56 protein-coding genes (1 of these 56 running past the window's edge) are annotated in these 56,856 nt (G+C 66.3%); 33 read left to right on the forward strand and 23 right to left on the reverse strand.

All coding sequences use genetic code 11. The features are described from left to right. The 3 genes from ACFWPK_RS14385 to ACFWPK_RS14395 form a co-directional block, all read right to left on the reverse strand. Positions 1–563 carry the 5' portion of a lytic murein transglycosylase gene (locus tag ACFWPK_RS14385; protein ID WP_378915490.1) on the reverse strand. Its footprint begins 742 nt before the window's first position, so 563 of the gene's 1,305 nt are visible here — the first part of the coding sequence; it begins with the start codon at positions 561–563; its stop codon lies off the left edge, out of view. Between the two features lie 180 nt (positions 564–743). Beyond that, positions 744–1,334: a DUF1003 domain-containing protein gene (locus ACFWPK_RS14390; protein ID WP_378915492.1), complete on the reverse strand. Its 591-nt coding sequence runs from the start codon at positions 1,332–1,334 to the stop codon at positions 744–746. Continuing rightward, positions 1,331–2,638 carry a magnesium transporter MgtE N-terminal domain-containing protein gene (locus ACFWPK_RS14395; RefSeq protein ID WP_378915493.1) on the reverse strand — a complete coding sequence of 436 codons (1,308 nt, stop codon included), beginning with the start codon at positions 2,636–2,638 and terminating at the stop codon, positions 1,331–1,333. The genes ACFWPK_RS14390 and ACFWPK_RS14395 overlap by 4 nt, the downstream gene beginning before the upstream one ends. Before the next feature lie 52 nt (positions 2,639–2,690). Here ACFWPK_RS14395 and ACFWPK_RS14400 point away from each other — a divergent pair, with 52 nt between their 5' ends. The 3 genes from ACFWPK_RS14400 to ACFWPK_RS14410 are packed head-to-tail and all read left to right on the forward strand — an operon-like array spanning position 2,691 to position 4,731. After that, positions 2,691–3,638, forward strand: a complete 948-nt coding sequence (locus ACFWPK_RS14400) for an HpcH/HpaI aldolase/citrate lyase family protein (protein ID WP_378915659.1) — start codon at positions 2,691–2,693, stop codon at positions 3,636–3,638. A 12-nt stretch (positions 3,639–3,650) separates the two neighbouring features. Then, positions 3,651–4,145: a general stress protein gene (locus ACFWPK_RS14405; RefSeq protein ID WP_056813349.1), complete on the forward strand. Its 495-nt coding sequence runs from the start codon at positions 3,651–3,653 to the stop codon at positions 4,143–4,145. Between the two features lie 4 nt (positions 4,146–4,149). Continuing rightward, complete coding sequence (locus ACFWPK_RS14410; protein ID WP_378915495.1) at positions 4,150–4,731, forward strand: suppressor of fused domain protein; 582 nt, start codon at positions 4,150–4,152, stop codon at positions 4,729–4,731. Here ACFWPK_RS14410 and ACFWPK_RS14415 read toward each other — a convergent pair. Further along, positions 4,728–5,813, reverse strand: coding sequence for a magnesium and cobalt transport protein CorA (locus ACFWPK_RS14415; protein WP_378915661.1), 1,086 nt, complete (start codon positions 5,811–5,813; stop codon positions 4,728–4,730). The two genes, ACFWPK_RS14410 and ACFWPK_RS14415, sit on opposite strands and share 4 nt — an antisense overlap. A 68-nt stretch (positions 5,814–5,881) precedes the next feature. On the opposite strand from ACFWPK_RS14415, the gene ACFWPK_RS14420 reads away from it, so the two are divergent. The 4 genes from ACFWPK_RS14420 (at position 5,882) to ACFWPK_RS14435 (ending at position 10,246) form a co-directional block, all read left to right on the forward strand. After that, positions 5,882–6,736: a PHP domain-containing protein gene (locus ACFWPK_RS14420; RefSeq protein ID WP_378915497.1), complete on the forward strand. Its 855-nt coding sequence runs from the start codon at positions 5,882–5,884 to the stop codon at positions 6,734–6,736. Next, positions 6,733–6,999 carry a hypothetical protein gene (locus ACFWPK_RS14425; RefSeq protein ID WP_378915499.1) on the forward strand — a complete coding sequence of 89 codons (267 nt, stop codon included), beginning with the start codon at positions 6,733–6,735 and terminating at the stop codon, positions 6,997–6,999. Before ACFWPK_RS14420 ends, ACFWPK_RS14425 begins: the two co-directional genes overlap by 4 nt. A 50-nt stretch (positions 7,000–7,049) precedes the next feature. Then, on the forward strand, positions 7,050–8,606 hold the full coding sequence (locus tag ACFWPK_RS14430; RefSeq protein ID WP_378915501.1) for an FAD-binding protein: 1,557 nt from the start codon (positions 7,050–7,052) through the stop codon (positions 8,604–8,606). Between the two features lie 419 nt (positions 8,607–9,025). After that, positions 9,026–10,246, forward strand: coding sequence for an NADP-dependent malic enzyme (locus ACFWPK_RS14435; protein WP_378915503.1), 1,221 nt, complete (start codon positions 9,026–9,028; stop codon positions 10,244–10,246). A 71-nt stretch (positions 10,247–10,317) separates the two neighbouring features. Here the strand turns inward: ACFWPK_RS14435 and ACFWPK_RS14440 are convergent, their stop codons facing one another. Genes ACFWPK_RS14440 through ACFWPK_RS14455 form a run of 4 tightly spaced genes read right to left on the reverse strand, consistent with a single transcriptional unit; the run spans position 10,318 to position 13,784 of the window. After that, positions 10,318–11,022, reverse strand: coding sequence for an ABC transporter permease (locus ACFWPK_RS14440; RefSeq protein WP_378915505.1), 705 nt, complete (start codon positions 11,020–11,022; stop codon positions 10,318–10,320). Next, positions 11,019–11,678, reverse strand: a complete 660-nt coding sequence (locus ACFWPK_RS14445; RefSeq protein WP_378915507.1) for an ABC transporter permease — start codon at positions 11,676–11,678, stop codon at positions 11,019–11,021. The genes ACFWPK_RS14440 and ACFWPK_RS14445 overlap by 4 nt, the downstream gene beginning before the upstream one ends. Next, positions 11,675–12,823, reverse strand: a complete 1,149-nt coding sequence (locus tag ACFWPK_RS14450) for an ABC transporter ATP-binding protein (protein WP_378915508.1) — start codon at positions 12,821–12,823, stop codon at positions 11,675–11,677. Before ACFWPK_RS14450 ends, ACFWPK_RS14445 begins: the two co-directional genes overlap by 4 nt. 28 nt (positions 12,824–12,851) lie before the next feature. Beyond that, a complete protein-coding gene (locus tag ACFWPK_RS14455; protein ID WP_378915663.1) occupies positions 12,852–13,784 on the reverse strand; it encodes an ABC transporter substrate-binding protein in 933 nt (310 codons plus the stop codon). 199 nt (positions 13,785–13,983) lie between these two features. Here ACFWPK_RS14455 and ACFWPK_RS14460 point away from each other — a divergent pair, with 199 nt between their 5' ends. Then, a complete protein-coding gene (locus ACFWPK_RS14460; RefSeq protein WP_378915510.1) occupies positions 13,984–14,592 on the forward strand; it encodes a hypothetical protein in 609 nt (202 codons plus the stop codon). 28 nt (positions 14,593–14,620) lie between these two features. Here ACFWPK_RS14460 and ACFWPK_RS14465 read toward each other — a convergent pair whose 3' ends face one another. After that, positions 14,621–15,304 carry a DUF4328 domain-containing protein gene (locus ACFWPK_RS14465; protein WP_378915512.1) on the reverse strand — a complete coding sequence of 228 codons (684 nt, stop codon included), beginning with the start codon at positions 15,302–15,304 and terminating at the stop codon, positions 14,621–14,623. 220 nt (positions 15,305–15,524) lie between these two features. On the opposite strand from ACFWPK_RS14465, the gene ACFWPK_RS14470 reads away from it, so the two are divergent. Further along, positions 15,525–16,697 carry an alpha/beta hydrolase family protein gene (locus ACFWPK_RS14470; protein WP_378915514.1) on the forward strand — a complete coding sequence of 391 codons (1,173 nt, stop codon included), beginning with the start codon at positions 15,525–15,527 and terminating at the stop codon, positions 16,695–16,697. Positions 16,698–16,724: 27 nt separating this feature from the next. On the opposite strand, the gene ACFWPK_RS14475 is transcribed toward ACFWPK_RS14470, so the two are convergent. Continuing rightward, positions 16,725–17,075 (reverse strand): hypothetical protein, encoded by a 351-nt coding sequence (locus ACFWPK_RS14475; protein WP_378915516.1) that lies wholly within the window; start codon positions 17,073–17,075, stop codon positions 16,725–16,727. 155 nt (positions 17,076–17,230) lie between these two features. On the opposite strand from ACFWPK_RS14475, the gene ACFWPK_RS14480 reads away from it, so the two are divergent. Next, positions 17,231–17,887, forward strand: a complete 657-nt coding sequence (locus tag ACFWPK_RS14480) for a PadR family transcriptional regulator (RefSeq protein ID WP_378915518.1) — start codon at positions 17,231–17,233, stop codon at positions 17,885–17,887. Positions 17,888–17,915: 28 nt separating this feature from the next. Continuing rightward, positions 17,916–19,388, forward strand: a complete 1,473-nt coding sequence (locus ACFWPK_RS14485) for a DHA2 family efflux MFS transporter permease subunit (protein ID WP_378915520.1) — start codon at positions 17,916–17,918, stop codon at positions 19,386–19,388. Positions 19,389–19,441: 53 nt separating this feature from the next. Here the strand turns inward: ACFWPK_RS14485 and ACFWPK_RS14490 are convergent, their stop codons facing one another. Continuing rightward, complete coding sequence (locus ACFWPK_RS14490; protein WP_378915522.1) at positions 19,442–20,065, reverse strand: Uma2 family endonuclease; 624 nt, start codon at positions 20,063–20,065, stop codon at positions 19,442–19,444. Between the two features lie 93 nt (positions 20,066–20,158). After that, on the reverse strand, positions 20,159–21,688 hold the full coding sequence (locus tag ACFWPK_RS14495; RefSeq protein ID WP_378915523.1) for a molybdopterin-dependent oxidoreductase: 1,530 nt from the start codon (positions 21,686–21,688) through the stop codon (positions 20,159–20,161). Between the two features lie 126 nt (positions 21,689–21,814). Here ACFWPK_RS14495 and ACFWPK_RS14500 point away from each other — a divergent pair, with 126 nt between their 5' ends. Continuing rightward, complete coding sequence (locus ACFWPK_RS14500) at positions 21,815–22,237, forward strand: hypothetical protein (RefSeq protein ID WP_378915525.1); 423 nt, start codon at positions 21,815–21,817, stop codon at positions 22,235–22,237. A gap of 95 nt (positions 22,238–22,332) precedes the next feature. Next, positions 22,333–23,043 (forward strand): cutinase family protein, encoded by a 711-nt coding sequence (locus ACFWPK_RS14505; protein ID WP_378915527.1) that lies wholly within the window; start codon positions 22,333–22,335, stop codon positions 23,041–23,043. Between the two features lie 51 nt (positions 23,044–23,094). Here ACFWPK_RS14505 and ACFWPK_RS14510 read toward each other — a convergent pair whose 3' ends face one another. The 4 genes from ACFWPK_RS14510 to ACFWPK_RS14525 form a co-directional block, all read right to left on the reverse strand. Then, entirely contained in the window at positions 23,095–24,891 is a 1,797-nt protein-coding gene (locus ACFWPK_RS14510; RefSeq protein WP_378915529.1) for an AMP-dependent synthetase/ligase, read from the reverse strand. 92 nt (positions 24,892–24,983) lie between these two features. After that, positions 24,984–25,937, reverse strand: coding sequence for an alpha/beta hydrolase (locus tag ACFWPK_RS14515; protein WP_378915531.1), 954 nt, complete (start codon positions 25,935–25,937; stop codon positions 24,984–24,986). An 18-nt stretch (positions 25,938–25,955) separates the two neighbouring features. Further along, positions 25,956–26,789: an SDR family NAD(P)-dependent oxidoreductase gene (locus ACFWPK_RS14520; RefSeq protein ID WP_378915533.1), complete on the reverse strand. Its 834-nt coding sequence runs from the start codon at positions 26,787–26,789 to the stop codon at positions 25,956–25,958. Then, on the reverse strand, positions 26,786–28,333 hold the full coding sequence (locus ACFWPK_RS14525; protein ID WP_378915535.1) for a flavin-containing monooxygenase: 1,548 nt from the start codon (positions 28,331–28,333) through the stop codon (positions 26,786–26,788). Before ACFWPK_RS14525 ends, ACFWPK_RS14520 begins: the two co-directional genes overlap by 4 nt. A 68-nt stretch (positions 28,334–28,401) precedes the next feature. On the opposite strand from ACFWPK_RS14525, the gene ACFWPK_RS14530 reads away from it, so the two are divergent. Continuing rightward, positions 28,402–29,037 carry a TetR/AcrR family transcriptional regulator gene (locus tag ACFWPK_RS14530; RefSeq protein WP_378915537.1) on the forward strand — a complete coding sequence of 212 codons (636 nt, stop codon included), beginning with the start codon at positions 28,402–28,404 and terminating at the stop codon, positions 29,035–29,037. A gap of 12 nt (positions 29,038–29,049) precedes the next feature. Here ACFWPK_RS14530 and ACFWPK_RS14535 read toward each other — a convergent pair whose 3' ends face one another. The 3 genes from ACFWPK_RS14535 to ACFWPK_RS14545 form a co-directional block, all read right to left on the reverse strand. After that, positions 29,050–29,799 carry a response regulator transcription factor gene (locus ACFWPK_RS14535; protein ID WP_378915539.1) on the reverse strand — a complete coding sequence of 250 codons (750 nt, stop codon included), beginning with the start codon at positions 29,797–29,799 and terminating at the stop codon, positions 29,050–29,052. Positions 29,800–29,924: 125 nt separating this feature from the next. Beyond that, positions 29,925–30,785: a P1 family peptidase gene (locus ACFWPK_RS14540; RefSeq protein WP_378915541.1), complete on the reverse strand. Its 861-nt coding sequence runs from the start codon at positions 30,783–30,785 to the stop codon at positions 29,925–29,927. A gap of 47 nt (positions 30,786–30,832) precedes the next feature. After that, positions 30,833–32,206: a cation:proton antiporter gene (locus ACFWPK_RS14545; RefSeq protein WP_378915543.1), complete on the reverse strand. Its 1,374-nt coding sequence runs from the start codon at positions 32,204–32,206 to the stop codon at positions 30,833–30,835. Positions 32,207–32,414: 208 nt separating this feature from the next. Between ACFWPK_RS14545 and ACFWPK_RS14550 the strand changes: the two genes are divergently transcribed. From ACFWPK_RS14550 to ACFWPK_RS14630, 17 genes are all read left to right on the forward strand, one after another. Next, on the forward strand, positions 32,415–33,302 hold the full coding sequence (locus ACFWPK_RS14550; protein ID WP_378915545.1) for a class I SAM-dependent methyltransferase: 888 nt from the start codon (positions 32,415–32,417) through the stop codon (positions 33,300–33,302). Between the two features lie 42 nt (positions 33,303–33,344). Beyond that, the gene (gene panB / locus ACFWPK_RS14555; RefSeq protein WP_378915547.1) at positions 33,345–34,184 is read left to right on the forward strand and encodes a 3-methyl-2-oxobutanoate hydroxymethyltransferase; all 840 of its coding nucleotides are present in this window, start codon (positions 33,345–33,347) and stop codon (positions 34,182–34,184) included. Further along, entirely contained in the window at positions 34,165–35,511 is a 1,347-nt protein-coding gene (locus ACFWPK_RS14560; RefSeq protein ID WP_378915549.1) for an aspartate aminotransferase family protein, read from the forward strand. The genes panB and ACFWPK_RS14560 overlap by 20 nt, the downstream gene beginning before the upstream one ends. Before the next feature lie 26 nt (positions 35,512–35,537). Beyond that, entirely contained in the window at positions 35,538–37,016 is a 1,479-nt protein-coding gene (locus ACFWPK_RS14565; protein ID WP_378915551.1) for an aldehyde dehydrogenase family protein, read from the forward strand. Continuing rightward, positions 37,006–37,872, forward strand: coding sequence for a pantoate--beta-alanine ligase (gene panC / locus ACFWPK_RS14570; protein ID WP_378915553.1), 867 nt, complete (start codon positions 37,006–37,008; stop codon positions 37,870–37,872). The genes ACFWPK_RS14565 and panC overlap by 11 nt, the downstream gene beginning before the upstream one ends. Before the next feature lie 2 nt (positions 37,873–37,874). Further along, the gene (locus ACFWPK_RS14575) at positions 37,875–38,888 is read left to right on the forward strand and encodes a TauD/TfdA family dioxygenase (RefSeq protein ID WP_378915555.1); all 1,014 of its coding nucleotides are present in this window, start codon (positions 37,875–37,877) and stop codon (positions 38,886–38,888) included. Between the two features lie 292 nt (positions 38,889–39,180). After that, positions 39,181–39,849: a LuxR C-terminal-related transcriptional regulator gene (locus ACFWPK_RS14580; protein ID WP_378915556.1), complete on the forward strand. Its 669-nt coding sequence runs from the start codon at positions 39,181–39,183 to the stop codon at positions 39,847–39,849. Between the two features lie 124 nt (positions 39,850–39,973). Beyond that, entirely contained in the window at positions 39,974–41,035 is a 1,062-nt protein-coding gene (locus tag ACFWPK_RS14585) for an LLM class flavin-dependent oxidoreductase (protein WP_378915665.1), read from the forward strand. 2 nt (positions 41,036–41,037) lie between these two features. Next, a complete protein-coding gene (locus ACFWPK_RS14590) occupies positions 41,038–42,288 on the forward strand; it encodes an MFS transporter (protein WP_378915558.1) in 1,251 nt (416 codons plus the stop codon). Further along, positions 42,285–42,773, forward strand: coding sequence for a cobalamin B12-binding domain-containing protein (locus tag ACFWPK_RS14595; protein WP_378915560.1), 489 nt, complete (start codon positions 42,285–42,287; stop codon positions 42,771–42,773). The genes ACFWPK_RS14590 and ACFWPK_RS14595 overlap by 4 nt, the downstream gene beginning before the upstream one ends. Further along, positions 42,773–44,008 carry an acetyl-CoA carboxylase biotin carboxylase subunit family protein gene (locus tag ACFWPK_RS14600; RefSeq protein ID WP_378915562.1) on the forward strand — a complete coding sequence of 412 codons (1,236 nt, stop codon included), beginning with the start codon at positions 42,773–42,775 and terminating at the stop codon, positions 44,006–44,008. Before ACFWPK_RS14595 ends, ACFWPK_RS14600 begins: the two co-directional genes overlap by 1 nt. Next, a complete protein-coding gene (locus ACFWPK_RS14605; RefSeq protein WP_378915564.1) occupies positions 44,005–45,486 on the forward strand; it encodes a hypothetical protein in 1,482 nt (493 codons plus the stop codon). Before ACFWPK_RS14600 ends, ACFWPK_RS14605 begins: the two co-directional genes overlap by 4 nt. Before the next feature lies 1 nt (position 45,487). Then, the gene (locus ACFWPK_RS14610; RefSeq protein ID WP_378915566.1) at positions 45,488–46,747 is read left to right on the forward strand and encodes a methylaspartate mutase; all 1,260 of its coding nucleotides are present in this window, start codon (positions 45,488–45,490) and stop codon (positions 46,745–46,747) included. Beyond that, positions 46,744–47,991 carry an ATP-grasp domain-containing protein gene (locus ACFWPK_RS14615; RefSeq protein ID WP_378915568.1) on the forward strand — a complete coding sequence of 416 codons (1,248 nt, stop codon included), beginning with the start codon at positions 46,744–46,746 and terminating at the stop codon, positions 47,989–47,991. Before ACFWPK_RS14610 ends, ACFWPK_RS14615 begins: the two co-directional genes overlap by 4 nt. A 36-nt stretch (positions 47,992–48,027) precedes the next feature. Further along, positions 48,028–49,023 carry an asparagine synthetase A gene (locus ACFWPK_RS14620; RefSeq protein WP_378915570.1) on the forward strand — a complete coding sequence of 332 codons (996 nt, stop codon included), beginning with the start codon at positions 48,028–48,030 and terminating at the stop codon, positions 49,021–49,023. Continuing rightward, positions 49,020–50,291 carry a glutamate synthase-related protein gene (locus ACFWPK_RS14625; RefSeq protein WP_378915572.1) on the forward strand — a complete coding sequence of 424 codons (1,272 nt, stop codon included), beginning with the start codon at positions 49,020–49,022 and terminating at the stop codon, positions 50,289–50,291. The genes ACFWPK_RS14620 and ACFWPK_RS14625 overlap by 4 nt, the downstream gene beginning before the upstream one ends. Positions 50,292–50,317: 26 nt before the next feature. After that, entirely contained in the window at positions 50,318–51,220 is a 903-nt protein-coding gene (locus ACFWPK_RS14630; protein ID WP_378915574.1) for a ketopantoate reductase family protein, read from the forward strand. 4 nt (positions 51,221–51,224) lie between these two features. Here the strand turns inward: ACFWPK_RS14630 and ACFWPK_RS14635 are convergent, their stop codons facing one another. Beyond that, a complete protein-coding gene (locus ACFWPK_RS14635; protein ID WP_378915576.1) occupies positions 51,225–51,875 on the reverse strand; it encodes a TetR/AcrR family transcriptional regulator in 651 nt (216 codons plus the stop codon). A gap of 177 nt (positions 51,876–52,052) precedes the next feature. Here ACFWPK_RS14635 and ACFWPK_RS14640 point away from each other — a divergent pair, with 177 nt between their 5' ends. Then, positions 52,053–52,772, forward strand: coding sequence for an alpha/beta fold hydrolase (locus tag ACFWPK_RS14640; RefSeq protein WP_378915578.1), 720 nt, complete (start codon positions 52,053–52,055; stop codon positions 52,770–52,772). Between the two features lie 73 nt (positions 52,773–52,845). Then, on the forward strand, positions 52,846–53,547 hold the full coding sequence (locus ACFWPK_RS14645) for a LuxR C-terminal-related transcriptional regulator (RefSeq protein ID WP_378915580.1): 702 nt from the start codon (positions 52,846–52,848) through the stop codon (positions 53,545–53,547). A gap of 57 nt (positions 53,548–53,604) precedes the next feature. On the opposite strand, the gene ACFWPK_RS14650 is transcribed toward ACFWPK_RS14645, so the two are convergent. From ACFWPK_RS14650 to ACFWPK_RS14660, 3 genes are all read right to left on the reverse strand, one after another. Next, positions 53,605–54,084 carry a PaaI family thioesterase gene (locus tag ACFWPK_RS14650; RefSeq protein WP_378915582.1) on the reverse strand — a complete coding sequence of 160 codons (480 nt, stop codon included), beginning with the start codon at positions 54,082–54,084 and terminating at the stop codon, positions 53,605–53,607. A gap of 243 nt (positions 54,085–54,327) precedes the next feature. Beyond that, positions 54,328–55,236, reverse strand: a complete 909-nt coding sequence (locus ACFWPK_RS14655; protein WP_378915584.1) for an SDR family oxidoreductase — start codon at positions 55,234–55,236, stop codon at positions 54,328–54,330. A gap of 26 nt (positions 55,237–55,262) precedes the next feature. Beyond that, positions 55,263–56,831 (reverse strand): NAD(P)/FAD-dependent oxidoreductase, encoded by a 1,569-nt coding sequence (locus ACFWPK_RS14660; protein ID WP_378915586.1) that lies wholly within the window; start codon positions 56,829–56,831, stop codon positions 55,263–55,265. Positions 56,832–56,856: the final 25 nt, after the last annotated feature.

A 56,856-nucleotide genomic window follows, 5' to 3' on the forward strand; every position in this document is an offset into this window, starting at 1 on the left:
GGGTCCGAGGCGCCGTCGCCGTTGCCGTCGGCGGCGTAGTGCACCCAGGTGCTCGGCAGGAACTGCATGGGACCCATCGCCCGCACGAATCCGCCGTCGGCTTCCTTGATGATCTCGTTGCCGGGCAACGTGCCGTCGAGGGCGGGCCCGAAGATCGGCGTCGTGGTCGTGCCCGCGGGGTCGGTGCGGCCGCTGCTGGCGTGCCCGGATTCGATCCGGCCGATACCCGCGAGCAGGTTCCAGGTGAGCCCGCAGCCCGGCTGCGCCGATTCCAGGGCCAGTTCGGCATTGCGGTAGGCGGCGAGCACGATCTCCGGGATGCCGAGTGCGCCGCTGCCGATGGGTAGCGAAATGCTCTGTAGCGGAACGGTCCCCGCGAAGGGCGCGGCGCTGTTGGCGTTCGGCGAGAGGGCACGCAACCTGCGGGGTGCCTCCTGCGCGATCGGTAGCAGGCCGACGACCTCGGACGGATCGACTTCGGGCGTGTCCTCGGCCGTGCTCGCGGTGGCGGCCAGCAGGGCCTCCGGTGCGGTCGGCGCGGTGCTCGAGTCGCTGGTGTTCACCCCCGATCCCGAGGCGACGAGACCTGCGACTACAAGGGCCGACATCGTTATCGGAGCTGAGATTCGCACGGCCACACCCTTTTCGTCGAAAAGCAGCGAGCCGCAGAGTCCCCCTCCGGCCCGCCCGGAACAACGTGATCCAGGTTACCTACCGGTCAGGAAGTTGTTGAGCATTTCCGGTCATACGTCTGGAGCACCAGGCGAAATCGGGGCGGAAGAGGGCGTTTGACCGGAGGTTTTCTTGCGGACCGCTTTCCGCTTTTTGTCCGTCTTCGGCGCGCCGTCGGGCGTGGTGACCGCGTCGATGCGGTCGAGCATGTCTTTGATCTCCTCCAGTTCCCGGCGCAGGTAGTCGCGGGTGGCGACCTCGCCGACCGCGAGGCGCAGCGAGGCGAGCTCGCGGGCGAGGAACTCGGTATCGGCCTTGGTCTGCGCGGCCCTGGTCCGGTCCTCTTCGAGGGAGACCTTGTCCCTGTTGTCCTGGCGGTTCTGCGCCAGCAGGATCAGCGGCGCCGCATAGGCGGCCTGGGTGGAAAAGGCCAGGTTGAGCAGGATGAACGGGTACGGATCCCAGCGCAGCCACACCACGAACACATTGAGCACGATCCACACGATGACGATCAGCGTCTGGATCGCCAGATAGCGTCCGGTGCCGAGGAACCGCGCGACCCGCTCGCTGCTGCGGGCGAACGCGTCGGAGTCCCAGTCGAAACTGAACCGCGACCCGACCGGGGTCTCCAGTCGCTGCCTGGCCGGATTCTTCTCACTCACGCCGAACTCCCGTGCACCAGACTCTCATCCACCCGGCCGAGCGCCGGTGGTTCCTCTTCCCGCCAGTCCTCTGGCAGCAGATGGTCGAGGACATCGTCGACGGTCACCGCGCCGAGCAGGTGATTCTCCGCGTCGACCACCGGCCCGCACACCAGGTTGTAGGTGGCGAAATAGCGGGTCACCGCCGAGAGCGGCAGATCGGGTGACAGCGGCGCCAGATCACTGTCGACGATCCCGCCCACCAGATGCGCGGGCGGTTCCCGCAGCAACTGCTGAATGTGCACGCAGCCCAGGTAGCGGCCGGTCGGGGTGGCCGTCGGCGGTCGCACGACGAAGGCCATCGAGGCCAGCGCGGGCGTGAGGTCGGGGTCGCGGACCCGAGCCAGCGCCTCGGCCACCGTTGTCGCGGGCCCGAGGACGATCGGTTTCGGCGTCATCAGACCGCCCGCGGTGTCGGGGGAGTGCGCGAGCAATCGGCGCACCGGCTCGGATTCCTCGGGATCCATCAGGGCCAGCAGCGATTCGGCTTCGCTCTCCGGCAGCTCGCCGAGCAGGTCGGCGGCGTCGTCGGGGTCCATCGCCTCGAGCACGTCGGCGGCGCGGCGCACCTCGAGATGGCCGAGCAGGTCCACTTGGTCGTCGTCGGGCAGTTCCTGGACCACGTCGGCGAGGCGTTCGTCGTCGAGGGCGATCGCCACCTCGATGCGACGTTTCTCCGGCAGCTCACGCAACCGATGCGCGACATCGGCCGCGCGCAGCCCCTCGAACTGGGTGAGCAGGGTCGTCACGTCCTGGCCCGGCCGGTCCACCTCGGCCGGGGTGAGCCCGTCGACCTGCGACCACTCCACGACGTGCACCGCGCGCCTGCGCCCGATCCGCCGATGCCCGCGCACCGCGACCCGGCTGACGATCCAATCCCGTGTCCTGGTCTGCTCCATCCCCAGATCGGCGACGAGCACATCGACGTCGGCCAGATCCGGCAGATCGGGGTCGTTCACCCGCACCTGCGAATCCACGATCTGCGCCAGGGCGAGGAGTTCACCCACGCGCTGGGCGAACCGGCGCAGGCTCACAGTCCCGGTATTGAGCGTGACCATGCCGGGTTCGATCGCGGTGACTCGCAGCATCGGCACGAAAATTCGTCGCCGGGTGAGCAATTCGACGACGAGCCCGTGCACGCGCGGCGGCTGGCGCCCGTGCCGGACGGCGACGACCACGTCGCGGACCCGGCCGATAGACTCCCCGTCCGGACCCAGCACCGTCAGGCCGGCGAGCCGGGCGACATACACCCTGGTGGTTGCCATGACCATCAGGTTATCGGTCGGGTACGGCCGCATCAGTCAGGAGGCGCTCCTCATGAAGCCACGTCGTTCGGTGCTCGCTGTACCGGGAAGCAATCCGAAGATGATCGCCAAGGCGAAGACTCTGCCGGTGGACGAGGTGTTCCTCGATCTGGAGGACGCGGTCGCCCCCGGCGCCAAGGCCGCCGCGCGGGCGAACATCGTCGCCGCGCTGAACGAACCCGGCTGGGGTGCGCAGTTGCGGGTGGTCCGGGTCAACGACTGGTCCACCGAATGGACCTTCGCCGATGTGATCAGCGTGGTCGAGGGCGCGGGCAGCTGGCTCGACGCGATCCTGCTGCCCAAGGTCACCGATGCGGGTCAGGTGCAGGCCCTCGATCTGCTGCTGACCCAGCTGGAGAAGGCCGGCGGCCTCGAGGTCGGGCGGATCGGCATCGAACCGCAGATCGAGAACGCGCTCGGCCTGCGCAATATCGATGCGATCGCCACCGCGAGCCCGCGCGTGCAGACGCTGGTGTTCGGGCCCGCCGATTTCATGGCCAGCATCAATATGCGCACGCTGGTGGTCGGCGAGCAGCCGGAGGGTTACGACGTCGGCGACGCCTACCACCACATCCTGATGACGATCCTGCTCGCCGCCCGAGCACACGGTTTGCAGGCGATCGACGGCCCCTACCTGCAGATTCGCGATATCGACGGTTTCCGCCGGGCCGCGGGCCGTACGGCCGCACTGGGTTTCGACGGCAAGTGGGTGCTCCATCCCGGCCAGGTGGACGCGGCCAACGAGATCTTCAGCCCACGCCAAGCCGACTACGACCGCGCCGAATTGATCCTGGAGACCTACGCCTTCCACACCTCCGAGGCAGGTGGCGCGCGCGGAGCTGTCATGTTGGGAGATGAGATGATCGACGAAGCAAGCGCCAAAATGGCTCAGGTGGTAGCGGATAAGGGTCGAGCGGCCGGGATGACGCGTTTCATCGCGGCGCAGCCGGTCCAGGAATAGCAGAATAGGACTATGACGAATCCCTTGGGCAACTCGAATCGCGGGCGGCAGGCGTTGCCGACGCCGCCGTCGGGCTGGCCGGTCGGCTCCTATCCCACCTACGCCGAGGCGCAGCGTGCGGTCGACTACCTGGCCGACGGGCAGTTCCCGGTGCAGGACGTGACCATCGTCGGTGTCGATCTGATGCAGGTCGAGCGGGTGCTCTACCGGCTGACGTGGGGCAAGGTCATCGGCGGCGGCGTGGTGTCGGGTGCGTGGCTTGGCCTGTTCCTCGGTCTACTGCTGAGCCTGTTCACCACCACCGGTGGCGCGCTCGGACCCCTTGTCGTCGGTCTGCTCGGCGGCATCGTCTTCGGCGTCATCACCACCTCGATCCCGTACGCGGCGACCAAGGGTCAGCGCGATTTCGCCTCGACCATGCAGTTGGTGGCGGGGCGCTACGACGTGCTGTGCGATCCGAAGTCCGCCGAACAAGCCCGCGACATGCTGGCCCGATTGGCCCTGTAGCGCAATGGATGTAGAGAACACGGTCCGCACCGCGGTGCTGGATCACTTCGAAGTCGAGCGCGCACAGGTCGACTCGGCCTCGGTGACCTTCCTCGGGCTCGAACCCGTGGAGATCCTGCGTATTCCGGGCGACGGCGCGGTCCACTACGCGACGCTGGGCGGTTCACGTCATCCGATGGGTGATCCGACCGATCTGCTGGCCGATCCGGTGCGCGGACCGCGCGCCGAACTGATCCTGACGCTGTTGATGAGCGCCGACCCGCAGGTCGGGGTGGCCAAGTCCCTCGGTGTCCTGGTCGCCTCGCCGTCGGTGGAAGGTGTTGTGCTGCAAGCCGACGCGCTACTCGATCTCGGCGAACCGCTGTGGCGCAACGCGAAGTTCACCGCGGTGGTACTAGGCGAGAGCGACATCCCCGCGATCCCGCTGCCCGATCCCGCCGACCCGGTGCGCTACCTCACTGTCACCCCGGTCACCGCGACCGAGGCCGCCTGGGTGCGGGTCCGCGGTGCGCAGGCGCTACGCGACGCGTGGGCCGAGGCCGGCATCGACGTGCGTGACCCCGAACGTGGCGCGGTGAACCTCTAGAGCCACTTGTTTCGGCGGAAACTGCGGAACAACAGCGCGCACAGCCCTCCCATGAGCATCAGCACGGCGGGATAGGCCCACACCTGGTGCAGCTCCCACATGTGGTCGAAGTTCATGCCGTAGACGCCCGCGATCATCGTCGGCACCGCCGCCATCGCGGCGTAGGCCGAGATCTTGCGCATGTCGGTGTTCTGCTGGACGCTGATCTTGGCCAGGGCCGCGTTGACCAGCGCGTTGAGCGATTCGTCGAAGTAGGTGATGTGCTCGGAGACGCTGGTGTGGTGATCGGCGACGTCGCGCAGGTAGCGACGAATCTCCTTGGGTAGCGGCAGCTCCTGGTTGTGGACCAGTTGCTGCAGCGGCAAGCCGAGTGGCCCGACGGCCCGCCGCAGTTCGACGACTTCACGTTTGAGCTGATAGATCGCCCCGATGCCGATCTTCGACGTGGGCGTGAACACGGCCTCTTCCATCTCGTCGATGTCCTCTTCCACCGATTCCGACACCTCGACGTAGGAGTCGACCACGTGGTCGGCCACCGCGTGCAGCACCGCGCACGGACCCAGCCTCAGCTGATCGGGATTGCCCTCGAGTTCCCGGCGCACCCCCGCGAGGCCGGTGTGTTCGCCGTGGCGCACGGTGATCGCGAAATGCGGGCCGGTGAAGACCATGATGTCGCCGGTCTCGACGATCTCGCTGATGGCGTGGATATCGTGCTCGACGTAGCTGACGGTGCGCATGACCAGGAACAGGGTGTTGTCGTAGCGCTCCAGCTTGGGGCGCTGGCGGCCCTGCACGGCGTCTTCCACCGCGAGCGGGTGCAGGTCGAAGATCCGGGCGATCTCGTTCATCTGCGACTCGTCGGGATCGTGCAGGCCCACCCAGACGAAGCCGGATTCGGTCTTGCTCGCCTCGCCCAATGCCTGCTGCGGGGTGAAATGTCCCGGCGTGCGTACGCCGTCGACGTAGACGCCGCAGTCGACGATGGCGCGCGCGGTCGGCACCGGGATCCGCGGTCGCGGATGCGTGGCCCGGCCCGGGCCACGAAACGACGGCATCGGCGGTAGGGAGGGCACCAGCGCGATCCTACGGCCACCACCCGTCTCGGCGGACGAGCGCGCGCAGGCCGAGACCGCACTGTAAGACTGAGGGTGTGCGCATCGACCTGCATACCCATTCCACCGCCTCCGACGGCACCGATACCCCGGCCGAACTGGTGCGGCATGCCGCGGCGGCCGGTCTCGACGTCGTCGCGATCACCGACCACGACACCACCGCCGGCTGGGCCGAGGCAGAGGCCGCCCGCCCGCCCGGGCTCACGTTGGTGCGTGGCATGGAGATGTCGTGCACGGGCATGGGGGAGGACGGACACCCGGTGCCGGTGCACCTGCTGGCGTATCTGTTCGACCCCACCGACCGTGGGTTCGCCACCGAACGTGAGCGGTTGCGCGGCGAGCGGGTGGCCAGGGTGCGGGCGATGGCCGACAAGATGGCGGCCGACGGACTGCCGATCGATCCCGACGCGGTGATGGCGAGCGCCGGTCCCGCCGTCGGCAGGCCGCATCTGGCGCAGGCGCTGGTCGCGGCCGGAGTCGTCGAGAGCGTGAACGCCGCGTTCACCGAGCTACTGGCCCCGCACGGGCCGTACTACGCCGAGAAGGCCGACACCCCGCTGACCCGGGCGGTGCAGTTGATCGCGGCCGCCGGCGGGGTCAGTGTGATCGCCCATGCCCGCGCGCGCACGCGGGGCAGGCTGCTCGCGCTCGACGAGATCAGGGCGCTGGCCGAGCTCGGCCTCGGCGGGCTCGAGATCGACCACCCGGATCACAACGCCGCCGATCGCCTTGTGCTGACCGGACTCTCGCGGGAATTGGGTCTGGTCCGAACCGGCTCGTCGGACTATCACGGCAGCAACAAGACCATCGAGATCGGCGCGTGCGCCACCGATCCCGAGCAGTACGAAGCGCTCATCGACAAGGCGAGCGGGACGCCGGTGATCGCCCCGTGACGCTGGTGCGCACGGTCAGCGGCGTCGTCGCGGGCGGGGTGCTCGTGCTGTTGTGCGTGGTCATCGGCGCGGCCGTGATCGGCGCGCGCCGCGACTTTCCCGGGCCGGGCGCCGAATCGCTGACTTGGCATTTCGTGGCCGCTGTGGTGGTGGTCGTGACCCAGGGCTTCGCCGATCGGCGTCGCGGGATGCCGGCATTGCTGGGATCCGCGGCGGTCTTGGTCACGGCCGGCGTATTGCTTTGGACACAATGGTGGGGTTGACGGACGCGTAATGGTTGCGGGCGGGTGAACTGTGCCCGAATATTTCTCTTGTGACCAGCATCGAAACGGACGTCTTGATCCTCGGCGGTGGACCCGCCGGGCTCTGGGCCGCCGTCGCTGCCGCGGCGACGGGTGCGCGGGTGGTTCTGGTCGACAAGAGCCGCTGCGGTTCCAGCGGTCCCACCGTGTACGGCACCACCGTGCTCTGGGACATTCCGCCCGGTCCCGGCCGTGCCGAGGCGGTCGAGAAGGTGTTCGTGGCCGGCGGCGGTCTCGGTGACCGGGCCTGGCTGCACCGCGTCGTCGACGAGACCCACCGGCGATTGCAGACCTGGTCGGGCACCCGCCACCGCGTGCCCGACCCGAACGGCGACCCGGCCCACGTGCACTTCGACGGCGCGAGCTATCTGCGCAGACTTCGTCGCGGCGCGCTGGAGGCGGGCGTGCGCATCCTCGATCATCATCCGGCGCTGCAACTGCTCGTCGATCCGGCGGGCACGGTGGTCGGGGCCGCCGGGGTTCAGCGCCACAACAAGTTTCGGCCGTGGGCCATCCGGGCGGGCGCGGTCGTGGTCGCCACCGGTGGCTGTGCCTTCCTGTCCGGCGGTGCGGGCACCGAGGTGAGCACCGGCGAGGGCCTGCTGATGGCGGCCGAGGCCGGTGCCGAACTGTGCGGGATGGAATTCTCCAGCGCCTACGGACTGGCACCGGTGCTCTCCCGAGTACATCCGCATCCGGCGGTCGCGCCCGGTCTGTCGGTGCATTTCGCGGCCCTCTACGACGAAGCGGGCGCCGAACTGCCCGACCGGTATCCGGCGGCGCTCACCGCCATCGCCGACGGCAGGCGGGTCTTCGCCGCCCTGAACGAGGTGCCCGACACCGTCCGGCACTGGCTGAGCAGACACGGCGCGGTCGATGCCACGGGACGGGTTCCCGTCCGGGCGGTGCTGGAGGGAACCATCCGTGGCGCGGGCGGACTCGCTCTCGCCGACACCGATTGCTCGACGACGATCCGTGGCCTGTTCGGTGCGGGCGATGTGACGGGCAGACAGGTGGTCACCGGGGCGGCGGGCGCCGCAGGCGGTCTCAACGGTGCGTGGGCACTGGCCTCTGGCACCTGGGCGGGGCAGGGTGCCGCCGCGTTCGCGGTCGCCAACGAACGGGCCAGCAGCGCGCGCCCCGTGCCCGGCGCGGGCCTAGGCCCCCATGCCCACATCGATCCGCGTTCGGTGGTCGGCCTGGTGCAGGAACACACGCTGCCGCTGCGCCGCAGCTACCGGCGCAGCGCGGGCAGCCTCGCCGACAGCATCGCCGAACTGGACGCCATGTGGCCCGGCGCCCAGTTCGAACTCGGCGGCCTCGGCGTCGGGCAGCTGCGCGCACGCCAGGCGGCTGCCCTGCTCGCGGTCGCCCGGTGGGCGGGCTACAGCGCGCTCGTGCGTGCCGAGAGCCGCGGTATCCACCGGCGCATCGACCATCCCGACGCGCGCCCGGACTGGCTGGTCCGGCTGCGCTGTGGTGGGCTCGACGACGTGTGGGTGCGTCGCGAGGAATGGCCGGACCCACTCGGCGGCGAGCTCACCGCGGCCACCCCCGCCACGGTGTGAAAGTTCACCGGATGTTCCCGCTGCGCTGCGAGTTTTCGCTTACGCCACGGCAATTCGACACGGCTACGCTCGACACATGACGCGGTTTGGCAATCGACGCACCATGCTGGCAGAATGTTGCGGATTCCCTTCCCTTGCCACCGCCGGGATCGGGGACATCGGCGACCTTCCGCCGTGCGACGCACCGTCGCAGCGTCGGTCGACCCTGCTCGCCCGGACACACCCGTCCGGTTCCGCTCGGCGGATCAGTGCCGCGCCACGCGTACCGGTAGCCACCGCGAAACGCGTGCGGTCGCGCACCCGAAGAGCGTTGTAGCGATCCAGCGCCGTAGAAATCCGGCGCCCCAGAAATTCGTAGTTCCGATATACCCGGCGGTAACCGTCCCCCGGTTGAGCCCGACTCGAGCAGGAGTGAAATCGTGTCACCTGTGACTGACGCACCGAATGCCACCGCGGCGCCCAAGGCCGATGACGCAGCGAGCCTCGCTGCCATCACCAACGACGAGATCTTCGCGGGCCACCTCGGCGGCAAGCTGTCGGTCGAGCTGAGCGCCCCCCTCGAGACCCAGCGCGATCTGTCCATCGCCTACACCCCCGGTGTCGCCCAGGTCAGCCGTGCGATCGCCGAGGACGCCGCGCTCACCAAGACCTACACCTGGACCGACCGCCTCGTGGTCGTGGTCAGCGACGGCACCGCCGTGCTCGGCCTCGGCGACATCGGCCCGCGCGCCTCGCTGCCCGTGATGGAGGGCAAGGCCGCGCTGTTCAAGAAGTTCGCGGGCCTGAACTCGATCCCGCTGGTGCTCGACACCACCGACCCCGACGAGATCGTCCAGACGCTGATCCACCTGCGTCCGAGCTTCGGCGCGGTGAACCTGGAAGACATCTCCGCCCCCCGCTGCTTCGAGATCGAGCGCCGCGTCATCGAGGCGCTCGACTGCCCGGTCATGCACGACGACCAGCACGGCACCGCCATCGTGGTGCTGGCCGCCCTCAAGGGCGCGGCCGCGGTGCAGGGCCGTGACATGTCGGCGCTCAAGGTCGTCGTCTCCGGTGCCGGTGCGGCCGGTGTGGCCTGTGCGAACATCCTGATCGCCGCCGGTGTCCCCGACGTGGTCGCGCTCGACTCCAAGGGCATCGTCAGCGCCGGTCGCGACGGCCTCAACGGTGTGAAGGCCGACCTGGCCGCCCGCTCCAACCCGCGTGGCCTGACCGGTGGCCCGGCCGACGCGCTGGCCGGTGCCGATGTGTTCCTCGGCCTGTCCGCGGGCACCATCCCCGAGGAGCTCATCGCCTCGATGGCGCCGGAGGCGATCGTGTTCGCCATGTCCAACCCGGATCCGGAGATCCACCCCGACGTGGCCGCCAAGTACGTGGCGATCGTGGCGACGGGCCGCAGCGACTTCCCGAACCAGATCAACAATGTGCTCGCCTTCCCCGGCGTGTTCAAGGGTGCGCTCGATGCCGGTGCCCGCCGGATCACCGAGGGCATGAAGGTCGCCGCCGCGAACGCCATCTTCGGTGTCGTCGCCGACGAGCTCGCCGTCGACAAGATCATCCCGAGCCCGCTCGACCCGCGCGTCGCTCCGGCTGTGGCCGAGGCCGTCGCGGAAGCCGCGCGCGCCGAGGGTGTCGCCTAGTAATTCTCCGCTAACAGCGCCTCGTTCCCATCGGAACGGGGCGCTGTCGCGTTGCCGACCACCCGCAGGCGTTACTCGGTGACGACCGATATTCGGGGGTCGGCCTCCGCGCGCGTGAGGCGGCCGGTGCCCGGCGTGCCCGCCCACACCGCCACCGCGAGCAGCCCATCGAGCACCAGCGCCAGCACCGCGACCAGCAGCGCACCGACCAGCACCAGGTCGTATCGGTAGAGCCCGATCCCGTCGAAGATGTAGCGGCCGAGCCCACCGAGGTTGACGTAGGCCGCGATGGTCGCCGTGGCGACAACCTGCAAAGTGGCGCTGCGCAAGCCGCCGAGCAGCACCGGCAGCGCATTGGGCACCTCGACCCGGAACAGGATCTGGCTCTCGGTCATCCCCATCGCCCGCGACGCGTCGACCACATCGGCGGGTACATTCGCGATCCCGGCGTACGCGCCCGCCAGCAGCGGCGGGATGCCGACGGTGATCAGGGCCAGCAGCGGCGGGATCAGCCCGAGCCCGAGTCCGAGCACCAGAAAGGTGAGCAGCCCCAGCGTCGGCAGCGCCCGCATGGCGTTGGCGAAGCCGACCATCACCGCGCTGCCGCGGCGCGTGTGCCCGATGAGCAGCCCGAGCGGCACCGCGATCACCGCCGACGACGCCACCGCCAGGAAGCTGTACCAGAGATGTTGCAGCAGCCGATGTTCGATGCCGGTGGGACCACCCCAGTTGGCACCGTCGCTGAGGTAGTTCCAGGCTTCGACGAACAGGTTCACGACCGCGCCCCCTTCACCCGCGCGTCGGCACGGGTCCACGGGGTCGCGAGGGTGCCGAGCAGGAACACCAGTCGATCGAAGATCAGCGCCAGCACCAGGGTGACGATGATGCCCGCGATGATCTGGTCGGGATAATCACGCTGATAGCCCTGGGTGAACAGCTTCCCGAGCCCGCCGACTCCGATCAGCGCGCCGACCGACACCATCGCGATATTGGTGACCACCACCACGCGCAGCGAGGCGGTGAAAACCGGCAGCGCCAGCGGCATGTCGACGGTGACGGTACGTCGTAACCGCCCGAATCCGACCGCGTCGGCGGCATCGATCACGCCGGCCGGCACCGTATCCAGCGCCATCGGCACCGCGGTCAGCAGCAGCGCGGTCGAATACACGGTGAGCGCGATGATCACATTGAGTGGGTCGATCATCGAGATGCCGATCAGCGGCGGAATGATCACGAACAGCGCGAGCGACGGAATGGTGTAGGCCAGGCTCGACATCGTGGTGGTGATCCGCCGGGCCCAGCGGTTTCCGCGCGCCAGCGCACCGACCGGGACCGCGATCACCAGGCCGAGCAGCAGAGGAACCAGCGCGAGCACCAGGTGGGTGCGGGTGATCGCCATGATGTCGGCGAAATTGTCGATCAGATATCTCACGACGCGCCCTGGACGAAGAACTCCTGATTGCGTTCGGCGTCTTCGGTTGCCCGCTGTGCGGCGAGTTGGGTCAGCACGTCGGTGGCGAGCAGTCCGCCGCGCACGGCACCCGCCTCGTCGACGGCGACACCGACGCCAGAGGGTGAGGAGATGGCCGCGTCCAGTGCCTGCCGGAGGTCGCCGTCCGGGGTGAACAGCGAACCACCGGCGGAAACGCTGGAGTCCAAGGGTTTTCCCGCACGCACCCGCTCCACGCCGGTGACGTCGATCCAGCCGCCCGGCTTGCCGAGGGTGTCGACGACCAGCGCCCATTCGCCTTGGGCGAGCCGCAATCCGGCGATGTCGTCCGGCTCGATCGTCCGAATCGGTGCCAGCGCAACAGCTTCGGCACTACGGAACGACAGCCCTCGATAGCCGCGATCCCTTCCGACGAACCCGGCGACGAAATCCGTTGCGGGCTGGGCCAGTACGTGTTCCGGGGTGTCGTATTGCTGCAACACCCCGCCGCGCCCGAACACCGCGATCTTGTCGCCGAGGGTGATCGCCTCGTCGATATCGTGGGTCACGAACACGATCGTCTTGTTCAGCTCCGCTTGCAGCCGCTGCATCTCCGATTGCAGTTCGGCGCGCACCACCGGGTCGACCGCGCTGAACGGCTCGTCCATCAGCAGCACGGGCGGGTCCGCGGCCAGCGCCCGCGCCACCCCGACCCGCTGCTGCTGACCACCCGAGAGTTGCGCCGGATACCGCTGCGCCAGACCGCGATCCAGCCCGACCCGGTCCATGACCTCCAGCGCGGCCGCGCGGGCGGCCTTGCGTGATTGCCCGAGCAGGATCGGCACGGTCGCCACATTGTCGACCACCTTGCGGTTGGGCAGCAGCCCGCCGCTCTGGATCACGTAGCCGATGCCCAGGCGCAGTTTCACCGGATCGACCGTGGCGATGTCGCGTCCGTCGATGGTGATGGTGCCCGCGGTGGGGTCGACCATCCGATTGATCATCCGCATCGAGGTGGTCTTGCCGCAGCCGGACGGCCCGACGAACACGGTGAACGATCCCGAGTCGATGTGCAGGTTCAGATCGCGCACCGCGTGTGTGCCGTTCGGATAGGTCTTGTCGATACCGCGGAATACGATGTCGGACACTGTGTTTCTCCTCGAGGCGGAGGTACGCCTAACCGATGGGGGAGTTCAAACCCTGCGCGGTGATCCAGGCGAGCGCGGCGGCCTTCGGTTCGATCTTGCTCTCGCCCGAGACGGCTGTGTTCAGCGAGATCAGTTCGGTGGTGGTCAGTTTGGCCGATACCGCGTCGAGCACGGCGACGGCCTTGTCGGTCTTCTTCGCGGCGTTGAACAGCGGCACCACGTTCTGCGCCGCGAAATTGTGTTCGGGATCGGCGAGCACGACCAGGTCGTTCTGGGCGATCGCCGGCGAGGTGGTGAAGATGTCGGCCGCGTTCACCTGGCCCTCGACCAGCGCGCGCACCGTCGCGGGGCCACCGCCGTCGGCGATCGGCACGAAATCGGCGTCGCTGATATCGAGGCCGTAGGTCTTCTTCAACCCGGGCAGACCGCCGGGGCGCTGCGCGAATTCGGCCATGCCGCCGAACTTCACCTCGGCCGAGTGCGGCGCGAGATCGGCGATGGTCTTCAAGCCCCATTTGTCGGCCGTCGCGCGGGTGACGACCACCGCGTCGGAATCCTCGCCGGGGGCGGGTGTCGCGATGGCGAGATCGTCGCCGAGTGCCTTGGCGAGTGCGGCGTTCACCTCGGGCGCGGCGGTGGCCGTGGCGTCTTTGTCGAGGTATTGCAGCAGGTTGCCGGTGTATTCCGGGATCAGCGAGATCGCGCATTGGCGCAGCGCGGGAATGTAGGCCTCGCGAGAGCCGATATCGAACTTGGTGTCGACCTTGAAGCCGTTGATCCGCAGCACCTCGGTGTAGATGTTGGCCACGGTCTCGGACTCGGGGAAGTTGGCCGACCCGACGATCAACGCGTCGCTCGCGCAATCACCCTTGGCGGCAAGCGGATCGCTGTTGCCACAGGCGGCGACGATCATGGCGGCGGCCAGCGCCACCGCGGCAACCAGTACCCGGCCCGCCCGCACGGCGAGGCGGCGTGCCGGTCGACGTTGTCCTGGTGAGGAGGAGGCGAAGGCTGTTTTCACTGGTGTCCTTCCGGCAAAGGCGGGCAGTGCGCTGTGCGTGCGACCCGGGGGCCACAGGTACATTCTGGTAGTTCATACTGCCCGCCGTCGGGCCGAATTGCGCGGGTTGACGGCAAATACAGAAAGTTGGTGTCGCCGGATGCACTCGGTCGCCGTGCGTCGATCCGCCGCCGCGATCCTGGTCGCAGCCTGCGCTTTCACCACCATTTCCTGTGCCTCCGACGACGCGAAGACGGTGGTCGCGGTCGGCGCGGATTCGTCGACGGAATCGGTTCTGCTCGCCGAGATCTATTCCCAAGCACTGGAACGCGCGGGCACCGAATCCACTGTCGTCACCGGATTGACGACCCCCCTCGCCGATCTCGACGCAGGCCGCATCGCGGTCCTGCCCGCCCGCAACGGCGCCCTCCTCGACCGCTGGAACCCGACCTCGCCCGCGCGTAAACCCGACGCGGTCGCCGCCGCGGTCAACGCCGCACTCCCACAAGGCCTTTCGGTGACCGACGCCGCGGACGGCACCGATCTGCGCCCCCGCGACGCCCTTCCCGACCCCGACTACACCCTCCGCGCCCAGAACGTCCTCGCCCTCTACCGCACCGGCATCTTCGACCGCCGAGAGCTGAAAAAGCTCAACTACGTAGCAGGCGAACTGACCACCGAGGGCCTGATGGAGTCGATCAACCAGATCGAAACCGGCACCCGCCCCGCCGACGCGGCCAGATCCTGGCTGGACGCCCACAGCCTGTAGGTCGGGCCCCCACAGAACACGCGGCAGGTCAGGAAGCAGTGCTGGACCAAGCGGCCTGGGCTCGGCCGATCCGCAGGATGACCGCGATCAGGCACGCCGCGGCGACGGTGAACAGCAGTGCCGACGCCGACCGGCTCGCACTGAAGATGAACAGGCCGTCGACTTCGGAGTCGCGCATTGTCTGAATGGTGTCGTGGTCGTCGGGCATGCGGAGCGAGACGACGCCTGCCCAGAAGGCGATCCAGGCGAGGACCCAGGTGAGCCACCAGGTCGCGATCAGTCCCTGGCTGCGGCGCCGCGGTGCCGACGCTGTGTCGACATCGTGGACGAACAGAGCGGGGAACCACAGCGAGACGATCGGAACCACCCAACCCCAGAACGCCCACGGGCGCGACAGATGGTGCGCGGCCGGGGCGAAATTGTCGGCGTTGGCCCGCGCACGCGACAGCCAGACGGTCACGACGATCCAAGCCACCAGCATCGCCAGGAACGACGTCAGCCACAGGGCCACCTCGATCGGGAACAGCGTGTCGCGCGCCCAGTTGTAGTCGGCGCTACCGATATCACCGTCGTAGCGTGCCGCGACAATTCGGTAACCGATCCACCGCAGAACCACGGCAGCCCACTGGACGACGACCACGATTGCCGCGAGCGCCACGAAGGCCGAACCCAGCCCCCGTACAGCACGGAAATTCCCGGCATGATGCTGCATTGTCTTGCTCCCCTCCAACATTCGCCTCTGACGGTAGCCGACTCGAGCATGTCGGGCAGGCCGTTGTTCGATGAGAACGGTCGTCCTGTCTCAGCGGATCCGGCCAGGAGCCGACGCGGCTAGGCTGACCGGCCGAAGGGTAGCGAGTTCAACGCTTGGGGAGTGAATAGCTGTGTGGACGAAAATATTTCGATGCATTCCGGTTCTGGCTCTACTGACATTGACCACGGTCGACGTCGTAGCACACGCCGAACCAGAACTGCCGCAACAGGACTCGGTGGTCGTGTCACTGCCGGAACCCTCTGGTTCGGAGGCGATCGGTGTGGTGGATCTGCGCTTGGTCGATACCTCGCGGCCCGATCCGTACAAGCCGACTGTGCCGCGCGAATTGATGGTCAGCGTCTGGTATCCCGCCGCCGATGTGACGGGAGCGCCCGCGCGGCCTTGGCTTTCTCCCGGTCTCACCCGCATCTATGCCGAGAGTCTTGCTCAGATCGGTGCGGCGTCGACGGAACGATTGACGGTCGCGCCCAGCCACGGTCACCTCGGCGCGCCCGCGGAGACCTCGCGTGGGCCTCGGCCGGTAGTTGTGTTCTCGCCGGGTCTCGGGATGCCGCGTGAGCTGAGTACAGCTCACGCCGAAGACCTCGCCAGCCACGGTTTCGTCGTAGTGACCCTGAGCCACACCTACGAATCATTGGCGACGGAATTCCCCGACGGGCGGATCGAACGCAGCGTGCTGCCGCCGACCACCGATCCCGGCGAAGTCGAGGCTCAGGGCACCAAGGCGACAGCGACGCGGGTAGCCGACACACGGTTCGTGCTCGACAGGCTCGCCGACATCACCGCGGGGAACAACCCGGATGCCGACCAGCACCCGCTCCCCGCGAACCTCGCCCGCGTGCTCGACGTATCGAAGGTGGGGATGTTCGGACATTCCCTCGGCGGCGCCACCGCGGCGCAAGCGATGCACGACGACCGCCGGATTGCCGCAGCGGCCAACCTCGATGGGCGCCTCTGGGGCTCGGTCGTCACCGACGGGCTGGACCGTCCCTTCCTGCTCATCAGCCGCGAGGGCCGCAACCGTGACAACGTCGCGAGCTGGAATCAGTTGTGGGCCACCAGCCACGGCCCGAAACTGAATTTCCAGCTCAACGGCGCACAACATCTGTCGTTCTGCGACACCCCGCTGATCGCCGCTCCACTTGTCGCCGCGGGCCTCGTCCCCGCCGCAGCCGCGTCACGGACGGTCGGCACCATCGATCCGCACAAGTCGCTCGACGTGCAACTCGACTACCTGCGCGGCTTCTTCGATACGACGCTGGGCCGATACGACGATCTCGCCCAGCTGCCTGCCACGTTGCTGAACCCGGAGATGGTGCTGGTCCCGTAGTCCTGGCAGGCAGGTCTTTCGGCGACCTCAGCGGGTCGGGGTGATGCGGATTTCGATGCCCTTCAGGGTGGCGTCTTCGATAGGAACGTCGGCGTTCGAGGGGATCGAGCACAGCATGTTGACGCCGCCTCGTGCGACGTCGATGGTCGCGGGAGTGAGGTCCTCGTTGTTGTTGCGGCGATCCTGGATGAATTTCGTGATCGTCAGACGCTGGTCGTCCGCGTCCTGATCGAGGTAGTCGCGGCAGGGGGTGGCGCCGCCGCGGTTGAGTGCTCGTTCCAGGTCGCCGCAGCTGGTGGTTGTGATGGCGACAGCCAGCAACGCGGTGGCTGCGGACCGGAATCGAAGTGCCCCCACGGTGATCCCCCAGATCGTCATGTTCGACTGCCGTAAGTCTACGGCGGTTCTGGCGGCATCGGCTGGTTTCAGCCTTGCCATGCTATGTTCCACTCCGTATATTCCTACTGGAATATTTGGTCTGGAACACAGAGCTGAGTGGAGGTGGCGGGGTGGGGCAGCCTGGGCGGAACGCGATGACGCCGTTGGCTATCGCGGTGCTCGCGTTGCTCGATGAGCGGCCGATGCATCCGTACGAGATGTATCAGCTGTTGATCGCTCGGCGGGAGGATCTGCTGGTCAAGGTGCGGCCGGGGTCGCTGTATCACGCGGTGTCCCGGCTGGCCGACGACGAGATGGTGGCGGCGGAAGGGGTCGGCCGGGCCGGGAATCGGCCCGAGCGGACCACCTATCGGATCACCGATTCCGGACGTACCGCGCTGCGGGGGCGGATCGCCGAGCTGCTGCGTACGCCGGTGCAGGAGTATCCGATTTTCCGGGTGGCATTGGCCGAGGCGCACACCCTCCCGCAAGAACAGGTCGTCGCGCTGCTCGATGAGCGTGTGGAATACCTGAGCCAGTCGCGGACCGACATGGACGTGCTGCTCGACTGGACGCGCAGCCGCGCCGTCCCGCGCCGCTATTACGTTGTCCTGGAATACATTCGCGCCAATATCCACGCCGAACTCACGTGGATCGAAGGCTTCGCCGCCGAACTCGGCAGCGGTGCCGTGCCATGGGAGCAATTCGACCCCGTCACCGGCGAACGGATCACCGACGATCACGCCAACGAATGGCCGGATGGGGATCACCCCGACGCCGCGCCCAGACCCCGCTGGGCTGCCCGAAGCTGAATCCCTCCCCCCGATTGGAACGAATTCGATGACCACCCAACGTAATCCGTGGCTAGCGCTCTTCGCGCTGGTGGTCGGGTTCTTCATGATCCTGTTGGATATGACGATCGTGGCGGTCGCCAATCCGGCCATCATGACCGAGCTCAGCACCGATATCTCCAACGTCATCTGGGTGACCAGCGCCTATCTGCTCACCTACGCGGTGCCGCTGCTTGTCACCGGCCGTCTGGGGGACAAATTCGGGCCGAAGAACATCTACCTGATCGGCCTGGCGATCTTCACCGCCGCCTCGCTGTGGTGCGGTCTGTCCGGCAGCATCGGCATGCTGATCGCCGCCCGCGCCGCCCAGGGCATCGGCGCCGCGCTGATGACGCCGCAGACGATGGCCGTGATCACCCGCACCTTCCCGCCGGACAAGCGCGGTGCCGCGATGGGCCTGTGGGGCGGCGTCGCGGGGCTGGCGACGCTGATCGGCCCCATCCTCGGTGGCGTGCTGGTCGACAACCTGGGCTGGGAGTGGATCTTCTTCGTCAATGTGCCGGTCGGCATCATCGCGTTCGGGCTGGCCGTGTGGCTGGTGCCCGCGCTGCCGACCAGCGACCACAAGTTCGACATCGTCGGCGTGATCCTCAGCGGAGTCGGCATGCTCGCACTGGTTTTCGGTATCCAGGAGGGCAATTCGCAGGACTGGTCGTTGCGGATCTGGCTGCTGATCGGCTTCGGTGTGGTGATGCTGGTCGTGTTCGTGATCAACCAGGCGCGCAACTCCGGCGAACCGCTGGTGCCGCTGAGCCTGTTCCGCGACCGCAATTTCGCGCTGTCGAACCTGGCGATCGCCGCGATGGGCGCCGCGGTTACCTCGATGATGGTGCCCACGTATTTCTATCTGCAGTCGGTGCGCGAGATGACGCCGACGGTCTCGGCGCTGGTCTTCGCGCCGATGGCGATCATCACCGGTTTCGCCGCGCCGTTCATCGGCAAGATCTCGGACCGGATGCCACCGCGCCTGCTGCCGACCATCGGTTTCACCCTGTTCGCCGGTTCGGTCTTCATCTTCGGCGTGCTCATGACGCCGGATTCGTCGATCATCTGGTTCCTGATCGCCGCCGGTGTCGCCGGTCTGGCCAACGCGTGCATCTGGGCGCCGCTGGCCACGACCGCCACCCACAACCTGCCGGTCGCCCAGGCCGGTGCGGGCGCCGGTGTCTACAACACCACCCGCCAGGTCGGCTCGGTTCTCGGTAGTGCCGCGATCAGCGCCCTGATCGCCGCCCGCCTGACCGCCAACGGTCTCGGCGGTGGCGGCCCGGTCGGGGAGGGCGCGGCCACCGGCCCGCTCCCGCCCCAGATCGTCGACGAATTCAGCACCTCGCTGGCCCAGTCGATGATCCTGCCCGCAGCGATCCTGCTGATCGGCGTCGTCGCCTCGGCACTGTTCGTCGGCCACGGAAAGTCCGGCGCAGGCAGGTCCGACCGCGCGAAAGCAGATGCATCGGTCTGATCGCGAAGTACGTCTGCCCGTTGCGCACCCATGTGTGCGACGGGCAGACGGGCTCACAGAACCAGGTCGCTCAACCGCTTCCAGTCGATCTGGCAGCGGACCGGCGCGTCGATGACCGACTCGCCGCCCGACGGCTGCAACTCGAGGTGCGGGATGTACTGACCGAGTACGTGATCGAGGACGAAGATCTTGATCATGCTGACGCTGTTGTCGGCTACCCACACCAGCCAGTACCAGGGGATTCCCGCCAGTGCATATTCGGTCTTCTTGTCGGCGATGTCGACCATTTCGGTGCCGGGCGAGACCACTTCGATCGCGATCTTCACCAGCGATGCGGGGAGTGGGCGCAAGTCGTTCGGGGCGCAGTCGAACAATGCGACATCTGGACGCCGGATCGTGGCTCGCGGAAACTCCCACAGCACCACGTCGAAGTCCGTATCCACGTCCAGGCATCCGCCGTACTGGTTGACGTGGCCGAGCGCTGCGGCTTCCACCAGATCTGCCAGGCGTCGCGCGGCTTTCTGGTGTGCGCGGTTCGGTGGTTCAGCCCGCACGATGTCACCGTTGACTACCTCGACCTGGCGGCAGTAGTCCTCGGGCAGCTTGCGCCAGATCTCCAGGGTCACCGGCTCCGGCTGCAAGTTGTCGCTGGTCGCCCAGTCGAAGATGGCGGACACGTGCGCTCCTAAGTTGTGCGGATTCGTGCCCGAACACGCACCATCTTGCCAGCAACTGGCAGCCTCTTCGGGCATCTTCTCGTGCGACGACAGCTATTGCACCTGGATGGTGAGGGTGGGGTAGCCGGTGGCACCGTCGGGGACGACGTCTTGTTCGACGGCGGTTTGGGGTAGGCCGGTGTTGTCGGTAGCGCGGGCGCGCAGGGTGTGCTGGCCGGGGGTGGCGTCCCAGTCGTAGACCCATTGGCGCCAGGTGTCGGTGGTGACTTCGGTGGACAGGCGGGCGGGGCGCCAGTCGCCGTTGTCGACCTGGACCTCGACGCCGGTGACGCCACGATGCTGGGCCCAGGCGACACCGGCGATCGCGGTGCGGCCCTGCGGGATCCGGCCGCGGCCGCGCGGGGTGTCGATGCGGGTGCCGGTCTTGATCGGGCCCTGCGCCGACCAGCCGCGGCGGGTCCAGTAGGCGGTGGCCTTGTCGAAGCGGGTCACCTCGAGTTCGGTGACCCATTTGGTGGCGGAGACGTATCCGTAGAGGCCGGGGACGACCAGCCGTGCGGGATAGCCGTGCTGGACGGGCAGTGGTTCGCCGTTCATGCCGATGGCGAGGATCGCGTCGCGGCCGTCGGTGAGCACAGACAGTGGGCTGCCCGCGGTCCAGCCGTCCTTGCTGTGGGACAGCACCATGTCGGCATCGGGGAGCGGGCCTGCTTCGGCGAGGAGTTCGTCGAGACGGTAGCCGAGCCAGCGGGCGTTCCCGATCAGGTCGCCGTTGATCGGGTTGGAGACGCAGGCCAGCGTCACCAGGTGCTCCACCGGAGTGCGGCGCAGCAGATCGTCCCAGCTGAGCTGGATTTCGCGTTCGACCATGCCGTGGATGCGCAGGGACCAGGAGTCTGTGGACACCTGGGGAACGATCAGCGCGGTGTCGATGCGGTAGAAGTCGCTGTTGGGGGTGATGTACGAGGTGAGCCCGGGTAGCCGCAGATCGGCGTCCGGCGGAAGGTCCGGCAACGGTGTTGCGGCCCTTGGCAATTCGACGGTCTCGCGCTCGGCTGTCACATCGTGGCGGGTACCGCCGAGCAGTCGGCCCGCGAGCCCGGCGCCGAGAGCGAGCAACCCGGTCGCCGCGAGTCCACCGAGCACGCGCCGCCGCCCGGCTCCCGCGATCGTCGCATCGGTGCGGGACCGAGCTTCATCGGGTGCGTCGTCGATCCGCCTGGTCAGCCCACGCAATGCGAGAATTCCGGCGGCGGTACCGATCAGTGCGGGCAGCGCGCCGGCGAACCCGCCAACTCTGCCGGCGCCGATGACAGCGGCGATCACCCCGAAAACCGCGAACGCGACCGACCCGATCGGCCGGGCCGTCCGTTCCGAGATCCCGGCGAGCCCCGCGACGACGACCGCGACAATGCCCATGCACACGAACAGCACGGCCTTGTCGTTCGTCCCGAAGGTCGAGATCGCCCACTCCCTGATCCCGTCGGGCGTGTGGTCGACAACCGTCGCCCCGAGTGCGTACGCGGGCGCACTACCGGCCCCGGTGAACACCGCGACCAGCTCCGCCACGCCGAGTACCAGCGCAGCGGCCACGATCCCGGCCACTGCCCGCAAGAACGCCATGGATCGAGCCTACGTCGCGGACCGGATCGCACCGGTGACCATTTCGTGACGGCCGAACGCCTGCCGAATGCGCCCGCCGAAAACTACACTGCGTAGTAGAAATGATCCCGCCCGGTAGGAGACCTCATGACCGAGACAACACCGGACTCGACCCTGCGCGCCACCGCGGCGGTCTTCGCCGTCGCACTCGTGGTCCACGGCGCCGACCATCTACGCCGTGGCATGGACGCCACCTCCCAACTCGTGAACGCCCTCGGCACCCTGCAACTACTCTTCGCGCTGCTCACCGTGGTCCTGGTGTTCCGGGGCCACTCGGCGGCCCCGCGCGCCGCGGTGTTCATCGGTTTCGCGAGCGCCGCCGGCTTCACGATCGTGCACCTGCTCCCGGACTGGTTCGGCCCACTCAGCGACAGCTTCATCAACGCCCCGCCGAGCGCCGGCGTCACCGGATTCTCCTGGTTCGCAGCGTTATTCGAGATAGCAGCCGACCTCGCGATCGCTGTCGCGGGCCTGCGCGTACTGCGATCCGTGCAGGTGAGTCCGGCCTGACAGCGCCAGGCGAATGCGCACCCACCCTTGCGGCGGCGGCGCGTCGCCGGGACCGGAGACGATGGTGAATGCTCGCGGTCGGTAGTCTGCGCGGCATGACAGCACGTTCCTTCTCGCGATTCGTGTCTGCAGTCTTCTTGGCAGCCGCGATTCCCCTGGTATCGCCCATCCAATCCGCTACCGCCGCGCCCTGTTCCGATATCGAGGTGGTCTTCGCTCGCGGGACCGCCGAGCCGGGTGGCGAACTCGGTCTGACCGGTATCTCCTTCGTCGAAGCGCTGCGGGCGAACGCGGGCGGGCGCTCGGTCGGCTCGTACGGCGTCGACTACCCGGCCAGCAGCGACTTCACCGACCGGCTCGCCTTCGCGCACACCGTCGTGCGGGGGATCAGCGATGCCCAGCGCCGCGTCGAATACATCGCGGCGAACTGCCCCAACTCCCGGATCGTCCTCGGCGGGTACTCCCAGGGCGCGGCCCTGGCCGGGTTCGCGACCGGTGCCGATGTGCCGGAGGGCGTGCCGCCGGAGTACGAGACGTACCTGCCAGAGCCGATGGCGGCCGAGGTGGCCGAGCATGTCGCGGCGGTCGCGCTGTTCGGCAAACCGTCGGACCGGTTCATGCGCGACGCGGACGCGCCCGCGGTCTCGATCGGCGCGCTCTACCAGGACAAGACCATCGACCTGTGTATCGAATCGGACAACATCTGCGACGGTTCCCCACTCGCCCAACCCAATGCCCTGCACACCCTCTACGGCATCAACGGAATGACCGTCACCGCGGCACAATTCGCGGCGCAACGGTTCTAGACAGCCGAAAGGCCGGTTGCGGGAGCGCAACCGGCCTTTCGTATGCGAGGGTCAGGAGTAGATCTTGTCTACTTCGCCCGCGTACTGCTTCATGACGACGGCGCGCTTGAGCGACATCTTCGGGGTGAGCTCGCCACCCTCCTGGGTCCAGTCGACCGGGAGGATGCGGATCTTCTTGATCGCCTCGGCCTTGGAGACCTTGCTGTTGGTCTCGTCGATCGCGGCCTGCACCTCGGCCACCAGCGTCGGGTTCTCGATCAGGGTCTCGATCGCGGTGTCGGCGGCGACGCCGTTGCGATCCTTCCAGCCCGGCAGGGCCTCCGGGTCGAGGGTGATCAGCGCGCCGATGAAGGGCTGGCCGTCGCCGACGACCATGACCTGGCTGATCAGCGGGTGCGCGCGCAGGGAGTCCTCGAGGATCGCGGGGGAGACGTTCTTGCCGCCCGCGGTGACCAGGATTTCCTTCTTGCGGCCGGTGATGGTGACGAAGCCGTCGTCGTCGATGGCACCGAGGTCGCCGGTCTTGAACCAGCCGTCGACGAAGGATTCCTCGGTGGCCTCGGCGTTGCCCCAGTAACCGTCGAACACGACCGAGCCCTTGAGCAGCAGCTCGCCGTCTTCGGCGATCTTGGCCGCATGGCCCTGGATCGGGCGACCGACCGAGCCGACCCGGATGAACGCGGGGGTGTTCACGGTGAACGCGGCGGTGGTCTCGGTCAGGCCGTAGCCCTCGTAGATCGTCACGCCCGCGCCACGGAAGAAGTGGCCGAGGCGCGCGCCCAGCGGGCCACCACCGGAGACGGCCGCCAGGCACTGGCCACCGAGGGCCGCGCGCAGCTTGCTGTAGACCAGCTTGTCGAAGACGAAGTGCTTGAGCTTGAGCAGCAGGTCGGGGCCGCCCTTGGTCTGGAGCGCCGTGCTGTAGGCGATGGCGGTCTCCGCGGCCGCGTCGAAGATCTTGCCCTTGCCGCCGTCGTGCGCCTTCTGCTTGGCGGAGTTGAACACCTTCTCGAACACGCGCGGCACCGAGAGGATGAAGTCCGGCTTGAAGTCGCCGAACTGCTCGACCAGGGTGGTCCAGTCCGAGCTGTGGCGGATGGTCACCTTGGAATCGAAGGAGATCAGTGCGACCGCGCGGGCGAACACGTGCGCCAGCGGCAGGAACAGCAGCGTCTTCTGGCCCTCGGTGACGAAGGCGGACAGCTCGATACCGCCGGAGCGGGACTCGGCGTAGAGATTCGCGTGGGTCAATTGCACGCCCTTGGGCTTGCCGGTCGTGCCCGAGGTGTAGATCAGGGTCGCGGGGGAGGCCGCGCCGACCTGCTTGCGACGTTCGTGCACGACGGAGTCGTCCAGCTCGGCGCCGCGCTCGATGAGCGTGTCGATGGCGCCCTTGTCGATCTGCAGGGTCTCGGCCAGCGCGGGCAGCGAACCGGCTTCGATCTCCTCGATCGTGGCGCGGTGCTTGTCGTTCTCGACGACCAGCAGCTTGGTCTCGGAGTCCTGCAGGATCCACTTGGCCTGCTCGGCGGCCGAGCTGTCGTAGATCGCGACGGTCACGCCACCGGCGGCCCAGATCGCGAAGTCCAGCAGCGACCACTCGTAGCGGGTGGCCGCCATGATCGCGACGCGGTCGCCCAGCCCGATGCCTGCGGCGATCAGGCCCTTGGCGACGCCGATGACGGCTTTCTCGAACTGTGCCGCCGTGACGTCGTTCCAGCCGCCGCTGCCGTTCGGGACGTTGAACAAGACCGTGTTCGGCGTCTCCTGCGCGAAGCGGAAGACGTTGTCGGAATTGTTCGCATCGTCCGGGATGGTGTAGGAAGCCGGAACTTCGAACTCTCGCATCTGTGCCCTTCCAGTGGGTTCTACTCGCCAGTAATCTACGACACGTTCGGCCGGGTCGCGATATCGCCGCCCGAATTGGTCGTCACCAGGCTTTATCGTAAATCGTCTATCGATACCGGCTGAATTGCTTCTCGCAGGAATTCTGCGAGTTCGCTGAGGGCCAGCGCTGCCTCGGTGACCAGCGCGGCCTGCAGTTGCGCGACATGCCAGAGGCCGCGGGTTTCGGTGAAGCGGACGTGCACGCCCGCTCCACGCAAGGCTGAGACAAGCTTGCGACACTGGTCGTGCAGGAGTTCGCTCACATCGACCTGCACATAGGTGGGCGGCAGGCCGATCAGGTTTCCCGACAGCGGGGCGTAACCCGCTTCGGTTGCGGCGGCGTCGCCGAGGTAGTAGGCGGCGCACGCCCGCGACCACGCCCGGTTGATCACCAGGTCGCGGTCCTTGCTCGGCACCTCGGTGGGATCCACCCAGGGTGCGATGAGGCCGAGTGCGGCGGGCGTCAGCTGATGCCGCTCGATCAGCCGCTGGGCCAGCGCCATCGCCAGGCCGCCGCCCGCCGAATCACCGGCAAGGCAGATCTGCTCGGGCCGGTAGCCGACGTTGCCCACCAGGTCGAGGAACGCGGCCTCGGCGTCGTCGAGCCCGGCCGGGAACGGGTGCTCGGGCGCCAGCCGGTAGTCCAGCGAATACACCGCGCAGGAGGTCTCGCGCGCGAGCCCGGCAACCAGCGAACGGTGCGTGCCGATCGATCCGACCACGTAGCCGCCGCCGTGCAGGTACAAGATCGCGCCCGCGGCACGTTCCGGCGGGACCGCCCTGGTACGCGAACCCGGAATGGCGGTCTCGGCGATCACGCGCTCGGCCGGGCGTCCACCCAGCTGCAGATGCTGCACCACAGAACCGTCGGGCACCGGCTGCAGCCGCGAGACCGCGTCGAGCAGCACGCGCTGCACCACGACCGGTAGCCGCGCGTTCAGTGTCACCCGGAACACCGGGTCGAGCACTATGCGGGCGATCGGCAGCGGAATCTTGAACTCGCGCATGGAGTTTCCTGGATCTTCTCAGTTCGGCATGAAGCGGCCGTTGACCACGGCCGAGATCCGGCTGTAGCCGGAGGCGAGCAAGCGCACGCTCACGTCGAGCACCTTGGCCTCCCAGCCGATGAGCACGCGGGCCTGGCCCTTGCGCACACCCTCGGTGATGGTCTGCGCGGCCATCTCCGGGCTGTGGATCGCCAGGTACTTGTCGAACAGCGAGGCGGCGTTGGCGCCGTCCATGCCCTCGGCGTAGGTGGCGTTGCGGGCGACGGCGGTCTTGATGCCGCCGGGGTGCACACAGGTGACCTTGACCGGCGCCTTGGCGATCTTCATCTCCTGGAACAGCGCCTCGGTGAAGCCGCGCACCGCGAACTTGGCCGAGTTGTAGGCCGCCTGGCCGGGCACGGCGACCAGGCCGAAGAGGCTGGAGACATTGACCACGTGGCCGTCGCCGGACTCGATCAGCAGCGGCAGGAACGCCTTGGTGCCGTTGACGACGCCCCAGAAGTCCACATCCATGATGCGTTCGATGTCTTTGAACTCGGTCTTGACCACGTCGCCGTGGTAGGCGATGCCCGCGTTGTTGTAGATCTGGTGCACGACACCGAAGTGCGCCTTCACCTGATCGGCGTAGAGCAGGAACGACTCACGCTCGGCGACATTGAGCCGGTCGGACTTGACCTGCGCGCCCAGCTTCTCGCAGGAGGCGACGGTCTGGGCCAAGCCCTCGGTGTCGATATCGGACAGCGCGAGCTTGGCGCCACGGGCGGCCAGGTTCTCGGCCAGTGCGCGGCCGATGCCGGAACCGGCTCCGGTGATCACGCATACCTTGTTCGTGAAGTAAGCATCTTTGCTCACTGGGCTACCACTTTCTGATCGTCGGCGCGCGAGGCGTCAGAGGTTGTCACATTGTAGGCATCGACATCGAATTGTCTTGTGAGACTGCGGAACCGGAAGGTGAAGTCGGGCCACAGGGTGGTGTTGTTGCCGTGCTTGTCCAGGTACCAGCTCGCGCAGCCGCCAGTGTTCCAGACGGTCTTGGCGAGCTTGTCCTGCAGCTCGCGGTTGTAGGCCTGCTGGACGTCCTTGCGGACCTCCACAGTGTGCAGGCCCTTGGCGTCGATGGTCGCGAGCGCGCTGGCCACGTAGTTGATCTGCGATTCGATCATGAACACCATCGAGGTGTGGCCGAGGCCGACGTTCGGGCCGACCAGGAAGAACATGTTCGGGAAGTTCTCGATCGAGGCACCCTTGTACGCCTGCTGGCCGACCTCGTCGAACACCTCCGACAGTGAGCGACCGTCACGGCCGACCACCGTCTCGTAGACGGGGGAGTCGGTGACGTGGAAGCCGGTCGCCACGATGAGCGCGTCGATCTCGCGCTCGGTGCCGTCCTTGGTGATGATCGAGCCCGCCTTCACCTCGGCGATGCCGTCGGTGATCACGTCGACATTGTCGCGATCCAGCGCGGGGTAGTACTCGTTGGAGATCAGCATGCGCTTGCAGCCGATCCGGTAGTTCGGGGTGACCTTCTTGCGCAGTTCGGGATCGCGGATCTCGATCTGCAGTTTGGCGCGCGAGATGGCTTCGAAGGCCTTCATCAGTACCGGGAACCTGGTCAGGCCGACGACCTGGGTCTCACGGATGGCGTAGATGGCCGCTCGCGAGAGGCGCTGCGCCCCGGGGATGTGCTTGAACGCCAGCCGCTCGGGCAGCAGATACGGGCGATCCGAGCGCGGCAGCAGCCACGGCGCGGTGCGCTGGTAGACGTCGAGCGTGGCGACCTTGCTCGCGATGGCGGGCACGATCTGGATGGAGGAGGCGCCGGTGCCGATCACGGCGACGCGCTTGCCGGTGAGGTCGGCGTCGTGGTTCCAGCGGGCGGAGTGGAAGATCTCGCCCTCGAAGTCGTTGATGCCCTTGATATCGGGCAGCGACGGCTCGCACAGCGCGCCGACCGCGGAGACCACGGTGTCGGCGGTGAAGTTGCCCTTGGTGGAGCCGATCTCCCACTGCGCGGTGGCATCGTTCCAGCGGATGCTCTGCACATCGCAGTCGAAGATGTGCCGGTCGAGCACGTCGTAGCTCTCGGCGACACCCTTGATGTAGGACTGGATCTCGCCCTGCTTGGAGAACGAGCGCGTCCAGTCGGGGTTCAGCGCGAACGAGTACGAGTAAAGGTGCGAAGGCACGTCGCAGGCGGCACCGGGGTAGGTGTTGTCGCGCCAGGTGCCGCCGACTTCGCTGCCGCGCTCGAGCACGAGGAAATCGTTGCGACCCTCCTGGCGCAGCCGGATGGCCAGGCCGAGCCCGGCGAACCCGCTGCCGACGATGATCGTCTTCACGTGGCGGGTTTCGGCGACCCGGGGCTCGACAACGTTGTCTGTAACCTTACGACTCATATACTGCAGACTACGGCCTTATTGAGACGGAGTCAACAGCTATTGAACCAGATTCAGTAGTGGCTAGGATGACCGTTGTGAGTACCAGGAGTGCGGGAGAGACGAAACGTGTGCGGCTCAGTCCCGAGGAGCGTCGGCTGCAGCTGATCACCCTCGGTGCCGAGATGCTGGTCGACCGGTCGCTCGAGGACGTCTCGGTCGACGACATCGCCAAGCAGGCCGGCATCTCGCGCGGGCTGCTGTTCCACTACTTCGCCTCCAAGCAGGAATTCCACGAGGCGATCGCCCGGCATGTGAGCACCGAGTTCTTCACCGCGATCATGCCCAACCGCGAACTGTCGCTGTTCGACATGCTGCGCGACTCGATCGAACGGTTCGTCGACTACGCCACCGAGCACTCCGCGTCCTACCGCTCCGTGCTGCGCGGGCCTGCCAGCGTCACTCCCGATATGGCCGACTATGTCAACGAAACCCGCGGCGCCATCGCCGATCTCATCGTCAGCGAACTGCCGCTGCCGCCCGAGGATCCCGATCTGGCCCGGCTCACCTTGGCCATTCGTGGCTGGATCGCCTTTGTCGAGGAGACCATCCTCACCTGGATGATCGACAAGCCGATCAGTCGCGAGGCGCTGGTCGACCTGCTGGTCGAGTCGTTGCCCGCGCTGGCGTTGAGTCCCGCGCTGATCGCCGCGCTGCGGAGCTGAATCCGGCTCCTACTATCGCGTCTCCGCAATCCCATGGATCTCCGCCTGCACCGCGAGCACAGCGGCTTCGATACGGCTGGTAACCCCGAGCTTGCCGAGAATCCGGCTGACGTATTCCTTGACGGTATTCGGGCTGATGAACAGCCGGTCGCTCACCTGACGATTGGACAATCCGTCGGCGATCAACGTCAGGATCTCGCGTTCCCTTCTGGTCAGGGTCGAGAGCTGCTCCGCCAGATCGCTCGCGGTCATATCTACCGCGCATATCGGTGATTGGGGCCCCACAGAAACCACCGCCCCCAGTTTCAGGACCCGCAAAGCCTCTAGCACGGCCGCGATTCCGAGCTTCACCGACAACACGGCATCCACCCGGTCGGCAAGCGGCGACGGTTCGGTATCCCGGTCGATGACGAGAGTGATCATCGGTGGGTACTCGAGTTCCTGCAACCGAACGGCCGCGCCGGGCCACTCACGGTTCGATTCCACAGCGCCGTCCACGATCACGATATCGGGTCGCAGTCGCTCGTGGGCGGCGACTGTATCGCGCACGCGGCACGTTCCGGCCAGCGTGAAGTCCGCGGCAGCGGCCACAGCCGCTTCGAATTGTGTTCGCAGCAAAGGCGTTTCGGTGACCAATAACAGAGTCGAATGCCGCGGCTGCTGCGGCAGGGCCGGCAGCGAGTTGATCGTCGCTCGTGGTGGTAGCGGCGGTGGTTGTGCGACTCTGGTCGAGGATTCGCGGGGCTCGGGTTCGATCGCCATTGTTGTTCCCCCCGTGGAACTCTCGCACTCTGGATAGTACCAACGGTACCAATGCATCGGGGTCCCGGAATGTGACAGTCGCCATAGTGGGCGGCCAGGAGTGAGCTCGATCCGGTGCCGCGTCGCTACCGCGGCCGGATCGACCGAATGGCTTGGGTGACAGCCGCCAGTGCCATGAGCCGTACCAGGTCGACATCGGCGTCGACCCGGCCTGTCGCGGCCGCGATGAAGCCGTCACCGTCGAACCGGGCATGGGGCGGAGTGATCGCCCGGGCCAACCCATCGTGCGCGCCCTGGGCCACGATGTGACAGCCCATCTTGTCCAGCCTGGCATTGGTGACCACCACGCCGACCGTCGTGTGTGTCCATGCTGTGGGATCGACGGGCCGTGCGAGGGTCATCGCTCCCAGATCGATCTCGGTCGTTCCGTCGTCGATGTCGCCGAAGGAGTTCACTACGCAGACCGCGCCGACGACCAGATCATCGAGGCGGCGTTGGGCGGAGGCGATGCCGCCCGGACGCCGCCCGGCGGGACCGCGCCACTGCGATGTGTAGGCACCCGCTCCGGCCCCGACGCGACCGGAGGTGGGCTGGTCCTCGGCGGCCGAGCACGCGGCCGCGTACCCGTTCGCGGCAGTGGGACGGGCGGCGGAACTGCCCGCGGCGAGGTCGAAGATCGCCAGCGTCGGCACGATCGGCACCGGGCCGGCAGGTGTCGCTATACCGCGGCCGCGTTCCTCGAGAAAGCGCATGACGCCGTCGGCGGTGGCGAGCCCGAAAGCCGAGCCGCCGGTCAGCACCGCCGCGTCGGCGAAGGTCACCATCTTGTCCGGGGCGAGCGCGTCGAGCTCGCGGCTCGCCGGGGCGCCACCGCGCACCTCGCAGGATGCGGTCGTGTTCTCGGGAAAGAGCAGAACGCTACAGCCTGTCTCGCCGATCGGGTCCGTCCAGTGCCCGATCCTGAATCCGGGAACATCGATCGCCATGATCTCTCCTGTCGCAGGCGAAGTGGCGTGTCGCCGGCGTTCGTCGGTCATCGGGCAGGTGTCTGTTCGAGGGGGATTGCCTGCTCCGAGTGGTCGGGCTTCGGTGCTTCACCCGACGGTCCGAAGACGAACCCGTTTCGCCATGCGCTCCGTTCGAACAGCCGCTGGAGCGGGCCTGCGACAAACGTGGTGATGATCGTCATCAGGACCAGGACGGTGTAGAGCTGGCTGGTGATCAGGTCGGCGTTGAGGCCGATATTGAGCAGGATCAGCTCCATGAGACCGCGAGCATTGGCCAGGGCGCCCATCGAACCGGCCTCACGTCGGCTCATGCCCTGCCATCGAGCCGCGAGATACACCGAACCGAACTTTCCGGCGAACGCCACCGCGAGGACGGCCACCCCGGCGACCAGTACCGCCGGTTGGAAGATCAGGCTCAACTCGGTGTTGAGGCCGGAATAGACGAAGAAGGCGGGGAGAAAAAAATAGGCGACCAGAGGCTCGAAACGTTCCAGGACGCGGTCGAGTAGCTCGCCGCGCGGCATCACAGCGCCGACGACGAACGCTCCGAAGACCGAGTAGATGCCGACAAGGTCGGTGAACCAGCTGGCCAGCACAATGACGATCAGGACGACCGAGAGGTAGTTGATCGGGATCGAGCTGGATTCCTCCTGGCGAGTCTGCGACGTTGTCCAGGTGTGGAAGCGGGCCAGCAGCCGCCGGGCGACGGTCACCATGAACAGGAAATAGATCGCTCCGCCGCCCACGGCGATGAGCGCCCCGCTCATGGAATCCTGTGTCGTCGCGACGACGGTCGCGAGCAGCACCCAGGCACACGCGTCATCGACCGCCGCGCAGGACAGCGACATCGTTCCGAGCCGGGTGTTCAGCAGCCCCGCGTCGTAGATGATCCAGGCCAGCATCGGAAAAGCGGTGATGGCCACCGCCGCGGCGAGGAAGAGTCCGCCCTGCCATGACTCGACTTCCGCGGTGAAGAATCCGCCTGCATCGACGAGCAGCCATCCGGTCACGCCACCGAGCACCATGGGCACCACGACGCCGGCGGCCGATGTCGCGGTGGCCTGCCGACTGTGGGATCGCAGGATGTCGAGCTTGAACGACGCCCCCACCATGAACATGTAGAGCACGAGTCCGAGCTGGCCGATCACATAGATGGCGGTCAGGTTCGGGTGGGTAACGGCCGCGCCCTCGACCACCAGTTCGGTGGGGAAGATCCACTCCTGTACCGACGGAGCCACCCAGCCGAGCACCGACGGACCCAACGCGAATCCCGCGACCATCATCGCGACGACTTGTGCCTGACCCAGTCTCCGAAAAATAAGAACAAAAATCCGATACGCGATCAAGATGACAGCGACCTGCAGGAAAAGTTGGGTGGTGACTTCTAACAGCGTTGGCATAATGCCCCCGATTTCTGATCCGCCGACTTCGAATCAAACCTTACGCAGACCACTTCGAGATCTGCATCCACCTGGACGGGGGGATGCCTGACTCGGGGTCGCTGACATACGCTTCATCCCATCCGGTCAGAAATGCCGAGACATCGGATGAAGGGTGCCGGAAGGTAGCCGATGAAGCGTGTCATCTTTCGATAGATCGTGAGGCATCATGCGTACAGATGGTGACGATTGGGATATTGTGACCAGCGTCGGTGCAACCGCGTTGCTCGTTGCGACGTTACGGTCACTGGGAGCGGCCGAACCTGATCCACTGGTACAGGACGATTTTGCTCGGCTCTTTGTCGAAGCGGCGGGCGACACATTCTTCTCCCGCGCGCTGACGGATCCTACGCTGACGGCTGGATCTTCTTTTCCGATCGATCATATGAGTCTGCGCACGAAGCATTTCGACGAATTCTTCTTGTCGGCGGCCGCCGAGGGGATCGGGCAGGCGGTGATCGTCGCCGCCGGGCTCGACGCCAGAGCGTTGCGGTTGCCGTGGCCACCCGGAGCGGTCGTCTTCGAGATCGACCAGCCGAGGGTGCTCGAGTTCAAGGATCGCGTTCTCGCAGCACACGAGATCGAATCGGGCCCGCAGCGACAGGTGGTCGCCGTCGACCTGCGCGACGACTGGCCGAGTCGGCTGTGTGCGGCCGGCTTCGACGCGGCACGGGCGACCGCATGGTCGTGTGAAGGACTCCTCGGATACCTACCCGGCGCCGCGCAAGATGCCCTGTTCGAGCGGATCCACGCATTGTCGGCGCCGGGCAGTCGACTGGCGGTCGACACATTCGTATCCGGACTGGATATCGAGCGGGTCGTCCGCGTCGAAGGTCGAGGGATCAACAAAGATCTGATGGGTGGAATAGATGTAACCGAACTATTCTATACCGACGAGCGCAGTGATCCCACTCGATGGCTTGAATCTCATGGCTGGACGGTGCGGTCGACCCTTCCCGGAGAATTGTCGAACGCCTATGGGAAAACGATTCCGAGGGCGGCTTCCGGCGAGGCCAACATGTCCGACTGGACAGAATATCTGACGGCAATCAAATAGCGCGGATAACAACAGTTCTGCTATATGGGGAGGTAATAGGAGATGGATACGCTCTATGGAGCTCCGACACTGCATTCCGGAAAGCGCAGGGTGCGGATCAATCAACTCCGGGAGTGGAAGGATGCCGGACAACCCTGGGCGATGTTGACCGCCTACGACTACTCCACAGCACGGATCTTCGATTCGGCCGGTGTGCCGGTACTGCTGGTCGGTGATTCCGCGGCGAATGTCGTCTACGGCTACGACACCACGCTGCAGGTCGGGCTCGACGAGATGATGCCGCTGGTGCGTGCGGTCTCCCGCGCGGCCACGCGCTCGATGGTCGTGGCTGACATGCCATTCGGTACCTATGAGGCATCGAACGAGCTCGCGTTGACGAATGCGGCGTCCTTCATGCGGGAAGGGAACGTACACGCGGTGAAGCTCGAAGGTGGCGAGGCGGTGGCGCCGCAGATCAGCGCCCTGGTGCGCGCGGGCATCCCGGTCATGGCCCATATCGGCTTCACGCCACAGAGCGTGCACGCGCTCGGTGGATTTCGGGTTCAAGGCCGTGGCGACGAGGCGGCCGAGAACCTCGTCCGGGACGCGAAAGCGGTCGAGCAGGCGGGCGCATTCGCGGTGGTGCTGGAAATGGTTCCCGCGGAGATCGCCGGCCGGATCGCCGCGCTGCTCTCGATCCCGGTCATCGGATGCGGTGCGGGCAGCGGCTGCGATGCGCAGGTCCTCGTCTGGCAGGACATGGCCGGTTTCACCGATGGCCCGAAGCCGAAGTTCGCCAAGCGTTTCGGTGCCGTCGGGGATGCGCTGCGGGTGTGCGTCGAGGAGTACATGAACGCCATCGAGTCCCGGACATTCCCTGACGATGACCATTCCTTCCAGTGAGTCACTGATGGACGAATACGATCCGGTCTTCCACTCGTGGTCGGCACAGGCGCGGGTGGACCGGCCGGTGATCGCAGGCGCACTGGGGAGTTGGTTCTGGGACGAGAGCGGGAGACAGTACCTCGATCTCGCGTCGCAGCTGGTGAACGTGAATCTGGGGCATCAGAATCCTGATCTGCTGAGTGCTGTGCGCAAGCAATCCGAGGTCTTGTGTACGGTCTCGCCCCAGTTCGACAACGACGTCAGAACCGAGCTCGCGAGCCTGATCGTGGCCCGCGCCCCGATATCGCGTGGCCGCGTCTTCTTCACCTCGGGCGGGGCTGAGGCCAACGAGAACGCGGTGCGCCTGGCAAGGCTGCACACCGGACGCCAGAAGACGTTGTCGTCCTACCGCTCCTACCACGGGGCCACGGCCGGCGCTATCGCGATGACCGGGGATCCGCGCCGTTGGCCGAACGAGCCGACGGTCGCCGGATCCGTGCACTTCACCGGCCCCTATCTCTATCGGTCCCCCTTCCTTTCGTGCACCGAGATCGAGGAATCGGCCCGGGCACTGCACCACCTCTCCGAAACGATTCGGCTGGAAGGGCCGGAAACGATCGCGGCGATCATTGTCGAGCCGGTGGTCGGCACCAACGGTGTGCTCGTTCCGCCGGACGGCTACCTCGCGGGTATCCGCGCGCTGTGCGATGAATTCGGGATAGTGATGATCGCCGACGAGGTGATGACCGGCTTCGGCCGACTCGGGGAGTGGTTCGCCGTCGACCGATGGGGGGTGGTTCCGGATCTGATCACCTTTGCCAAGGGTGTGAATTCCGGGTATGTCCCGCTCGGGGGCGTCATCATTTCGGAGGCCGTTGCCGAGTCCTTCGCCGAGCGGGCCTACGCAGGTGGGCTCACCTACTCGGGACACCCACTTGCGTGCGCACCCGGGGTCGCTTCCATCGAATACATCGAGCGCGAAGGAATCCTCGACAAGGTCCGCCGCGACGGCGCGGACTTTCTGGCACCGCGCCTGCGGCGATTGGCGGATGACCATCCCGTGGTCGGTGATATTCGAGGTGCCGGCCTGATGTGGGCCATCGAATTGGTGCGAGACCGCGAAACCCGCACGCCCCTGGTCCCGTTCAACGCCACCGGCGAGGCGGCCTCGCCGATGCGCGAACTCGGCGCGGCGATCATGGATCGCGGTGCGTGGCCCTTCATACATATGAACCGTCTCCATATCGTCCCGCCACTGACGATCAGTCGGGATGATCTTGCGCTGGGAATCGAAATAGTCGACGAAGCATTGTCGACTGTCGATCGGTTTGCCGGCCAGATGTGACCAACCGCTTCGATAGGACCCTCACTGTGACCGTGCAACACCTTGTCGACAGAATGCGCAGCGGCCCGCCGGATGTGGAAGTCTCCGAATACGTATCGCGGGCGCGGCGAGCGCAGCGCGAATTCGACGCGTACAGCCAATCCGAGGTCGATCGAGTCGTCACCGCGGTGGGCTGGGCGATCTATGAGCCGACGCGCGCTCGTGCACTGGCAGAGTTGGCGGTTCGGTCCACCGGAATGGGAATTGTTTCCGACAAGTTCGACAAGAACAGGCGGAAAACGCTGGGTACACTCAGCGATCTTCATGGCGTCGTCTCGGTCGGCGAGATCCATCGTGACGACGCGGCTGGAATAGTCGAGTACGCGAAACCGATGGGCGTGGTGGCGGCGATCTGCCCCTCGACGAATGCCGCCGCCGCGCCGGCCAACATCTCGATGCACATATTGAAAGGCCGTAACGCGGTCGTCCTTTCGCCTTCGCCGCGAGCTCTCTCCACCTGTCGTGAACTCGTCGGATACGTTCGCGCCGAGTTGGGGGCGATCGGCGCGCCGGCGGATCTGGTCCAGGTGCTCGATCCGGTCACCAAGGCTCGTTCGGACGAATTGATCGTGGCCGCCGATTTCGCGGTCGTCACGGGATCCGAAGCCAACGTACGGGCGGCCTATCGCAGTGGAACTCCTGTCAGCGGGGTCGGAAAAGGTAATCCGCAAATCATCGTCTGCGCCGATGCCGACATCGTCGCGGCGGTCGAAAAAATTGTCAAGAGCAAGACTTTCGATAATGGAATAAGTTGTTCATCGGAAAGTGTGTTGCACATTCAGGAATCCGTCTACGGTGCGGTGACCGTGGCGTTGTCCGATGCGGGCGGGCAACTACTCGAAGGCTCCGAGGTCGAGCGTTTGCGGGACCTGATGTGGCTCGATGGAAAGCTGAATCGGGACGTAGTCGGTAAAACTGCGCACCAATTGCTCTCGGCGGCCCGGATCGAACCGCGGCCGGGTGTCGGATTCATCATGGTCGAATTGTCCGACTGTGATGAACTCGACCCGTTCAGTGGTGAAAAAATGGCCCCGATACTGGCCATGCACTCCTACGGTGGCCTGGATGAAGTATTGGGCCGGATAGGGAACATTCTCGACTATCAGGGGGCGGGCCACTCGTGTGGAATCCATACCGTGAGTACGGAGGCTGCGGAAAGAGTCGCCGCGACGGTGCGGGTAGCGCGCGTGATCGTCAATCAGCCGCACGTCGTCGGAAATAGTGGTGCGTTCGACAACGGCCTGGCGTGCACATTGTCCGTCGGTGGCGGTACCTGGGCAGGAAACAGCACGTGTGACAACATCGACTATCGGCACTTCATCAATCGGACAAAGCTTGTCCGGACAATTCCGGCCATCGTTCCGGACGAAGAAATTCTGTTCTCCCGCTACCTCCGTTCGGCTGCACAGGTCGTCAGCGGTGGCGAATTCGCTCCGATCCGTGAGGTGCAACGACATGGTAGGTAGTACGCCGACGGTGCAGCACGATCCATCCACCGTGGCAGCGATCTCGGCGGACCTGCGCGAGGCCGGCCGCAGGGTCGCGCTCGTTCCCACCATGGGCGCGCTACACGAAGGGCATCTCGCATTGGTGGAACATGCGCGCGCGGACCACGACGACATCATCGTGTCGATTTTCGTCAATCCACTACAGTTCGGCGCCGGTGAGGATTTCGATCGCTATCCACGCACCCTGGAGTCGGACGTCCGGTTGCTGAGTGAGGTCGGCGTCGAGCTGGTTTTCGCGCCGAGCGCCGCGGCGATGTATCCCGATGGTCGGCGCACGACCCTCGTGCCGGGGCCTGCCGGTGCCGACCTGGACGCTGTCACGCGCCCGGCGTTGTGGACCGGGATGCTCACCGTGGTCGCGAAGCTGTTGCAGATCACCCGACCGACGTCAGCGTTCTTCGGCGAGAAGGACTTCCAACAGCTGGTGCTGATTCAGCAGATGGTACGAGACCTGAATTTCGATATCGACATCGTCGGTGTACCCACCGTTCGAGAGCATGACGGCCTGGCGATGTCGTCGAGGAACCGTTTTCTGAGTGCGGCTGAACGGAAGACGGCGGCGGTGCTCTCGACGGCGCTGATGGACGGGGTTCGGGCGCAGCGCGACGGTGTCGACGCGATCCTGAAGGCGGCCGGGGCCGTCCTGGACGCCGTCGTCGAGATCGACGTCGAGTATCTCGAGGTCCGCGACGATGAACTGGGGCCCGCGCCGGACGCCGGTCCGGCTCGGCTGCTGGTCGCGGGGCGCGTCGGTAGCACACGTCTCACCGACAATATGGCGCTGAAGATCGGGGAAAGGGAACGGGGAGAATAGACATGTTCGCGGTTTCGGACCTCATGCATACCAAGCCGATTATCGGACCCGCTGCCTGGGTGCGTGCTGATTTCACGGGTCCCGACCAGTGGACGGTCGCTTTCAGCGCGGACGACATCGCCGAGTTGTTCGCTGCGCTCGAGCACGCTCGGGCGACCGGGAAGGCCTTCCGGGATCTCACCCGCGACGACTTCCCACTCGACGGCCTGGTCGCGAAACTCCGCGAGGTCTCCCGAGAGCTCGACGAGGGGCGGGGATTCGTGGTGCTCAGCGGATTCCCGATCGATTCCGATATTCCCGGCATCGATGTCGAGACCATGTACTGGGGCCTCTGCGCGCACCTCGGGACCGCGGTGACGCAGAACGGGCTCGGTGAGGTCATCGTCCGCGTGGCGGACTACGGCAACGGGGGGTTGGCGAACAGCGCGAGTCGTGGCTATCAGACGAACGAGTCGCTACCGTTTCACACCGACAGCTCGGACATCGTCGGGCTGCTGTGCCTCAACTCCGCAGGGGCGGGTGGGCAGAGCAGCCTCACGAGCTCGATGACAATACACAACGAGTTGGTACGCGACCATCGCGAATTGCTGGGTGTGTATTACACGGGGTTCTATTACGACCGCCGCGATGAACAGTCGAGAGACGAGTTGCCCTATTACCGCAACTCGGTCTTTGCCTGGCATCACGATCGCCTGACCTGCCGGTACTATCTCCGTCAGTTCATCGAGTCCGCCCGGGAGCGATTCGGAATTCATGTGTCGGAGGTCGAACGACTCGCGCTGGACACGTTCGACATGATCGCGAACCGGCGCGAGAACAAAGTGGACATGCATATTCATCCCGGTGAAATCCAGCTGGTGAACAATAATGTCATCGTGCACGCCCGCGCGGCCTACACGGATACCGATCGGGTGAGCAGGGAATTGCTGCGGATCTGGCTCAATCCCTCCGATTCTCCTGCGCCACCGGCCGGGCACGCGGCATTCCGCGATGGCATGCCGCCCGCAATGCGATGAGATCGACTGTACTGCATAACATTTCAGATGGTGTGCCGCTGTCGCATCGTCTCCACAGCTGTAAACTCCCCCGGTCGGGGGGGTGTGCAGCTGATCGAGCGGCGCATATCCTTGGTCCGGATAAACGGATTGTGAGCATTGATTGAATGCGCAGGAACTGCATGCGCTTCCCCGATGATGTGGTAGTCGATGACAGCTGTCCAGCAGCTGGATTCGCATTTCGTCAGTACTGAGCTAGGGGACTGGTATGTCGATTACCGAGTTCGATTGTGTCTTCGGCGGAACCGAGTGTGTGTCACCGCGAGGGCGCACCATACTGGTCGCCTCGGATTCCCCGTCCACACGGAAAAAGTTCGAGCAGGTTCTCGGTGTCGACCAGCGGGTGGCGCTCGTCCGAACCTCGACCTTCAGCGAGCTGGTCGAGAACGCGCGGCACTGTCGGCCCGACATCGTCCTGCTCGAAGCGTCAGGAGGTCTGCGGCCAAGCCTGGGCGTGCTCATTCAGGAGCTGCGGTCACTGGATCACCCGCCGCGGCTCGCACTGCTCGTGCAGCGCAGAACGCCGCGCGTCGGGATCGCCTGTGTCGATGCCGTGTTGACCGCCGACTTCGGTGTGCCGGCGGTGCTGGAGTCGTTGACGCTGGTGGCGACCGGTGTCGTGGTCGCCGCGGCGCCGGTGACCGCCTCGGCGCGGCCGGCCTCGTCGGCGCAACTCGCCATGCGGCAGAGGTTGTCGAGCCTGACCGAGCGGGAGCGGGAGATCCTTCGGCTCATCGTCTGTGGCCTGTCCAACCGCGACGTCGGCGCCCGGCTGTTCATCAGCCCCGACACGGTGAAAGAACACGTCGGCCGGATCCTCGCCAAACTCGACGTGGCGACCCGCGTGGGGGCCGCGGTCGCGGCGGTTCGGGCGGATCTCGGGCAGTGGGGCAGACCGCTCGAACACGTCGTCGCCGGATGACGGCGAACGATATCCCCCGATCGGGTGGATGTCGAATTCGCGCGCGCCGACTATTCTGAACCTGTCGAACAGGGAAATTGCGGCCGCGATAAAATCGGAAATATCGAGAATTCTGAGGGTGCCGATGCTTCGTCCGCTGAGATTTCACTGGTGCTCGCCGCTCGATAGTGGCCAGCAAAAAGCCACCGATAAATATGATGTCGGGGCACTCGATTTCGACGGAATCGTCGGCTTCGCGCAAGAAGCCGAAGCCCTCGGCGTCGATTCTTTGCTCATGGGAATCAGCTATCATATGCCGGACCCGCTGCCGATGATCGGCGCCCTGGTCCGGGAAACCGAGCGGGTGAAATTCATTCTCGCGTATCGGCCAGGGCTGCTGCCGCCGACACTGTTCACCCAGATTGTCAACACGGTGTCGTGGATGTCCGACGGTCGCATCTCGCTCAACCTGGTCGCCGGGATCTCCCCGGCCGAACAGGCCTACTACGGTGACTTCCTCGCCCACGACGCACGCTACGCGCGTTCGCGCGAGTTCCTCGATGTGCTGCACAGGTTTTGGCGGGGCGAGAGTCCGCTCACCTTCGACGGCGAGCACTACCGGATCGACCAGGCGCAACTCGGGCTCGGATACAAGGGCGGTGGCAGGCCCGAGATCTACATCAGTGGTGCTTCGGAGGTGGCTCAGGAAACCGCCATCGAACACGGTGACTGCTGGCTTCGCTATGGCGACACCCCAGAGGGCATCGCCGTGGCCGCACAACCGGTGCTACACAAGGCAACCCGAGTCGGCATCCGCATGCATGTCCTGGCGCGCGAGACCCGAGCTCAGGCGCTGACAGACCTGGCCGCGACGATGCGTGATCCTGACGAGGATCATCGCGCGTGGGTCGAGCAGTTCGTGGCTGCTTCCGATTCCCACGCGGTCAAGAACTCGTTCCGCCTCGCCGACCAGGCGGATGACGACTGGCTGTCGCCGATGATCTACTCCGGCGCCGTCGCCTACCGGGGCGGACCCGCGCTGTGCGTGGTCGGCAGCTACGCCGAGGTCGCTGAGTACCTCGTTCGATACAAGGCCGCGGGGGTCAGCGAGTTCATCTTCTCGGGGTGGCCGACGCGCACCGAAATGCGCACCTTCTACACCCACGTCCTGCCACTCGTCCGGGAACGCGAGCAGGCGGAGCAGTAGCGATGACATCGCCGCCGGCCCCGGCGCGTGATCGGGGACTGTTCGCCTTCGGCGTCCTGCTCGGCCTGATCGCCGAGCAGGTGGTGCTGTTCGCGGTACCGCTGCTCATCTTCCAGGAAACGAAGTCGCTGGTCGGGCTCGGCGTCGCGTTCGCGCTGGAGTGGCTACCCAGTCTGCTGGCCTACCCGTTCGCGGGGTTGCTGGCCGACCGCGATGGAGGCGCCCGGCTCTTTCGGCGGGTTGCCATCGCCCGAGCCGTGATCCTGTGCTGCGTCGGGGTGATCTGCTTGACGATTCCTTCCTGGACGACCCCCGCCCTGATGATCGGTGGCGGGTTCCTGTCGCTGTGCATGGCGCCGACCCGCATGTCGGTCGAGAAGATGGTGCCGCGACTGGCCGTCGGGGATCGGGTCGCGACGATGCAGTCGCTCGTGCAGAACATGGAGCTGCTGGCCATGGCGATCGGGCCCGCCGCGGCGGCGCTGGCGGCGGTGTATCTGGGCAAGGTGTGGCTGCTCGGGGTGGCCGCCGTGGTTTTCCTGATCAGTGCGGCGTGCTGGTTGCCGCTCCCACGTGGCGCGGTACCGGCCGTCGTGAACGGATCGGCGCGCGCGATCGCGCACGAGCTCGGCATCGGTTGGCGGCTACTGGCAGGCAATCGCCCTGTGCTGCTGCTCGGAATTCTGAACTTCGCCATCAACCTGTCGGTCGCAGCGTTGCTCACCTGCAATGTCGCCCTGGTGACGGGGGTCTTCCACGCGGCGGAGTCCTCCTACGGACTGCTCAACGCCGCCGTCGGCGTGGTGGGTCTGCTGAATCTGGCGATGATTCCGTTCCTGGTGAAACGCTTCGGGATCGGCATGATCGCGGTAACGGGATTCACGGTGCTGTGCGCCGCGCTGTTGCTCGTCGGCGCCGCGGCGGCCTTCTCCGTCTACGCGGTGGGATTCGTCGCGGTGATCGCGGGCGTGGCTATCTACAACGTGTACAACCGGACTCAGCGCCTGAAGGTCATCCCGCATGAGCATCTCGGCAAGGTCATGGGTCCCTTCTATCTGCTCAACCTCCTGTCCTACCCGATCGCGGGCGTGCTGGTCGCGACCCTTGGTACCGCGGTGGGAGCGCAGCGCCTGATCTTCGGGCTGGCGATCGGGCTGTGCCTGTTCGGTTCGATCTTCCTTCCCCTCACGATGGCGAGTTTCCGGGTGGCGATCGCCGCCAAGGCGAGCATGCCGGTTGGAGTTGTCTCATGAACGCACGTTTTCGATGCGTGCTCAGCACCGTCGAATCCGATTCGCACATCTGGAATCTCGTCTACCTGCAGAAGGTGCTCGAAGAGCACGGCGCCTCGGTCCGGAACCTCGGGCCGTGCACGCCGATCGACGAGGTCTGGCACGCGGTCACCGTTGACCAGCCGGATCTGCTGGTTGTCTCGAGTGTGAACGGCCACGGGTACCACGGCGCCAGTGCGCTGTTGACGGCTCTGCGCGCGCGGGGTCTCACCGTCGCCTGTGTAGTCGGCGGCAAGCTGACCACCGCGATGTCAGCCGGGGACCAGGTGCGGCGTGAACTGCTGGCCCTGGGCTACCTCGATGTCTTCACCAGCGACGACGCGATCGAGAAGTTTCGTCGCTTCTTGAATCGCGGTGCGGTATCAGGATTTTCGTCGTGGCAGGCGGAGGCTGCGGTGGTGCCGCCCTGGGACAGCAGTTCCGTGCTGACACCGGAGGTGTCCTGATGCATATCGTCGTAGTCAATCGGTGGCCTCGATTCGCCGACGGAGTGCGTTGGGACAACGAGCTCACCCGATATGAGGACTTCCTCGACCATGTCGGCAACCAGGTGAGTTACATCGTCGATGCCAACGGCGCCGCGGGGGTTCTGGTGGGGGAGCCGCTGATCGCGCATCTCGAACAGGTCGAGGACGTCAACGATGTGGCTCTGCTCCGCGCCGCGGTCCGACGGACGGCCGAGCGGGTGGGCCGGGTCGATCGTCTGATCGCTTTGTCGGAGTTCACCCTCGGCGTCGCGGCGCAGGTTCGCGAGGATCTCGCGATCCCGGGACCGACCACCGCGGAGGTCGCCAGATACCGGGACAAAGTGCGGATGAAGCAGGTACTGGCCGATGCCGGAATCCGGGTGCCCCGCTTCGTATCCTGCGGGAGTCCGGATCAGGTGCGCGCCTTCGCGGACCGGTACGGATTTCCGGTGGTGCTCAAGCCCGTCGACGGCGCGGCCAGTATCGGCGTGCACAAGGTGGCGGATCCGGCGGCGCTGGATCAGGTGCTGGCCTCGATCGACCTGTCGGGGTACGAGGTCGAGGAATTCGTCGACGGCACCATCTACCACGTGGACGGCTACGCCGACGGCGAGGCGCGGATCGACTTCCAGGTGGTCTCCCGATACGTCAACGATTGTCTGTCGTTCGCCGGCGGCGCACCGCTGGGCTCGGTGGTCGTGCAGCGATCGGAATTGCGTGCACGCATCGAAGAATTCACCCAGCGATGTATCGAGGCGCTGGCCCTGCGAACCACTCCGTTTCACCTCGAGCTGTTCGTGACCGCCGATGACGAGTTGGTGTTCCTCGAGGTCGGCGGGCGGGTGGGTGGGGCCGAGGTACCCCACCTGCTGAACAAGCTCTTCGGCATCAATCTCTACGAGGTGTGGCTCAGAGCGCTTGCCGAGCAACCGGTTCCGTCGCTGGTCAAGGTCGGCGATCCCTCCGGCGGCTGGCTGGTGGTGCCGAAACCCGACCGTTGCGTGCGGGTCGTCGAGGCGGGCTCCATGCGCGCCGAGGTGCCGATCATCTGGCGCGAGCTGCTGCCCGCGCCGGGCGAGGTGCTGGATCCGGGAGGTTCCTACGATGCCGTGCACTCCGGCCGGTTCATCGTGCTGCACGACGACGAACACGCGGCCGAGGCCGGCATCCGAAAGATCATCGACGACTTCTGCTTCGAGGCGGTACCGGTATGACCGAGCACGATGACCTGAATCTGTTCCAGCGCTTGATCGCTCACCTGTCCGATGTCGAGCGGCGCGGCATCGACGCTGTCGGCGCGGCATTGATCGACGCGGCCGGTGGCATCGACCGGATCGGTGACTACAAGGTCATGGTCGCCTATGGCGGCGGCAAGGACAGCACCTATGTCGTCGCCATCGTCCGCGCTGTCCAGTTGCGGGTGCAGCTCGACCACGGTCGCACGTTCACGCTGCGGGTGGCGAATATGAGACACGCGGGTGTGCCCACCGCGGTGATGGAGAACATCGACCGGGTGTACGCGGCGTTGCGGATGCTCGACGACGACCGGACCGAGCTCCTCACCGTCGACCGCACCGAGATCCGGCGGTTCCGGGTCGACCTGCCGTTGCCGGAGAGCGTGGTCACCGTCAATCGGCTCGACGTGCTCATGAACGGCCACCGATCGGCCGGTGACGGTCGGCCGACGTTCTGCAACAGCTGCAATCTCGCGGTCGCGGACTTCTACGGCCGGGCGGGCTGGTGGGACGGGGGCGTCGACGCGATCATGACGGGCGACTCCCGGCGTGAGCAGGCGCTGTACGCCGCGTGGATCCGACGGCTGGCTCGCGAGACCGGAGTCGAGCCGGATCGCACTGGGACACTGGACTTCTCGCAGCTGCTGACCGCGCTGCGCGGTATCGGCGACGCCTACTACCGTGAGTTGTTCGGCGACGGTGACGACGTGGTGCTGGCCGAGCGTTCGGTCGCCGTCGGCAACCGGACGATCCAGCCGCGCTTCGTCTCCATCTACGACGTGGTGAGCTATCGCGTGCACGATCACTGGGACCTGATCGTCGACTTCCTCGGATTCCGATTCGACGACCTGGCCTTCAGCTTCACCGAGTCCGATTGCGCGAACCCCACACTGATGGCTCATCTGCGTGGACTGCGAGCCGAGCTGGTCGACGGACGCGGTTACGCGGCCGGAATCGGCGAGTACCTGGAGTTCGCCGAGTCGATGATGCGCAAGAAGGAGATGCCCGACCGGCTCATCGCGTTGGCCCTTGGCCGATACGACTCGCCGACGAAGATCAGCGAACGCCGAGCCCTCGCCGCGGACTACGCCCTGCGAGCGTTCGGCCTCTCGGAGTCGGCCATGGCGGCAATCGTGTTCTCCCCCTTCACCGACCAGGGGCAGCGCCTCGCGGCCTTCCTCGAACGGTGCCATGCCGACCATCTCGACAGACTGGACCGGTATCACGCGGCCTTGCGAGCCGAGCCGGGCACCGAATCCGAGGCCGACTGGCTCGCCGGGGTTTCCGGGCTGTCGATCGCGCTGCTGCGCACGCTCTACCACGATGCCCTGGTCGATTTCTCCCGACGCGACACCGTCATGGCGCGGGTGCGCTCCGGTGACCCGCACAAACAGCAGGTGCGGACGGTCGATCCACGCACGGGCGCGCCCGTTGTCGAGCTGATCTCGGGGCGCTGAGGTGAGCCGATTCGATCGCTTCGTCGCCGACAGCGCCCGCCTCGGTCGGCTGGTTGTCCAGCCGCGGATGGGATTCGGACGTCCGCCGGACATGCTGGCCGGGCTGGCCCAGCTCGCCCTGCTGGACTTCCCTGTCGTGGGGACACTGACCGTGGACAGCTATACCCGCGTCGGCGACCACCACACCCCGCTGGCGCAGCTCGCAGCCGGCATCGAGCTGAACGGCTACCCGCTGGTGTCGCATCCGGTCGAGGTCACCCGGGCCATGCTCGACCAGTTGCCCGGTCCCGCGTTTCCGGTACAGGTGCGGCACGGTACCGCGCTGCCGCTGCACATCTTTCGCCGGCTGGTCGAGGTCGGATTGGATGTCACCGAGGGCGGGCCGGTGTCCTACTGTCTGCCGTACAGTCGGCTGCCGCTCGCGGACACCGTCGCCGCGTGGTCGCAAGGTTGCCGATTCCTGGCGGGCGAAACCGAGTCGTGCCATATCGAGAGTTTCGGTGGATGTCTGCTGGGGCAGCTGTGCCCGCCGTCGCTGCTGGTGGCGATGACCGTGCTGGAAGGGTGTTTCTTCCGGCAGCACGGGATAGGGCATCTGTCCCTCAGCTACGCCCAGGGGACCCTGCCCGAGCAGGACCGAGGGGCGATGCTGGCCTTACGAGAGCTGGCGCAGGACTACCTGGCGGACACGACCTGGCACATCGTGCTCTACACCTACATGGGGTTGTTCCCGAGGACTCCGAACGGCGCCACCCGATTGATCCGGGACAGCGCCGTGCTGGCGCGCGATGCCGGGTGCGAGCGGTTGATCGTGAAAACGGTATCGGAGGCATGGCAGATTCCGTCCGTGTCGGAGAATGTGGCCGCCCTGCGGCTCGCGTCGGCGGAGTCCGCCGGCCCGCCCGCCCCCGCTACCGAGGCCGACTTCGGCTACCGCGAGGAGATCCTGGCCGAGGCACGGTCGCTGATCGACGCGGTACTCGGCCTCCATCGTGATGTCGGCACCGCCTTGGTCGAGGCCTTCGCCAGGGGCCTGCTCGACGTTCCGTTCTGCTTGCACCAGGACAACGCCGGAGCAACAACCTGCCTGATCGACGAGCGAGGTGCCTTGGTCTGGGGATCGCGGGGCCGACTTCCGTTGCCCGCCGGGCCTACCCGCGCCGAGCAGGGCGAGCTGACCTCGGACCGTCTGTTCGGCATGCTCAACCACGTCGCGCGCCACTATGACGACCTACCCGACCACGCACTGGACCCGCGATGACCGCGGACAGGAAGGCCCGCCCCACCATGGTTTTGGTGGATGCGCTGTCCACCGGCGCGTTGCTCGCCGAGCGTGCCGCGGCCGACTATCGCCTGGTGCACGTGCGGTCACGACCGGAACTGCCCGAGGTCTTCGCCGCGAGCCTGCCTACCGATCTCTTCGCGGCGGACCTGAGCTACGCGGACAACAGCGGTGACGTCCTGTACCGGCTCGCGGCAGACGATCCGGTGGCGGTGATCCCGGCCAGCGAATTCGGGGTCGAAGCCGCCGACGAGATCGCGGACAAACTCGGGGTGCGCGGCAACGATCCGGCGTTTTCCCAGATCCGGCGGGACAAGTTCCCCATGCACGAGGCAGTGGCCGCGGCGGGTCTGCGCATCGCGGGGCAGTATCGGAGCAGCGATGCCGACGCCGTGCTGCGGTGGCGCCGCGACGGGGGCTCGCAACGCATTGTGGTCAAGCCGTTGGACAGCGCGGGATCCGACGATGTCTTCGTGTGCGAGACCGATGACGATGTGCGCGCGGCGGTCGCGACCATCATGGGTAAGACGAACCTGATGCTTCGGGCCAACAGCGCCGTGCTCGCCCAGGAATATCTCGACGGCGTCGAATTCGTCGTCAACTCGGTCAGTCGAGACGGAACGCACTGGTTCACCGATGCGTGGATCTGCCACAAGCGGACGGTGGCGGGCGGACACAGAATCTATGACTTCGAGGATCTGCTCCCGCCGGATGACCGACGACTGCCCGCGATACTCGCCTACGTCCGCGGCTGTCTGGACGCGCTCGGCATAGTCAACGGACCTGCGCACACCGAGCTGATCCGGACCGGTGACGGCCCGGTGCTGCTCGAGACCGGGGCCAGACTGTCGGGGTTGGCCAACCCCGCGGCACTGGATCGGTGCACGGGCGCCAATCAGGTCGACCTGACCTTGGACTGCTACGCCGGATCTGGCCGAACCTTGGCCGGGCGGCCGTCGCTGTACGTCCGCCGCGCGGCAGCCCGGTGCGTGAATCTCATCGCCCACCGACAGCTTCCGTTCCCCCGGGCGAGGCTCGCCGAGGAGCTGGCCGGGCTGCCCGGGTTCGAAAGCGTGCGCTTTCGGATGGGCGAGCGGGAGCCGACCACACCGACGGTCGACCTCAACTCCTCGCCCGGCGCGGTGTTCTTCGTCGACCGCGACGCCGCGCGGATACAGAAATCCTATGCGGCGCTACGGCGCCTCGAACACCGTGTGCTGTAGCCGACCGACCGATCATGGTTCGTTCAGGGAGATAGTGTGAGTACTGAATCGACGACGCCCGTTCCGCCCGCCCCGTATACCCACCTGACATCGCCACGTACTGTCGCGGCCTTGACGCTGCAGGCGAGCTTCCTCGCCGGAGCGCGGGAATTCCTCACGGCCGAAGGATTCACCGAACTGCTGCCACCGATCATCGGACCGGTGACCGACCCGGGCGCGCGCGGCGCCAAGCAGGTCGACATCGATTACTACGGGCATCGGTACAAACTGATGACCAGTGGGATTCTCTACAAGCAGGCATCTTTGCTCAGCTTCGACAAGATCTTCTGCCTGGCGCCCAATGTCCGGCTCGAACCACTGGAGACAGCGGTGACCCACCGGCACCTGGTGGAGTTCCATCAGCTCGATGTGGAGTTCGCCGGGGGGTCTCGTGACGAGGCGATGGCGCTGGCCGAACGGCTGACCCGGCATTGCGTCACCCATGTGCTGGCGACGAGCGGCCGAGAACTCGAGGCTCTCGGCCGAGATCGGGCCGAACTCGCGAAGACTGTTGCCCTGCCCTACGGTCGGCTCCCGCATACAGAGGTGGTCGGCGAGCTGCGCCGGCTCGGACACCCGCAGGACGACTTCACCGAAATCGACTGGCGTGGAGAGGAACTCATCTCCGCGACGAGGAGCGACCCGTTCTTCATCACCGACTACCCGAAGGGGTCGCGGGGGTTCTACGACCGGGAGTCCCCTCATGAACTCGGGGTACTGCGCAACTTCGACCTGATCTTTCCCGCCGGGTTCGGGGAAATGATGAGCGGCAGTGAGCGGGAAACGGACTATGCCCGGGTGCTGCGGCGAATCAGGGAGACCGGTGAGAATCCCGCGAAATACGACTGGTATCTCACGCTGGTCCGCGCCGGGCTGCCGCCGAGTGCCGGATTCGGGCTCGGTGTCGAGCGGTTCACTCGGTTCCTCGGCGGGCTGGATGCGGTCTGGCAGGGCACGGCCTATCCCAAGCTGCCAGGGCAGGCGCGGCCGTGATCGGCTCCGACGATGCGGTATCGGCCCTGTCCGCGACCGGATTCCCGGAGCACGAGGTGCGCCGCCGAGCGCGGACGGGGCTCGGCGCGGCCTTTCCCGCCATGACCCACTACGGTTCGGCGCTGTTCGGTGAGCTCGCCCCCGTGGCAGCGACCGACGCGCTCGATCGCGCACGGCTGGTACCGCCGATCTTCGTCCCGAAACGGATGGCCGCGCTGATCGAACTCGGTCGCGAGCCGCTTCCGGGCGACGTGGACCTCACCACTGTGATCGGTGGGTTGAACGCGACCGCGCCGATCTATATCTCGGCATTCGGCTCGACCGCGGCCGCCTCTGGCGATCTGGGCATCGCGGTCGCGGCACAGGCCGCCGCGGCTGGGATTCCCATGGTGATCGGCGAGAACATCGTCCCGGTATCCGGATACGGCAGGGTGATCGACGAGGAAGCGAGCTCCCTGCTGTCGCGGATCGCCGAGTACGCCGCCTCGGTGCCCGACGGGTTCGGCGGTGTCGTCGTGCAGCAGAGCACCGAAGACGCCGACGCCGAGGTGTGGAACCTGGTCTACAGCGATCCCACCGCCGCGGCGCTGTCGGCGACCGGCCGCCTGGCGTTCGAGCTCAAGGTCGGCCAGGGTGCCAAGCCCGGGCTGGGCGGCATGACCATGGTGTCGCGAGAACAGGCGGCGCACCTGGCGGCGCAGTACGACCTGGTCGACATCTACGGTGGCGCGCAGACGCCCGTCTTGCGCTGTGGCACACCGGGCACCTTCGACGAAGAGATCCTGCGACGGCAGATCATGTTGATGCGCAACAACTATCCGCGGTGCCGGGTATGGGTGAAGCTACCGCCTGCCCGCGATGTGCATCGGGCGGCGGCCCTCGCCTGGGCTGCCGGTGCCGACGCGGTCACCGTCGACGGTGCCGAGGGCGGGACGGGCTGGGCACCACTGGGTTTTCTCGGTCAGGTCGGCTTGCCGTTGGCGGAATGCCTGCGCCGCATCGATGCCGGGGACAACAGCTTGCTGGCGTCGGGCCGGATCTGGGAGGGCGGTCGAGCGGTGAAATGCCTTGCCCTCGGTGCGTCGGCCGTCGGCCTCGGACGCGCGGCGCTGATCGCGGCAGACGAGGACCCCGACCAGGGTTTGACCGGGCTGCTCGATTGCTTGGCTTTCGAGCTGCGTCTCATGATCAGCGCGCTCGGCTGCTACCGAGTCGGTGATCTCGGAACCGGCGATGTCTGGTTTCCCGGCGCCGACGAGCAGCGATGAACAGGTCGGATATCGAAAGGATGTAAATGGTGGACAACGCTACCCAGCGAACGGTGGCCGTTCTCGGGGCAGGGGGCATCGGCGGACTGATCGGGGCGCTGCTGGCCAAGGCCGGCCATCGCGTGATCATCGTGGGACAACCGGACACCGTTGACGCGGTGCGCGCCGACGGCATTCGGGTGCGCAGTGCGCAGTTCGGGCAGTTCAGGGTCGATGTCGAGGCCGACACCGAACTGCGACAGCAGGTCGACGCGTGCCTGATCGCCGTGAAGCAGCCGGACCTGATGACGGCGGTGGACCGGATCGATCCCGACGTCGCGGGTGCGGCGTTGCTCGTTCCGCTGCTCAACGGGATCGAGCACCCCGGCCTTCTCCGGCGCCGGTACCGGCCGGAACTGGTTGTGCCGGGGGTGATCCGGGTCGAATCGACGCGAAGCGAACCCGGCGTGATCGTGCACGGCAGTTCGTTCGCCGAGATCGATCTCGCGGGTCACGACGGCGTGCGCGAGCGGATCGCCGCACTGGCAGCGGTACTGGCCGACGCGGGCATACCCACCTCCGTCGAGGAGGACGAGACCGCGATGCTGTGGCGAAAGCTCTTCGTATTGGCGCCGTTCGCGCTGATGACGACCCACTATCGCGTCTCGATCGGGGTCGTCAGGACCGCACACCGAGAGGAGTTGATCGCGGTGCTCGGTGAGATCGCCGAGATCATGGGCGCCTGCGGTATCCCCGCGGATATCGGTGCGGCACTGCGCTTCTACGATTCCTTTCCCGCCGGGGCCATGTCGTCGATGCAGCGTGACGCGCAAGCGCGGCGTCCACTGGAATCCGATGCCATCGGTGGTGCCTTGCTGCGAATCAGCGCAGCGCACGCGGTCCCGGCGCCATTGACGGACCGTCTGGTGCGTGCGGTGGACGCGGGCTGAGCGCCTACCCCGGTGCGCGCGAGGTGGAAAGATTCCCGGCCACCGGTGCGGGGTCCCCGATGTCGAGGATCCGGGCCAGATTGACAGTCCACCATCGGATCTGAGGCTGCCAGTCCTCGGAATCCTGCCCGGTGAGCCCGGCGCTACGACGGAAGACCGACCCGTAGGCGGATTCCGTCGCCACGGCCTGGTGGAGTGCCGCGACGGCGAGTCGGGTGTCGTCGACGGGGATGCCCGCACCGTTGCCGGGGCGCAGTGCGTGCAGCGCCTCGACAACCGGATTCAGCATCCCGGATCCGGGATCCCGCCATCCGGCGGCATGCAGCGCGATGGCCAACTCGCCGTATCCCTGCCGATAGAACGTCGCGAGGGTTTCCACGAATCCACCGAGGTCCGCCGGCTGAACCAGACAGGATTCCACCACCTGTTGCAGTCCTGTTCCGACCTTGGTGCCGCCGTGGTGCAGTAAGGCCTCCAGGAGGCGATCGCGAGTCCCGAAGTGGTATCCGAGACCCGCGTCGGTCATGCCGACACTAGCGGCGACGGCGCGGACATGAACGGCGGCGACACCGCCTTCCGCCAGGAGGCGCTCGGCGGCATCAAGGATCAGCCGCCGCGCCTCCTCCGGCGTGCGGCGCACACGGGGAGTAGTCATGTCGCCATCTTACCTTGACGGGTCAAAGTAATCGGCTTAGGCTACGAACGGGCGGGGTTTCGATGCGGAAACTGCGCGCATGATCACCGTAACCTGTTGCCGGACAGTGCATTATGCATTCACTGCTTTGTCGGGTCGAACTTTCGACGACAACGTGGGCAACGCGGAAGGACTCACATGAACGAGCCCATGACCCCCTGTCTGCGGCAGCTCGAACGTCCCGACGGCGCCATCCTGCGTGGGCGGGTGGTCGGTACGGGCCCGACTGTCCTGCTCCTGCACGCAGGCGGTGAGCGATCCGAAGTCTGGGATCCGGTGGTCGGCAGTCTTGTCGCGGCGGGCTATCGGTGCGTCACCTTCGATCTCCGCGGGCACGGCGACAGTGGCGGTTCCGCGCGGTCGACGGCGATGTGCGCGGCCGACATCGCCGCGATGGTGCGCACCGAACTGTCCGGATGCATTGTCGTCGGAGCGTCGCTGGGGGGAGTGGCCGCACTGATCGCCCTCGAGGACGCCGAGGTGCGCGCCCGGGTCGGTGGGTTGGTGCTCGTAGATGTCGTGCCCACCATGGATCCCGACCGCGTACTCGAATTCCTCACCGCGACAACCGCGTACGGCCGGTATGCCGAGATCGTCGACGACGTCCTCGCGCATGTTCCACAGCTCCGGCGGGCCGCCGAGGTCCTCGACGTGCCCGTCCTGCTTGTGCGGGCCGACGGCAGAACACCGGTCGCCGACGACGACGTCGCGGGGTTTCTGCAGTTGGCGCCGCACGCAAGGGTCATTCAGATCCTGGGCGCTGGGCACCTGGTGGCCAGGGATTGTCCCGAGGATCTCGCCGAGACCATCGCCCGGTGGCCGCCACTGGCGCTGCAGCGCTACCTCCGGCTCGGTTGACTCGCCGACCGGCTCACTCCTGAACCGAATTCTCCTCAGTACACATCGTCATCTCAGGTCAAGGGTCTATGAAATGGCTGCGAGTCCGGAACCGAAGATCCCGAAATCCCACCCAACGAGAATCGCCGCCGTCGATGGCGGCGTCGGACGACTGCCGTGCTGTCGCATGCTGATCGTCGAGTCCTCCTGCCACGCGATGAATATCGACTTCCTGGCGGCGATCAGGCCGAATCGGCAGATCGCGTTGGCCCCGATCTCGGGGATGGTGGACAAGGCCAGGAGCTGGCGGCCGGACATCGTGCTGCTCGACGCGGCGACGGGCCCGGAAGCCGGGCTCGCCACCATTGTGCGGGGGCTGCGCTCACTCGACCGGCAACCGCACATCGCACTGCTCGTCCCCCAGGACGCGGCGCGAACGACGCTCGAGGTCGACGTCTTGCTGGCCGCGGATTTCCACGCGAACGCAATACTCGACGCGCTGGACGTGGCGGCCTCGGGAATAATCGTGACCACCACGATCATCGAGCAGGTGGATCACATCGAACCGGACCACATTGCTTACCAACGTCTTTCGCTGCTGACAAGTCGCGAAAGAGAGATTCTTCGTCTCGTCGTCGACGGGCTGTCCAATCGTGAAGTCGGCGCCCGGCTGTTCATCAGTGCGGATACCGTGAAAGAACATGTGAGCAGGATTCTCGCCAAGCTCCAGGTGAATAGCCGCATCGCGGCGGCAGTCGTCGCGGTACGCGCGGAATCATGGCGGTTGTCGGCCTGAAAGCGGACGAAGTGTGGGGCGGCTGCCCGCCCCACACTTCAACGCCTGTTCAGTCGGTCATGAATTCGGCAATTGCATTACCTGGATCGTCGAGATCGCTGTGGCCGCGAGTTTGTTGTTCCCGTTGTGCGCCTCGGCGGCGAGGTAGATCACCGATCGGCCCGGCTTGCGAACCGTCGCCTTCAAGGTCAGGCTTTCACCGACGAATACCGGGCGCATGAAATGCGTCGTCAGTTCCATGGTTGTCGTCGGGTTCTTCGAGGTCAGATAGCTGAGTGGGGCCATCAGGTCGTCGAACATGGCTGCCAGGAAACCTCCCTGGAGCAGGCCCATGACATTGCCGTACTCGGCCGGGATCTTCACTGTCGCCGAGAGTGATTGTCCGACCACGAATTCCTCGTACTGCAAACCGAGGGTGGTCGTCGACGGTGGGGGCAGCGCGAGCTCGACTCCCGGCGGAATCGGAAGATTATCGAATGCGGCGATCGCGTGCTCGACAATCGCGTCGTGTCCGGTGATGACGGTTTCCTCGGCCATGAACAGCTCCTCTATCGCATCGGACGATTTCTCAGGGCGCGTTTTCTCGGTTCCCGCTAGCCCGCGGTCGGGTCTGTCAACGGAAGCGGGGGAATTCCCGGCCACGGTGCGGGCCGACGCGCCGGCATTACTTTGCTGTGGAAGTTGCAGTGCCACTACGCATTTCCACTGGCGAGCCTACCCGAATAGCGACCGGTAATGAGCAGGTCGGTGACATCGCGTTCGGGTAGGCGCGCGCGAGTTTCACGCGCCGGGCGACGCCTTCGCCTCGGTAGTAGCCGCCAGTGCGGAGAAGTACATCTGCTGGGCGACCTCGGCGATCAGGTCCCAGCGTTCCCACGTCATCGGGGTCGGCTCGGTATCGGGGACGAACCGGTACCGCGACAGGTCGGTCATCCCCTTGTACTGCGCCAGGACTTCGTCGTCCATCAGAGCGTTTCCGGTGAACGTCGCCGGGTCCTGTTCCAGGACAGCCAGGATGGCATCGACGACGATGTCCTCGGTTCGCCAATCCGCCGGGCTACCGATGCCGAGATTCTGGGTCGCGAGGGTGCCGATCAGCGTGCGCGTCCAGATCGTGTTGCAGGCGATGCCGTCCGCCGCGATCTCTTTTCCCAGACCGAGGGTCAGTAGGGTGGCGTTGAGTTTCGACGACATGTAGGCCACCTTGCCGCCCATGCGCTGGAGGCCCGCTGGATCCAGCGGGGGGCTGAGGTTGACGATGTGGCCCCACCCACCCTGGCGCATATGCGGAATGCAGTGGTGCGCCAGCAGGAACGGAGCCCTGGCGTTGATGGCCATCACCAGGTCGTATCGCTTGTGTGGGGTGTGCTCGACCGACTGCAACCACATGGCACCCGCGTTGTTGACCAGGATGTCGAGTCGGCCGAACCGCTCGATCGTCCGGTCCACCAGGTTCTTCAAGTCCGCCTCGTCGCGGACATCGCAGCGCACGCCGAGGGCCTGTGCGCCTCGTTCCTCGATCTCCCGCACCGTATCCGGCACGCTGCCGGGCAGTCGGCCACCGGCCTCCATCGTCTTCGCACCGATGACGATGGACGCGCCGCGTTCGGCGAGCGCCAGCGCCAGCGCCTTGCCGATTCCACGACTGCCGCCGGTGATGACGGCTACCCGGCCTTCGAACTGTGTCACTTTTCCGCTCCTCTCGGTCTGTTCGGTCACCGGCTGCCGGCGACTGCCGGTGACCTTGTCGGCAGGTCGAACCGCGCGCCGACCTCCTGCTCGAAGGAGTCCGCCCACGCTTCCAGCCGGTCGACATTGCGCCGCATATCGCGGAACGTCTGATCGGCGGTCTTCTCGGTGAGCAGGTCGAGGTGCAGCTGCGCGCAGATCGGCACCTTGCTGTATTCCACGAACAAGTACTTGTCCGGCTGCGGGGCCTGCGCGCCGAAAGCGCGCAGATTCGCCTGCATGCGAGCCTGAATTCCCTTGAATCGGCTAGCGATCGGATGGAATTCGGCCGCCGCGTCTTCGTTGCCGATCAACCCTCGGAACAGCAGTTGCGAAGGCAATGCCCAGTAGAACGAGGTATCCCACATCACCTTCGTGAACATGGCGGGGGCGCTGCCGAAAATCGAGTAGTTCTGGTGGTACATCCCTAGATAGTTCGGCCACATGTCCTCGAGCATCAGCTGATTGAAGGTCTGGGCGACCTCGGCGGTCAGCCGGCCCCGGCGATCGAGTTCGATCATGCGTGTGGTGATCGTGTTGGTGTAGGCGATGTAGTCCGACCCCGGGCTGTAGAAGGCATCGAGGAAGATGCCTGCCTCGCCGACGCAGGCCCATCGCTGATGGGAGAAGATCTGCTTCGAGGCGTAACTCGCGTTGCGCACCTGCAAGAAGTCGAGCTGCTCGGCACCGTCGATGAACGAGGCCAGCGTCGGCTCGTGCTCGCCGATCCACTGCCGGGCCTTCTTCTCGGTTCCGTAGGTGCTGAACGGGTGGATCGTGTCGTCGGTGACGATGCCGACGCTGGTGTTCCCGGAGGACAGCGGGATCATCCACACCCAGTACCCGGTGCCCATCAGATGATTGGTGGAGAACCATCGGCGTTCCTGCGTGGGCGGCCGCCACGCCGGGTTCGTGGTGTCGGTCATTCGCTCCACGTCGTATTCGCCGCGAAAGCGCCACCACGCCGAATTGATCTTGTGCGGGCTCGGCGCGCTCAGGCCGAGTTTGCGCTGCAACAGCCGCTGCCTGCCCGATGCGTCGACGACGAAGCGCGCCCGCACCTGCTGTTCGCCGCTCTCGCCGTCCACCTCGAAGTGCACGATGTGGTCCGCGTCGGAGTCGGAGAGCTCGATGTCGAGAACCTTCGCCCGCTCGATGAGATCGGTCCCGAGCTCGTGGATTCCCTCACGCAGGTCTCGTTCGAATCGGCCGCGGTCGATCTGATAGGACGTCACCCGCGGGAACCGCCGGGCCCCCAGCTCCGGCCGAATCTCGAGCGGGCCCTGCGAATCTCCGAAGAACATTCGTAGTCCGAGTTTGTGCAGGTGCCGCCGATTCAAGTACCCGGTGAGGCCGAGCTGTTCGCCGAAGTAGTGGGCACCGCCCTCGACCGTCGCCTCACCCACCTTGAACGCGCCGTCCCGGATTTCGCGTCCACTGCGCTCCAAGACCAGTACCGAGAGGTCGGGCATGGTCCGCGCGAGCTGTCGTGACAGTGTCAGCCCGGCCAGGCCGCCACCACAGATCACGACGTCGTACCGCTTTGTCTGTTCCATCGTTGTTCCCCGTTCGAGATGTTGA

The sequence above is a fragment of the Nocardia sp. NPDC058519 genome (genome assembly GCF_042719755.1).
Classification (GTDB): Bacteria; Actinomycetota; Actinomycetes; order Mycobacteriales; family Mycobacteriaceae; genus Nocardia.

Bases quoted from the DNA above. Each gene is read 5' to 3' on its own strand.
- ACFWPK_RS14585 (WP_378915665.1), top strand. From the start codon at position 39,974: ATGCTTCGTCCGCTGAGATTTCACTGGTGCTCGCCGCTCGATAGTGGC.
- ACFWPK_RS14510 (WP_378915529.1), bottom strand. From the start codon at position 24,891: ATGCGAGAGTTCGAAGTTCCGGCTTCCTACACCATCCCGGACGATGCG.
- ACFWPK_RS14660 (WP_378915586.1), bottom strand. From the start codon at position 56,831: ATGGAACAGACAAAGCGGTACGACGTCGTGATCTGTGGTGGCGGCCTG.
- ACFWPK_RS14635 (WP_378915576.1), bottom strand. From the start codon at position 51,875: ATGACTACTCCCCGTGTGCGCCGCACGCCGGAGGAGGCGCGGCGGCTG.
- panB (WP_378915547.1), top strand. From the start codon at position 33,345: ATGGATACGCTCTATGGAGCTCCGACACTGCATTCCGGAAAGCGCAGG.
- ACFWPK_RS14600 (WP_378915562.1), top strand. From the start codon at position 42,773: ATGCATATCGTCGTAGTCAATCGGTGGCCTCGATTCGCCGACGGAGTG.
- ACFWPK_RS14485 (WP_378915520.1), top strand. From the start codon at position 17,916: ATGACCACCCAACGTAATCCGTGGCTAGCGCTCTTCGCGCTGGTGGTC.
- ACFWPK_RS14650 (WP_378915582.1), bottom strand. From the start codon at position 54,084: ATGGCCGAGGAAACCGTCATCACCGGACACGACGCGATTGTCGAGCAC.
- ACFWPK_RS14540 (WP_378915541.1), bottom strand. From the start codon at position 30,785: ATGGCGATCGATGTTCCCGGATTCAGGATCGGGCACTGGACGGACCCG.
- ACFWPK_RS14395 (WP_378915493.1), bottom strand. From the start codon at position 2,638: ATGGCAACCACCAGGGTGTATGTCGCCCGGCTCGCCGGCCTGACGGTG.
- ACFWPK_RS14505 (WP_378915527.1), top strand. From the start codon at position 22,333: ATGACAGCACGTTCCTTCTCGCGATTCGTGTCTGCAGTCTTCTTGGCA.
- ACFWPK_RS14405 (WP_056813349.1), top strand. From the start codon at position 3,651: ATGACGAATCCCTTGGGCAACTCGAATCGCGGGCGGCAGGCGTTGCCG.
- ACFWPK_RS14615 (WP_378915568.1), top strand. From the start codon at position 46,744: ATGACCGCGGACAGGAAGGCCCGCCCCACCATGGTTTTGGTGGATGCG.
- ACFWPK_RS14560 (WP_378915549.1), top strand. From the start codon at position 34,165: ATGACCATTCCTTCCAGTGAGTCACTGATGGACGAATACGATCCGGTC.
- ACFWPK_RS14400 (WP_378915659.1), top strand. From the start codon at position 2,691: ATGAAGCCACGTCGTTCGGTGCTCGCTGTACCGGGAAGCAATCCGAAG.
- ACFWPK_RS14515 (WP_378915531.1), bottom strand. From the start codon at position 25,937: ATGCGCGAGTTCAAGATTCCGCTGCCGATCGCCCGCATAGTGCTCGAC.
- ACFWPK_RS14475 (WP_378915516.1), bottom strand. From the start codon at position 17,075: ATGACGATCTGGGGGATCACCGTGGGGGCACTTCGATTCCGGTCCGCA.
- ACFWPK_RS14535 (WP_378915539.1), bottom strand. From the start codon at position 29,799: ATGGCGATCGAACCCGAGCCCCGCGAATCCTCGACCAGAGTCGCACAA.
- ACFWPK_RS14495 (WP_378915523.1), bottom strand. From the start codon at position 21,688: ATGGCGTTCTTGCGGGCAGTGGCCGGGATCGTGGCCGCTGCGCTGGTA.
- ACFWPK_RS14465 (WP_378915512.1), bottom strand. From the start codon at position 15,304: ATGCAGCATCATGCCGGGAATTTCCGTGCTGTACGGGGGCTGGGTTCG.
- ACFWPK_RS14640 (WP_378915578.1), top strand. From the start codon at position 52,053: ATGAACGAGCCCATGACCCCCTGTCTGCGGCAGCTCGAACGTCCCGAC.
- ACFWPK_RS14525 (WP_378915535.1), bottom strand. From the start codon at position 28,333: ATGAGTCGTAAGGTTACAGACAACGTTGTCGAGCCCCGGGTCGCCGAA.
- ACFWPK_RS14500 (WP_378915525.1), top strand. From the start codon at position 21,815: ATGACCGAGACAACACCGGACTCGACCCTGCGCGCCACCGCGGCGGTC.
- ACFWPK_RS14545 (WP_378915543.1), bottom strand. From the start codon at position 32,206: ATGCCAACGCTGTTAGAAGTCACCACCCAACTTTTCCTGCAGGTCGCT.
- ACFWPK_RS14480 (WP_378915518.1), top strand. From the start codon at position 17,231: ATGACGCCGTTGGCTATCGCGGTGCTCGCGTTGCTCGATGAGCGGCCG.
- ACFWPK_RS14630 (WP_378915574.1), top strand. From the start codon at position 50,318: ATGGTGGACAACGCTACCCAGCGAACGGTGGCCGTTCTCGGGGCAGGG.
- ACFWPK_RS14595 (WP_378915560.1), top strand. From the start codon at position 42,285: ATGAACGCACGTTTTCGATGCGTGCTCAGCACCGTCGAATCCGATTCG.
- ACFWPK_RS14460 (WP_378915510.1), top strand. From the start codon at position 13,984: ATGCACTCGGTCGCCGTGCGTCGATCCGCCGCCGCGATCCTGGTCGCA.
- ACFWPK_RS14530 (WP_378915537.1), top strand. From the start codon at position 28,402: ATGACCGTTGTGAGTACCAGGAGTGCGGGAGAGACGAAACGTGTGCGG.
- ACFWPK_RS14645 (WP_378915580.1), top strand. From the start codon at position 52,846: ATGGCTGCGAGTCCGGAACCGAAGATCCCGAAATCCCACCCAACGAGA.
- ACFWPK_RS14575 (WP_378915555.1), top strand. From the start codon at position 37,875: ATGTTCGCGGTTTCGGACCTCATGCATACCAAGCCGATTATCGGACCC.
- ACFWPK_RS14550 (WP_378915545.1), top strand. From the start codon at position 32,415: ATGCGTACAGATGGTGACGATTGGGATATTGTGACCAGCGTCGGTGCA.
- ACFWPK_RS14410 (WP_378915495.1), top strand. From the start codon at position 4,150: ATGGATGTAGAGAACACGGTCCGCACCGCGGTGCTGGATCACTTCGAA.
- ACFWPK_RS14590 (WP_378915558.1), top strand. From the start codon at position 41,038: ATGACATCGCCGCCGGCCCCGGCGCGTGATCGGGGACTGTTCGCCTTC.
- panC (WP_378915553.1), top strand. From the start codon at position 37,006: ATGGTAGGTAGTACGCCGACGGTGCAGCACGATCCATCCACCGTGGCA.
- ACFWPK_RS14605 (WP_378915564.1), top strand. From the start codon at position 44,005: ATGACCGAGCACGATGACCTGAATCTGTTCCAGCGCTTGATCGCTCAC.